Annotated in this window: 44 protein-coding genes and 1 tRNA gene (2 of these 45 running past the window's edge); 21 read left to right on the forward strand and 24 right to left on the reverse strand. The window is 68.5% G+C overall.

What is annotated here, in order from left to right; all coding sequences use genetic code 11:
- Window positions 1-207, forward strand: the final stretch of a protein-coding gene (locus ACQPYS_RS01045) for an aminotransferase class I/II-fold pyridoxal phosphate-dependent enzyme (protein ID WP_433491468.1). It extends 1080 nt beyond the left edge of the window; 207 of the gene's 1287 nt are visible here — the last part of the coding sequence; its start codon lies beyond the left edge, outside the window; its stop codon occupies window positions 205-207.
- Window positions 208-225: 18 nt separating this feature from the next.
- Here ACQPYS_RS01045 and ACQPYS_RS01050 read toward each other — a convergent pair whose 3' ends face one another.
- Entirely contained in the window at window positions 226-1032 is an 807-nt protein-coding gene (locus ACQPYS_RS01050; RefSeq protein WP_433492941.1) for a methyltransferase domain-containing protein, read from the reverse strand.
- 124 nt (window positions 1033-1156) lie between these two features.
- Between ACQPYS_RS01050 and ACQPYS_RS01055 the strand changes: the two genes are divergently transcribed.
- Window positions 1157-1729 (forward strand): HhH-GPD-type base excision DNA repair protein, encoded by a 573-nt coding sequence (locus tag ACQPYS_RS01055; protein WP_063035217.1) that lies wholly within the window; start codon window positions 1157-1159, stop codon window positions 1727-1729.
- Between the two features lie 20 nt (window positions 1730-1749).
- Here ACQPYS_RS01055 and ACQPYS_RS01060 read toward each other — a convergent pair whose 3' ends face one another.
- From ACQPYS_RS01060 to ACQPYS_RS01070, 3 genes are all read right to left on the reverse strand, one after another.
- Window positions 1750-2454 carry an ESX secretion-associated protein EspG gene (locus ACQPYS_RS01060; protein ID WP_063035218.1) on the reverse strand — a complete coding sequence of 235 codons (705 nt, stop codon included), beginning with the start codon at window positions 2452-2454 and terminating at the stop codon, window positions 1750-1752.
- Window positions 2454-4277 (reverse strand): hypothetical protein, encoded by a 1824-nt coding sequence (locus tag ACQPYS_RS01065; RefSeq protein ID WP_433491469.1) that lies wholly within the window; start codon window positions 4275-4277, stop codon window positions 2454-2456. The genes ACQPYS_RS01060 and ACQPYS_RS01065 overlap by 1 nt, the downstream gene beginning before the upstream one ends.
- 104 nt (window positions 4278-4381) lie before the next feature.
- Window positions 4382-4756: a hypothetical protein gene (locus ACQPYS_RS01070; RefSeq protein ID WP_431939455.1), complete on the reverse strand. Its 375-nt coding sequence runs from the start codon at window positions 4754-4756 to the stop codon at window positions 4382-4384.
- A gap of 685 nt (window positions 4757-5441) precedes the next feature.
- Between ACQPYS_RS01070 and ACQPYS_RS01075 the strand changes: the two genes are divergently transcribed.
- The gene (locus tag ACQPYS_RS01075) at window positions 5442-6719 is read left to right on the forward strand and encodes an ROK family protein (protein ID WP_433491470.1); all 1278 of its coding nucleotides are present in this window, start codon (window positions 5442-5444) and stop codon (window positions 6717-6719) included.
- Window positions 6720-6847: 128 nt separating this feature from the next.
- On the opposite strand, the gene ACQPYS_RS01080 is transcribed toward ACQPYS_RS01075, so the two are convergent.
- Window positions 6848-8455, reverse strand: coding sequence for a DUF2207 family protein (locus ACQPYS_RS01080; RefSeq protein WP_433491471.1), 1608 nt, complete (start codon window positions 8453-8455; stop codon window positions 6848-6850).
- A gap of 302 nt (window positions 8456-8757) precedes the next feature.
- Between ACQPYS_RS01080 and ACQPYS_RS01085 the strand changes: the two genes are divergently transcribed.
- Window positions 8758-9669, forward strand: a complete 912-nt coding sequence (locus ACQPYS_RS01085; RefSeq protein ID WP_433491472.1) for a neutral zinc metallopeptidase — start codon at window positions 8758-8760, stop codon at window positions 9667-9669.
- Between the two features lies 1 nt (window position 9670).
- On the opposite strand, the gene ACQPYS_RS01090 is transcribed toward ACQPYS_RS01085, so the two are convergent.
- Complete coding sequence (locus tag ACQPYS_RS01090) at window positions 9671-10366, reverse strand: TetR/AcrR family transcriptional regulator (protein ID WP_433491473.1); 696 nt, start codon at window positions 10364-10366, stop codon at window positions 9671-9673.
- Complete coding sequence (locus ACQPYS_RS01095) at window positions 10363-12642, reverse strand: MMPL family transporter (RefSeq protein ID WP_433491474.1); 2280 nt, start codon at window positions 12640-12642, stop codon at window positions 10363-10365. The genes ACQPYS_RS01090 and ACQPYS_RS01095 overlap by 4 nt, the downstream gene beginning before the upstream one ends.
- Window positions 12643-12779: 137 nt before the next feature.
- Between ACQPYS_RS01095 and ACQPYS_RS01100 the strand changes: the two genes are divergently transcribed.
- The 4 genes from ACQPYS_RS01100 to ACQPYS_RS01115 all read left to right on the forward strand — a co-directional run bounded on the left by ACQPYS_RS01100 (window position 12780) and on the right by ACQPYS_RS01115 (window position 23427).
- Window positions 12780-15416 carry a DNA polymerase III subunit gamma and tau gene (locus ACQPYS_RS01100; protein ID WP_433491475.1) on the forward strand — a complete coding sequence of 879 codons (2637 nt, stop codon included), beginning with the start codon at window positions 12780-12782 and terminating at the stop codon, window positions 15414-15416.
- Between the two features lie 297 nt (window positions 15417-15713).
- A complete protein-coding gene (locus ACQPYS_RS01105; protein ID WP_063035226.1) occupies window positions 15714-16925 on the forward strand; it encodes an acetyl-CoA C-acetyltransferase in 1212 nt (403 codons plus the stop codon).
- A gap of 39 nt (window positions 16926-16964) precedes the next feature.
- Window positions 16965-19115 carry a 3-hydroxyacyl-CoA dehydrogenase NAD-binding domain-containing protein gene (locus ACQPYS_RS01110; protein ID WP_063035227.1) on the forward strand — a complete coding sequence of 717 codons (2151 nt, stop codon included), beginning with the start codon at window positions 16965-16967 and terminating at the stop codon, window positions 19113-19115.
- Window positions 19116-19677: 562 nt separating this feature from the next.
- Complete coding sequence (locus ACQPYS_RS01115) at window positions 19678-23427, forward strand: protein kinase domain-containing protein (protein WP_433491476.1); 3750 nt, start codon at window positions 19678-19680, stop codon at window positions 23425-23427.
- 8 nt (window positions 23428-23435) lie between these two features.
- On the opposite strand, the gene ACQPYS_RS01120 is transcribed toward ACQPYS_RS01115, so the two are convergent.
- Window positions 23436-24752: a class I SAM-dependent methyltransferase gene (locus ACQPYS_RS01120; protein ID WP_431939447.1), complete on the reverse strand. Its 1317-nt coding sequence runs from the start codon at window positions 24750-24752 to the stop codon at window positions 23436-23438.
- Complete coding sequence (locus ACQPYS_RS01125) at window positions 24749-26185, reverse strand: FAD-binding oxidoreductase (protein WP_063035229.1); 1437 nt, start codon at window positions 26183-26185, stop codon at window positions 24749-24751. Before ACQPYS_RS01125 ends, ACQPYS_RS01120 begins: the two co-directional genes overlap by 4 nt.
- Window positions 26186-26488: 303 nt before the next feature.
- On the opposite strand from ACQPYS_RS01125, the gene ACQPYS_RS01130 reads away from it, so the two are divergent.
- Window positions 26489-26923 carry an SRPBCC family protein gene (locus ACQPYS_RS01130; RefSeq protein WP_063035230.1) on the forward strand — a complete coding sequence of 145 codons (435 nt, stop codon included), beginning with the start codon at window positions 26489-26491 and terminating at the stop codon, window positions 26921-26923.
- A gap of 132 nt (window positions 26924-27055) precedes the next feature.
- Here the strand turns inward: ACQPYS_RS01130 and ACQPYS_RS01135 are convergent, their stop codons facing one another.
- Window positions 27056-27604 (reverse strand): hypothetical protein, encoded by a 549-nt coding sequence (locus ACQPYS_RS01135; protein WP_431939446.1) that lies wholly within the window; start codon window positions 27602-27604, stop codon window positions 27056-27058.
- A 142-nt stretch (window positions 27605-27746) separates the two neighbouring features.
- On the opposite strand from ACQPYS_RS01135, the gene ACQPYS_RS01140 reads away from it, so the two are divergent.
- Both ACQPYS_RS01140 and recR read left to right on the forward strand, forming a co-directional pair.
- A complete protein-coding gene (locus ACQPYS_RS01140) occupies window positions 27747-28076 on the forward strand; it encodes a YbaB/EbfC family nucleoid-associated protein (protein WP_063035231.1) in 330 nt (109 codons plus the stop codon).
- 18 nt (window positions 28077-28094) lie between these two features.
- Window positions 28095-28703 (forward strand): recombination mediator RecR, encoded by a 609-nt coding sequence (recR, locus tag ACQPYS_RS01145; RefSeq protein ID WP_431939445.1) that lies wholly within the window; start codon window positions 28095-28097, stop codon window positions 28701-28703.
- Window positions 28704-28730: 27 nt separating this feature from the next.
- Here the strand turns inward: recR and ACQPYS_RS01150 are convergent, their stop codons facing one another.
- The 5 genes from ACQPYS_RS01150 to ACQPYS_RS01170 all read right to left on the reverse strand — a co-directional run bounded on the left by ACQPYS_RS01150 (window position 28731) and on the right by ACQPYS_RS01170 (window position 34500).
- The gene (locus tag ACQPYS_RS01150; protein ID WP_063035233.1) at window positions 28731-29375 is read right to left on the reverse strand and encodes a hypothetical protein; all 645 of its coding nucleotides are present in this window, start codon (window positions 29373-29375) and stop codon (window positions 28731-28733) included.
- Between the two features lie 66 nt (window positions 29376-29441).
- Complete coding sequence (locus ACQPYS_RS01155) at window positions 29442-30152, reverse strand: type 1 glutamine amidotransferase (protein WP_433491477.1); 711 nt, start codon at window positions 30150-30152, stop codon at window positions 29442-29444.
- On the reverse strand, window positions 30149-31387 hold the full coding sequence (locus ACQPYS_RS01160; protein WP_433491478.1) for a MurT ligase domain-containing protein: 1239 nt from the start codon (window positions 31385-31387) through the stop codon (window positions 30149-30151). Before ACQPYS_RS01160 ends, ACQPYS_RS01155 begins: the two co-directional genes overlap by 4 nt.
- A gap of 230 nt (window positions 31388-31617) precedes the next feature.
- The gene (locus ACQPYS_RS01165; RefSeq protein WP_431939442.1) at window positions 31618-33369 is read right to left on the reverse strand and encodes a hydroxysqualene dehydroxylase; all 1752 of its coding nucleotides are present in this window, start codon (window positions 33367-33369) and stop codon (window positions 31618-31620) included.
- A 165-nt stretch (window positions 33370-33534) separates the two neighbouring features.
- The gene (locus tag ACQPYS_RS01170) at window positions 33535-34500 is read right to left on the reverse strand and encodes an EamA family transporter (RefSeq protein WP_063035236.1); all 966 of its coding nucleotides are present in this window, start codon (window positions 34498-34500) and stop codon (window positions 33535-33537) included.
- Between the two features lie 93 nt (window positions 34501-34593).
- Here ACQPYS_RS01170 and ACQPYS_RS01175 point away from each other — a divergent pair, with 93 nt between their 5' ends.
- The gene (locus tag ACQPYS_RS01175; protein ID WP_433492942.1) at window positions 34594-35511 is read left to right on the forward strand and encodes a LysR family transcriptional regulator; all 918 of its coding nucleotides are present in this window, start codon (window positions 34594-34596) and stop codon (window positions 35509-35511) included.
- Here ACQPYS_RS01175 and ACQPYS_RS01180 read toward each other — a convergent pair.
- A complete protein-coding gene (locus ACQPYS_RS01180; RefSeq protein WP_433491479.1) occupies window positions 35505-37715 on the reverse strand; it encodes an AAA family ATPase in 2211 nt (736 codons plus the stop codon). The genes ACQPYS_RS01175 and ACQPYS_RS01180 overlap by 7 nt on opposite strands.
- Before the next feature lie 159 nt (window positions 37716-37874).
- Window positions 37875-39677, reverse strand: coding sequence for a 2-isopropylmalate synthase (gene leuA, locus ACQPYS_RS01185; RefSeq protein ID WP_063035237.1), 1803 nt, complete (start codon window positions 39675-39677; stop codon window positions 37875-37877).
- Between the two features lie 481 nt (window positions 39678-40158).
- Between leuA and ACQPYS_RS01190 the strand changes: the two genes are divergently transcribed.
- The 3 genes from ACQPYS_RS01190 to ACQPYS_RS01200 all read left to right on the forward strand — a co-directional run bounded on the left by ACQPYS_RS01190 (window position 40159) and on the right by ACQPYS_RS01200 (window position 43681).
- Window positions 40159-40923, forward strand: a complete 765-nt coding sequence (locus ACQPYS_RS01190) for a sulfite exporter TauE/SafE family protein (RefSeq protein ID WP_431939439.1) — start codon at window positions 40159-40161, stop codon at window positions 40921-40923.
- Between the two features lie 101 nt (window positions 40924-41024).
- On the forward strand, window positions 41025-42659 hold the full coding sequence (locus ACQPYS_RS01195; RefSeq protein WP_431939438.1) for a GMC oxidoreductase: 1635 nt from the start codon (window positions 41025-41027) through the stop codon (window positions 42657-42659).
- A 170-nt stretch (window positions 42660-42829) separates the two neighbouring features.
- Window positions 42830-43681, forward strand: coding sequence for an ion transporter (locus ACQPYS_RS01200; protein WP_063035239.1), 852 nt, complete (start codon window positions 42830-42832; stop codon window positions 43679-43681).
- Window positions 43682-43822: 141 nt separating this feature from the next.
- On the opposite strand, the gene ACQPYS_RS01205 is transcribed toward ACQPYS_RS01200, so the two are convergent.
- Window positions 43823-44281, reverse strand: a complete 459-nt coding sequence (locus tag ACQPYS_RS01205; RefSeq protein ID WP_433491480.1) for an SRPBCC family protein — start codon at window positions 44279-44281, stop codon at window positions 43823-43825.
- Between the two features lie 172 nt (window positions 44282-44453).
- Window positions 44454-44639 (reverse strand): DUF1918 domain-containing protein, encoded by a 186-nt coding sequence (locus ACQPYS_RS01210; protein WP_030524229.1) that lies wholly within the window; start codon window positions 44637-44639, stop codon window positions 44454-44456.
- Window positions 44640-44910: 271 nt separating this feature from the next.
- On the opposite strand from ACQPYS_RS01210, the gene ACQPYS_RS01215 reads away from it, so the two are divergent.
- The 3 genes from ACQPYS_RS01215 (at window position 44911) to ACQPYS_RS01225 (ending at window position 47977) form a co-directional block, all read left to right on the forward strand.
- Window positions 44911-45495, forward strand: coding sequence for a dihydrofolate reductase family protein (locus ACQPYS_RS01215; protein WP_433491481.1), 585 nt, complete (start codon window positions 44911-44913; stop codon window positions 45493-45495).
- 179 nt (window positions 45496-45674) lie between these two features.
- Window positions 45675-46940, forward strand: a complete 1266-nt coding sequence (locus ACQPYS_RS01220) for an aspartate kinase (protein ID WP_433491482.1) — start codon at window positions 45675-45677, stop codon at window positions 46938-46940.
- Between the two features lie 2 nt (window positions 46941-46942).
- The gene (locus tag ACQPYS_RS01225) at window positions 46943-47977 is read left to right on the forward strand and encodes an aspartate-semialdehyde dehydrogenase (RefSeq protein ID WP_433491483.1); all 1035 of its coding nucleotides are present in this window, start codon (window positions 46943-46945) and stop codon (window positions 47975-47977) included.
- 23 nt (window positions 47978-48000) lie between these two features.
- Here ACQPYS_RS01225 and ACQPYS_RS01230 read toward each other — a convergent pair whose 3' ends face one another.
- Window positions 48001-49359 carry a serine hydrolase domain-containing protein gene (locus ACQPYS_RS01230; RefSeq protein ID WP_433491484.1) on the reverse strand — a complete coding sequence of 453 codons (1359 nt, stop codon included), beginning with the start codon at window positions 49357-49359 and terminating at the stop codon, window positions 48001-48003.
- A gap of 1340 nt (window positions 49360-50699) precedes the next feature.
- Entirely contained in the window at window positions 50700-51968 is a 1269-nt protein-coding gene (locus ACQPYS_RS01235; protein ID WP_433491485.1) for an FAD-dependent monooxygenase, read from the reverse strand.
- Between the two features lie 105 nt (window positions 51969-52073).
- On the opposite strand from ACQPYS_RS01235, the gene ACQPYS_RS01240 reads away from it, so the two are divergent.
- Entirely contained in the window at window positions 52074-52652 is a 579-nt protein-coding gene (locus ACQPYS_RS01240) for a TetR/AcrR family transcriptional regulator (RefSeq protein WP_433491486.1), read from the forward strand.
- Between the two features lie 466 nt (window positions 52653-53118).
- Here ACQPYS_RS01240 and ACQPYS_RS01245 read toward each other — a convergent pair.
- Window positions 53119-53192: transfer RNA gene (locus ACQPYS_RS01245), tRNA-Pro, on the reverse strand.
- A gap of 85 nt (window positions 53193-53277) precedes the next feature.
- Window positions 53278-54240, reverse strand: coding sequence for a metallophosphoesterase (locus ACQPYS_RS01250; RefSeq protein ID WP_433491487.1), 963 nt, complete (start codon window positions 54238-54240; stop codon window positions 53278-53280).
- Window positions 54241-54443: 203 nt separating this feature from the next.
- On the opposite strand from ACQPYS_RS01250, the gene ACQPYS_RS01255 reads away from it, so the two are divergent.
- Complete coding sequence (locus ACQPYS_RS01255; RefSeq protein WP_063035250.1) at window positions 54444-54908, forward strand: GatB/YqeY domain-containing protein; 465 nt, start codon at window positions 54444-54446, stop codon at window positions 54906-54908.
- 21 nt (window positions 54909-54929) lie between these two features.
- Here ACQPYS_RS01255 and ACQPYS_RS01260 read toward each other — a convergent pair whose 3' ends face one another.
- Window positions 54930-57317, reverse strand: a complete 2388-nt coding sequence (locus ACQPYS_RS01260; RefSeq protein ID WP_433491488.1) for a penicillin-binding protein — start codon at window positions 57315-57317, stop codon at window positions 54930-54932.
- A gap of 349 nt (window positions 57318-57666) precedes the next feature.
- Here ACQPYS_RS01260 and ACQPYS_RS01265 point away from each other — a divergent pair, with 349 nt between their 5' ends.
- Window positions 57667-57671: the 5' portion of a WhiB family transcriptional regulator gene (locus ACQPYS_RS01265; protein ID WP_030524217.1), read on the forward strand. 319 nt of this gene lie beyond the right edge of the window; 5 of the gene's 324 nt are visible here — the first part of the coding sequence; its start codon is at window positions 57667-57669; its stop codon lies beyond the right edge, outside the window.

Consider the following 57671-nt stretch of genomic DNA (forward strand, 5'->3'; position numbering starts at 1 on the left):
GGCACCGCGGCGCGGGTGATCGAACTGGCGAAGAACGCCGGAATCGCGCTGACCGCGGCCGGTTCGGCCTTCCCGTACAAGAAGGACGCCGAGGACAGGAACATCCGGATCGCCCCCAGTTTCCCGGCGCTGCCGGAACTCGAGCAGGCCATGGACGGCCTGGCGACCTGCGTGCTGCTGGCAGCGACCGAGAAACTGCTGAAGTAGAAGCGGAGGGTCCCGGGGTCAGGCGGGTTTGCGGACGTGTACGGCGAACATGGTCACCGAGAGGTGGATATCACCGGCCGCCGCACCCCGGGCCAGATCGGCGAGGAGTTTCTCGCGTTCGGCCTCGGTGATCACCCGCCGGGCCACTGCCATGGCGGAGATCCGGCTGACCAGCGCCCCGGCTCCGGCCGAACGGTTCTGGATCAGCGCCTGCGAGCCGGTGCTCGCCACCTCCAGTCCGGCCGCGGTCAGCAGACCCGCCAGCCTGCGGCCCGAGTACGGGTTGGTCGTCGCCGAGACGAGGGTGTCCACGACCTCGCGGACCACGCGATGCTCGCCGGGGTGCACGATGGCCGAACCCCAGTCGGCGTCCATCACCACGGCCCGGCCGCCGGGACGCAGGACCCGGGCGATTTCGCGCGCGGCCCGGGCCGGCGCGGTCAGATGCTGGAATACGCGCTCGCACAGCACGGCGTCGAAGGTGGCGGATCCGAATGGGATGCCGTAGGCGTCACCGGAATGGAAGGTGGCCGACGAATGCGCCTCGGCGGCGCGCGCGACGGCCGCGGCGAGCAGGTGCGGATCGGGTTCCACACCCGCCGCCGAACCGGTGGGCCCCACCGCGTCGGCGAAGGTGATCACCTCCGATCCGGTACCGGAGCCGATATCGACCGCGTGCTCGCCCGGCCGCAGCGCCAAGGCCTCGTGTGCCCAGTCGCGTAGCCGGGTGAGTCCCGGAAGGGTGGCCTGTAGATCGCGGATATCGACCAGTTGGTCCTGGCCCGCGGGATCGAAACGGTCGGGGCGTAACCCGAAACTGTCCATGGGTCCGTGTCCATCCAGTGTGGTGGGTGGCTTTGTCGCCGTGTCTGGCATGGGGGCGAGCCTAGCGGAGAGCGGCGCGTCGCCCGTGGGATCATCGCTGGTAGTCCAGAGTGAGGAGCAGGGCATGGCCAAGTTGTGTCTGGCACAGGAACCCGAGGCCGACGAGTTGCTCTCGGAGAGCTCTCTGGCGCTGCTGATCGGGATGCTCCTGGACCAACAGTATCCGCTCGAGCATGCGTTTAGGGGCCCCAAGAAGCTCGCCGACCGGATGGGCGGACTGGATATCCACGCGATTGCGGCCGCGGACCAGGCCGAGTTCGAGGAGCTGGCCGCGACCCCGCCCGCCATCCACCGCTACGGCCGGTCCATGGCCCGGCGGATCCAGGACCTCGCCCGCTACGTGATCGAACACTACGACGGGGATGTGGCCGCGATCTGGACCGTCGGCGACCCCGACGGCAGCGAAGTACTGAAGCGGTTGAAGGCGCTGCCCGGGTACGGCGACCAGAAGGCCCGCATCTTCCTGGCGCTGCTCGGTAAGCAGCTGGGGGTGCGGCCGGCCGGGTGGGAAGCGGCTGCCGGGGACTACGCCGAACCGGGTTCGCGACGCTCGGCGGCCGATATCGTCGACGGTGAGACCTTGCTAGAGGTGCGCGCTTTCAAGAAGCAGATGAAGGCCGCCGCCAAGCAGAAGTGACCTGTCCTCCGGCGGGCGGGTCAGCGGACCCGCGCCAGCCTGGTGAGTTCGGCGGCCAGCTCGGATTCGCCGACCGGGGTCAGCGCCAGATGGCTGCCGGCGGCCAGTAGATAACGGCCGTCGCCGGTGAAATCCAGCCAGGTGCGGTGTACGGGTGGCGGTGACATGGGATCCTCCGGGGCCACCGCGACCGTGAAGAAGCCCCGCGCGTCGATGGGCCGGTGCAGGATCTCGCGCAGCCGTTCGGCCCGGCTCGGCTGTCGCCGGCCCGGATCCGGGCAGAGGACGGCCTCCCGTGGTTCCCGCATGGCCGGAAGGGTTCCGGGCGCGGCCGGACCGAGCGCGGTGGCGAGGTGTTTACCGATATTCCGGGCATGACAGGCCGTGACGCTCACCCGCCCCGAATGCGCGCGGATCACCGCGCCCCAGTTCCCGAAAGCGACGGCGAGCGCGAGGATCGGGTCGGGGCGGCGCCGGTCGCCATCGAACTCGTCGCCGAAGACGGTCACCCTCGTGACATCGGTGCGGGCGAGGAAGCGCAGCGTACCAGTGAGATCGGCATCGTGGTTGGGTGGAAACCGGGAGTCCAGTTCCAACGCGGCCCGCGCACTCTCGGTGCCGACGGTGGCCCGGGGAGCCAGGTCTATCGGGTGGGGCCGCCGGTCGAGCCCGGTCTCGGTCTGCCAGATATGACCGAACTCGTCCGGCGTGAACACCCAGTCCATCAGCGGTTCCCGTCACCCGGTCGCGTTCTGTCCGGGTCCTCGGTCCCGGTGTATTCACCGAAAACCGGCGGAACGGCGGGCGGGGTAGCGGTCAGCTGCTCGTTCGGCCTGTGTAGGTAGTCCGGACTGCTGCGTTCGCCCTCGGGTGCGCGTGCCGGCAACGGTCCGGGGGCGGCCGGCAGCGGGAAGCCGCTCGGTCGCACCGTCCGCGTCCAGGGGTGTTCGGAGCGCTGAGAGATCCCCGGTTCCGTCCCGGTGCCCGGGGAAGCGACTGATTCCCCGGCCGCTTCGGTGGTTGGGCGGGAGAGGACCGAGCGGGCTATCTGTTCGCTCTGGCCGGGACGTTGGGCGGCCGATGCGCCTGCGTCGGCATCGGGTGGGGTGGGGGACCGGGGGGCGGACGGTATCGCCGAGTTGGCCGGGCCGGGCCGGTGGCCGCCGTGCGGTGCGGCCTGGGCGCTGTCGGCGCGGCCGGCCGTTTCCGCCGGACTCCACCCGGCCACCGCCGCGGGCGATCGCGGCGGTGTCGGCGCGGGAGCGGGGCTCGGGTCGCCGCGGTCCGGAAGGGCCGTCTGCTGGGGTATCGGGCCCGGCGCCCGGGGCGCAGCGGTGGTTCCGGTGCTGCTGTCGGCGGCGACGTGATCCACGGTGGGCGCGGTGGACAGCGTGGCCGGGGCGGTGGCGGTCGCCACCGTGCCCGCCGAACCGGCAGCATGGCTTGCCGGCGGGGGGTCGGAAGGATTGCCCGCTGCGTCGGAAGACAGCGCTGCTGTATCGGAAGGCGGCATTGCCGTATCGGGAAGTGGTGCCGGTGCCGCGGGAGGCTGTGCCGGTGTATTCGTCGGTGCCGCTGGTGTATCGGACGGCTGCGCCGGTGTATCGGAAAGCGGCGCCGGTGCATCGGGAGAGGACTCGGGTCCATCGGCAGCCGGCGCCGGTGCCGTGGGAGAAGGGGCCGGTGCCGCGGTTTCGGCGGCCGACCGCGGTGTTGCCGGTGAATGGTCGCTTTCTCCGCCGCTTACAGCGGCGGGGGATCCGGGATCTGAATCGGGGTGTTCCGAATCGGGCTCGCGGGCAGGATCATTCGGGGTGTCGTCCGGCACGGGTGCCGGGGTCGCCGATTGCGGCGGGTCGGGTGCCTCCGCGGAGGGGGCGCGGCCGCGCTGGGATTCCGCGGCCGGCGGCGCCGCGGGGGTGTCCGGCCGTGCCGGTGCCGGTGCCCCCGCGGTGGTCGGCTCGTCTGCGGGAGCCCGGTCCCCCGGCGCAAAGAAGCGGGGAACGGCGTCGCCGCTGGCCGGGATCGTCGGGTTGTACCCGAAGGTCATGGCGTCCTGGGCCTCGGCCGTCAGGGTCGCCACGGCGGTGTTGTAGACCGTGCGCCGCTGTGCTCCGGCGGCGGCTTCGACGGCCGGGTCCGGATCCGGTAGGTAGGGGCTCGGGGGTGGCGGGATCGCCGCGCGAACGGATTCGGCGGCGGTGGAATCGGCCGCGAGCAACTGTTCGACGACGCGGCAGACCGCGGCGGCGTCGTCGCCGGTACGGACGAACGCGGCCGCGGCCCGGGCGGCGGCCACCGCCGCGAGACCCGACCAGTCCCCGGAGAACCGGGTGAGATCGCGTGCGAATTCGTCGAATGCCGTTTCCACCGCGCTCGCGGTGTGTCCCCACGTATCGGCGAGACGGCTCAGTTCGGCCGGCGCCAGTTCTTCGCGTACCAGGTCCCAGATCTGCTGGTGGGTGTACGCACCGAATACTTCACGGTCGGGTACGTAGGCCGGGTCTGTGCCCGCCCCCGCGGTGCCCGGTTGCCCCTGCTGTGCCACTGTCGGCCCCCTCGGTTGCGCGATCCGGCGCACCGTTCCGATGCATCGGGCCGCATAGTTTCAATTTTCCTGCACCCCTGCGTAATTGGACATACTGCCGCATCTCAGGTGGTATCCGCCACCGTGCGGGTGAGGGCCGCGCTGTTGGCGGCATCGGCCTCGAGAAAGAGTGCGGCGGCCGCCAGATAGGCGGCCTTGTGTCGCAGTGCCGTCTGTTCGAAAGCGGTGAGAGTGTCCAGGTACTCCTGGCCCTTCGCGGCGAAACCCCGCGTCAGCGCACGGCCCGACGGCAGCTCCGGAAACCCCCGCACGTCGGTGAGGGCGGCCGCGTCCACCCGTGCCTGCCGTATTCGCTCCGCGAGCCGGTCGCACGATTCGGCCAGGCCGCGCGCGGCCGCTTCGGACATATGGAACTCTCCGGCCCGCGCCGCCTCGTACAGGCGGACGGCTGCCGATCGACCCAGATCTGGTACGGGCATCGTCTTCCCCCTTCGGACTCCCCACCGTCGGCTCGGAGCATAGCAGCGGAAAATGCCGTGTACCAGGGTCTTCGCGATTCGCCGGGCGCGCCTTCGGAAGCGTGGGCGGTGTGACGACCCGAACAGTGCGCCCGGCTGCCCGCGGTTCCGATTGTCCGCCGGTCCACGCGGATATTCTCCGCCGATCTCCGGGGAATATTTCCCGCACAGCGGCGGAGAATATTCTCCGGGTGTCGACGGGAAATGGCGGAGACCAACTAGGGTCTTATTTCCCGGACGATAACGGAGAATTCGATCGGGCCGCGTTTCGAATTCACCGCGGCCCGGGTGCGAGGCCGATACCACACCGTGGGGCCGTCGAGAATGACTGTGCACGATCGGAAGGCGCCGAGGGCGGGCCGGAAATATGGGGTCGAGCAGGGCGAACGCGCGGGCCGGTGAGATGAAGATCGCCGAAACCTTGGTGTTGCGCCCGGGGAGATGTTAATTTATTTGTTATGTCTACCAGCAGCGCCGACTCGCGGAAGGTCACCTATGTGACCGCCGCTCTGGGTCTGCGCCTGCCCCTCACTCGCGAGTTGTGTTGCCGCCGTTGCCGCGGTTGAGCGATTTGGATCTCCCAGCCGCCTCGTTTCTGTTGTAGGCATATCCCGTTTCGCGGGAGCTATTCATCGAGGAAATTCATATGGCTGTCCGCACCGCCGAACGCACCGCGTCGCAGGCTTCCACTGTTCGTACCCGAGTTCCTCGTCCGGTCGTCGCCCCTGATCTGCGGTTATCGGACAATCCCGCCGCGGCCGTGCTCCGGGCCGCCACCACCGGACCGGTCTTCCGGGACAAGACCGCACGGGCCACCGGACTGAGCATCGCCACCGTCAATCGCCAGGTGTCCTCGCTGCTCACCGCCGGTCTGCTGCGCGAGCGCGCCGATCTGACCGCTTCCGGCGCGGTCGGCCGGCCCCGGGTACCGTTCGAGGTGGACCACGACACGTTCGGAACCCTCGGTGTGCACATCGGCGCGGCGTCCACCCGGATCGTGGTCTCGGATCTGCGCGGCCGGATCCTCGGCGGACTCACCATCGCCACCCCGCAGACCGGCCAGGAGTTCGCGGTGAAAACCGTCGCGCACAGCGCGAAATCCTTTCTGCAGCGCTGGTACCGGCGTACCCCGTTATGGGTGGGCGTCGCGATCGGCGGCCGGGTGGATCCCGGTACCGGTATCGTCGATCACCCGAAACTGGGTTGGCAGGCCGCGCCGGTGGGCGCGGTGTTCAGCGAGGTTCTCGGTCTCCCGGTGACGATCGCCCCGCACGTCGAGGCCATGGCCGCTTCGGAACTGCTGCTACCGGGCGTGAGCCAGGACGCGGCGGAGGATGCCGGCCCGGCCGCGCACGGTAGCAGTCTCTATTTCTATGTCCGGGAGACCGCCGGTATCTCGGTGACCCTGGACGGCCGGGTGCATACGCCGAGCAACGGTCCAGGTTCGATAGCGCATCTGCCCACCGGTTCCGAGGTCGAATGCTCGTGCGGTCGGCGCGGCTGCTTGGAGGCGACCGTCGGCGACCGTGGGCTGCACGCCCGCGCCGTCGGACGGGGAATCATCCCCGCGCACAACGGCAAAGCCAGCTCGAGCATTGCCGACCTCTACCGGGCCGCGGCGCGCGGTTCCGAACCGGCCCGCGAACTGCTGGCGGAACGGGCCACCGTGCTCGGGCGGACAGTGGCACTGGTCCGGGACATGCTGAACCCCGACCGAGTGGTGCTCGGTGGGCAGGCGTTCACGACCTACCGGCCCGGTCTCGCGCATGTGGCGCGTGCCTTCAATGAATCCACGATGCTGCCGCCCACGGATATCCGGGTCACCGGGTACGCCTCGAAGGTGCAGGAGTTCGCGGCCGTCGTCACCTCGCTGAGCGCGCTGTACGCCGATCCGCTCGCCGCGCTGCGCCGGGTCACGGCATGAGCGAGTCGGGCCCGGAGACGGTAGCGCAGCGTAACCACGTAGGGCCCTCCCTCATGCCCGGTGAAAGCAGCATGAGGCGCTAGCGTCCCGACATACCCCGTGCGGCATTCGCCGCACGGGGTATCCCGTTATTTCGCGGGAAACAGCGATTCGATCGCGGTGATGAAATACGGGAAGTGCACGGCGAACCGGTGCAGATCCCGGTCGCCTTCGAAGCCGCCGAACCAGTACAGCCCGGGATCGTCGTCCGCGGAGGGGTCGATATCGCGGAAGGTGCGGACCCAGTTGTCGGCTCGGCTCCAGACCACCATGTAGGGCAGACCGCGGGAGAATACGAGTTCGCGGTCGCCGGGCGGGATCTGCCGGCTGGTGACCTGTTCCAGACCCCGCTGCAATCCGCGGACCTGCGCGGTCAGCGTCCGGCCGAAGGCGGTGCGCACCGGCAGGAACCGCTGGGCCGCGAGTAGTGCGCCACCGCCCAGTGCGATTGCCACACCCACCAGGGCGTGTCCGGCCAGCAGGGCGGCGAGGACGGTCACCGCGGCGCCGAGGACGATCAGGCCGCCGCCCAGCCACAGCGGGATCCGGCGGCGGACAGGGTCGATGAAGGCACCGCGGTCGACGGCGTCGGTGACCATGGCCCGGCGCAGCGGTTCGGTGGGCAGCCGGCCGGGCGCGGCGAGTTCGGCCATGGTGACCGCGTCGGTGCCGGGCGGCAGCAGCGCGTCGTAGACCATCCGTTCGTAGGCGCGCAGCTGGTCGTCGGCCGGATTCACCCGGGTCAGCCGCCACTGGGTTTCGCCGATGCGCGAGATCCACAGATAGTTGCGGACCGCGAGATCCACCACTGTGGCGGCGATATCGGTCGGGTCGGAGTGACCGTCGAGCAGGACGCCGGCCTCACCCGGCAGGATGCCGGCCGGGGAACTGAAGTGGGTCCGCCCACCGCTGCGCACCAGCGGCTCCATCGGCTCGGCGGGGACGGACTGCCGGCGCACCCAGAAGATATAGGCGGCCAGCGCCACGAGGGCGGCCACCAGCAGGCCGAATGCCATGAGCACGGGTCCGGTCACGGCGAACGGTGAATCGCCGGGGCCGGTGATATCGGCGTTCGGCGGTACGGTGCCCGGCGGAATCTGCAGGGTCAGGTCGACCGATTCGCCCTTGCGCAGATTCGTCTGGTCCAGGTACATGACACCGTCCGGTTCGACCCGGACCTGGGCGCAGGGCCGGGTGTTGCCGATCGGGCCCAGCAGGCATTCCACGATGCCCATCTCGAAACTGGGGCTGATGAGCGAGGCATGGATCTCGGCGAGATCGACATTGAGCACCCCGAACCAGCGGAAGACCTGACTGCCCTCGGCATCACTGACCGTGTTGCGTACTGAATAGCGGACCGTGGTCTCCCCGGGGCCCGCGTCCACGGTGAACAGATCGTCGGCGATCGTCGCGCTGCCCGGGCCGCTGGTCTCGATATCGGTGACCGCGAACCGGCGTTCGGAATCCTCGCTGATCTGCACCCGCAGCGGCAACGTCATGGTGAACTGTTCGCCGGGCGGAACCGTCACGCGCTCGGTCACTTCCAGGACGCCTTCCCGGTTCAATGTCATATCCAGGTAGAGGATCGAACCGGCCGGCTCCTGGGCCCGGGCCGCCGGTGCGCTCGTCCCGAAAACAGCGAGTAATCCGGTCAGTGCGAGCAGCAGCGCGAGCGCGCCCCCCCGAAAAGTGAGCATGGGTCGTAACCTTAGACAGCTTGCTATCCTGCGTCAGCGGCTGTTGGTGTTCGGAGAAGGCGAGGGGGTCCGGGGGAGTGACGCAACCACCTTACGGGCGCGGACCGGTACCGCCCGGCAGGCAGCCGATACCACCCGGTGGCCGGGCCCCGTACGGTCCCCGGCCCGGTGGACCGCAGCGGCCGCCCTATCCGGGGTCGCGCCCGGGTTACCCTCCCGCGCAGGCATATCCGCACCGCCCGCCGCCGGGCTATCCCCCGCAGGGTCCGATCCCCGGTTATCGCCCGATCGTCGCGCCGCCCATGCCGCCGCCGGTGCCCTATCGGGTGCCCAACGCGCCGCGGCCGCGTAGCCGGCGCAGCAGCGGTAGCACGTTGCTGGTGGTACTCGCGGTGATCCTGGTGGTGGTCGGCGCACTCGTGCGGGGTGCGTTGAATTCCGACGGCCTGAAGGTGCTGGGCCCGCAACCGGACCACAGTTACGACACCGGCGCGACCGGTCCCGCCGCAACCGGGACGAATCCGCTGCTCACCGATCCGGATGCGACGCTGATCCCCGCGGACTGCGAGTACGCGCCGTGGTCGACGGATGAGGATACGGCCCGAGCCTTCTTCTCCAGCGCCGAGAAATGCCTGGAGGCGGCCTGGCAGCCGGTACTGGCGGACGCGGGCCTGCCGTTCGAGCCGCCGACGGTGCTGGTGTCGGCGAATACCGAGGGCATCACCACACCGTGTACCGGTTCGACCGACAACTTCGCCGCGTTCTACTGTCCGGCCAACCGGACGATCTATATGCCGGTCAGCCAGTTGCAGACCGACTACTACCACGACAACTGGGTGGTCTACCTGTCGGTGTTCGCACACGAATACGGGCATCACATCCAGAACATGTCCGGAATCCTGCTCGCCGCCAACAGCGCCCGGGTCGAGGTCGGGGCGCGCAGTCCGGAGGGTCTCGAACTGTCGCGGCGCGTGGAACTGCAGGCCAACTGCTTCGACGGCATGTATCTGGTCTCCTCGGCCGACGGCGGTGCGCTCACCGGCCAGCAGATCACCGATGCCCGAACCGATGCCGACCATCGTGGTGATCAGCACGGCGATATGCGCGATCATGGCACTCCGGAGAACGGCGGGCTCTGGTTCGGGCTGGGGGTCGAACACAATCTGACCGCCGAGTGCAACACCTTCACCGCGCCGGCCGACGCGGTGAGCTGAATCAGGCGGAGGAATCCGATTCGCGTATCCCTGCGCGGAGATCCATCACCCACCGGGTCATTTCGGCGGGAGACTTGTCCGGGCCCATCAGTTCGGTGAGCACATGCCCGAAACATGCCGCTTCGAGTACCCTTTCGGCGACAGCCATCGGATCGCCCCAGGGTAGAAAGGGTTTCGAGAGTAGCAGGGAAGCGATCCCGTGCGCCGCCGCCCACAACTCGAGCACCAGCGGGGTGGGGTCCGCACGGTCGATGAGGCCGTCGGCCATGGCCGCTTCGACCGTGGCGGCGAAGTACCGGAACGCGCCGCTGGTCAGCACCATGTCCACCGCGCCCTGATGGGTGGTCGGGATGGTCGCCAGCCGGTACTGCTCGGGATGGTCCAGGGCGAACCGTACGTAGGCGAGGCCGAGGCGGCGCAACCGCAGCGCCGGGGGGTCCGCCGGATCGACCGCCGCCTGCATCGCGGTGTTCAGAGCTTCGAAGACCTCGGCCACCGCCGCCTCGATCAGCGCGTCCTTGTCGGTGAAGTGGCGATAGATGGAGGGTGCGCTGACCCCCACCACACTCGCGACCGCGCGGATCGATACCGCCCCGACATCGCCGGTGCGTTCGAGCAGCTCCCGGGTGGCGGAGATGATCTCCGCGCGCAGCCGGCTTCCGTGCCCGCGTGGGGAGCGTGGCCGCCCGGTGGTCATACGCGCACCGGTGGTTCGGCGCCGGCGCCCGGCACGTCCACGGGCTCTTCGCGGAACCCGATCCGGTCGTGCAGCCGGGCCAGCGGTTTCGGCGCCCACCAGTTGAGCGGGCCCATCAGTTTCATCAGCGCCGGTACGAGCAGCGCCCGGATGAGCGTGGCGTCGGCGAGCACGGTCAAGGTCAGGCCCAGGCCCATCAGCTGGATGAACGACACCTTGGAGGTGGTGAGGGCACCGATCACGATCGCCATCAGCACGGCCGCGGCGGTGAAGATCCGCCCGGTGCGGGCCACCCCGACGGCGACGGCTTCGGTGTTGTCCTCCCGGACCGACTCCGTGTCCGCGCGCCCGGCTCGGCGGCGCAGCCACTCCTCCCGGATGCGCGACAGCAGGAACACCTCGTAGTCCATGGACAGCCCGAAGGCCAGGCAGAACATGAGGATCGGCATGGTCGGCACCAGATAGCCGACGGCGGTGAAGCCGAGCAGCCCCTGCAGATGGCCGTCCTGGAAGATCCACACCATGGCACCGAACGCGGCGGTCAGCGAGAGGGTGTTCAGCAGTAGCGCCTTCAGCGGCAGGATGAGGCTGCCGGTGAACAGGAACAGCACCACGAAGGTGGACAGCACGATGAGCAGGCCGGCCAGGGGTAGTCGCTCGGCCAGCGCGTCGAGCGAGTCCTCGTTCACCGCGGCGGAACCGCCGAACAGGGCGGGGGCGGGCGGGTCGACCGCCCGCAACGCGTCCAACTGTTCCGCGCCGGCGGGGGAGAACGGGTCGACTGCGCTGTTGACGGTCAGGTATGTCCCGGTGCCGTTCGTCATACCGGGCGGCGTGGGGGCGAGCCGGTTACCGGAGACGTACACGCCGGCACCGGACAGCACTCCGGCGACGTCGTCGACCTCGGACAGCCGGGCCGCGTATTCGCCGATCCCGCGTTCGTCACGATATCCGTCCAGCACGATCGTGGTGTTTCCGCCGGGATCGGCACGCGGGAACTCCGCCCGGACCACGTCGCCCACCTGCCGGCTGGCCGCCGAATCGGGCAACACCCGCTCGTCGGGGTAGCCGAACTTCACCGAGAGGAACGGCGAGCCGAGCGCCAGCATGAGCGCCACGATCACCACGGAGACCGGGACCGCGGCCCGCATAACCCGCTTGACCAGGCGATACCAGCCGGTCTGCTCCGGCACCATGGCACCCAGCGGCTTCGGTTGGCGGCCGAACAGGCGCAGGATGGGTGCCCGCAGGTCGAGGGCGTTGACCCGGTGCCCGAGCAGTACCAGCGCGGCGGGTAGCACCACGATCGACGCGACGGCGGCCGCGATCACCACCGCGACGCCCGCGTAGGCGAACGAGCGCAGGAAGTACAGGTCGAACACGAGCATCGCCGATAGCGACAGCGCCACGGTGACCGCGGAGAACAGCACGGTACGACCGGCGGTCTGCAGGGCTCGGACGGTGGCCGCGCGCGGATCACGGCCGGCCGCGAGTTCCTCCCGGAACCGGCTGACGATGAACAGGCTGTAGTCGATGGCCAGCGCCAGGCCCAGCGCGGTGGTGAGGTTCATCGCGTAGATGGAGACGTCGGTGAACAGCGTGAACAGCTCGAGGATGGCCAGCGTGGCGGCGATCGCGAACAGCCCGACCAGCAGCGGCAGCGAGGCGGCGATCAGGCTGCCGAAGACCAGGACGAGAACCACCAGGGTGAGCGGGATGGCCGCGGCTTCGGCGATGGCCAGATCGTGCGTGATCTGCTCGTTGACCTCGTGGAAGGTCGCCGCGGTGCCGCCGGCCCGGACCGTCACCCCGTCGACCGTTCCGGTGATCTGTTCGCCGAGCTCGCCGGCGGCATCCTGGATCTGGGTCTCATCGCCCGCGAAGTTGACCGCGATGAGCCCGGATTCGCCGTCGGTGCTGCGCAGCACGCTCGCGACCGCCGGTGAAGGTGCGGTCCAGTACGACTGGACGCCGACGGTGTCCGGGTGGGCTCGCACAATATCGATGACCTGGAGGGCGCGCGCCCGCACCGGATTCGCGTCGACTCCGTCCGGCGACTCGACCAGCAGGGTGTAGTTGGGCGCGGCGCCGTCGAAGTTATCGGTGAGCTGCTGGGCGGCGCGGATGGATTCGGCGTCGGCGGGGACGAATCCGCCGGATTTCAGTCCGGCGGCCGCGCCGGCCCCGAAGATCGCGCACAGCAGTGCGACGGCCAGTGCGCCGATGAGTATCGCGCGCGGGAAACGGGTGGTGAACTGCGCGACGCGGATCAACATGTGGGCCCCGAATCAGTAAGTTAGTGGCGTTAGCGTAACGCTGTTAACCCGAGGTGGAAAGAGGCGAGCCGGGCTACGTGATCGGCGGGTACCCACGCCGGGTGCGCGCTGTCGGTCTCCGCCGGTAACCTCTGGCCGTGGCTCTGTACCGGAAGTACCGACCGGCAACGTTCGCTGACGTGGTGGGCCAGGAGCATGTCACCGACCCGCTGTGTACCGCGCTCGACACCGGCCGGATCAGTCATGCCTATCTCTTCTCGGGTCCGCGCGGTTGCGGTAAGACCTCGTCGGCCCGGATTCTCGCCCGCTCGCTGAACTGCGTGCAGGGCCCCACCTCCACACCCTGCGGCACCTGCGCCTCCTGTGTATCGCTGGCCCCTGGCGGCGGGGGCAATCTCGACGTGATCGAACTGGACGCCGCCAGCCACGGTGGCGTCGACGACACCCGGGAACTACGTGACCGGGCCTTCTACGCACCCGCCGAATCCCGCTACCGGGTGTTCATCGTCGACGAGGCGCATATGGTCACCACGGCCGGGTTCAACGCGCTGCTGAAGATCGTCGAGGAGCCCCCGGCCCATCTCATCTTCGTCTTCGCCACCACCGAGCCGGACAAGGTGCTGCCGACCATCCGCTCGCGCACCCACCACTATCCCTTCCGGCTGCTACCCCCCGCCACCATGCGTGGCCTGCTCGCCGGCATCTGCGAACAGGAGCAGGTGCCGGTGGAAGAAGCGGTGTACCCGTTGGTGATCCGCGCGGGCGGTGGCTCCCCGCGCGACAGCTTGAGCGTGCTCGACCAGTTGCTCGCCGGCGCCGGGTCCGAGGGCGTCACCTATTCGCGCGCCGTCGCATTGTTGGGGGTGACCGATGTGGCGCTGATCGACGACGCGGTCGACGCGCTGGCGGCCGGGGACGGCGCCGCCCTGTTCGGCACCGTCGACCGGGTGATGGAGGCCGGGCACGATCCGCGCCGGTTCGCGGTGGACCTGCTCGAGCGGCTGCGCGACCTGATCCTGCTGCAGGCCGTACCCGACGCCACCGAACGTGGCCTCGTCGCCGCGCCCGCCGACCTGCTGGACCGGATGCGTGAGCAGGCCGCCCGGCTCGGGCCCGCGGCCCTCACCCGCTACGCCGAACTCCTGCACGCCGGACTGGGTGAGATGCGGGGGGCCACCGCGCCGCGGCTGCTGCTCGAGGTCGTCTGCTCACGGATGCTGTTGCCCGCCGCGGACGAATCCGAGGCCGCGACCCTGCAGCGGCTGGAACAGCTGGAACGTCGGGTCGCTGCCGGTGTGGTCGCGTCCCCGGGTGGGGCGCCCGCAGGTGGGGCGCGGGTGTCCGGTCCCGCCGAAGCCGCCCCGGCACCCGCGCGGCCGGCTGCCGCGTCCGACCCGTCCCGCCGCCGAGGGGCCGAAGCGCTGGCCGCCCTGCGGGAGTCCAAGACCGGGCGGTCGCCGGAACGCGTGGCTGCGGCCGAGCCGCCGACGTCCGGAGCGGCGGACGCGACGCGCCCCGGGCCCGACCGGGGCGGTCCGGACCAGCAGATGCCACCTGCCCCCGCGGCGTCGGTGGACGCGGTCGACGGGGGCTCGGTGGAGCCGCGGCATCCCGAGCCCGGCGCCCGTGCGGCCGAGACGGCGCCGGCCGGTCCCGCACCGGCCGCGGCACCGCCGAAACCGGACTCGGCTCCCGAGCCGGATTCGACCGTCCCCCCGGTACAGGCGGAACACGCCCGCACCCCCGACGCGCACACTTCGCGCGGTACTGGTTCGACCCCGGCCGAGAGGCAGGCGAGTGCGGAGACCGCTGCCCATCCGCCCGTGAGTGGGCAACCCGCCGATCGCGGCGAGGGCTCCGACCTCGCTCCAGCGTCCGCGGCGGCCGAGCCTACTGTCGAACCGACCGTGGCGGCCGGACCCGCTGCCGAACCGGACCCGGCGGCCGGGTCCGGCGCCGACCCGATCGGTCCGGCCGGGCGCGATACCGGCGTGACCCCGGCCGATCCGGAGTTGCTGGCCGCCGTGGAGGCCGCCTGGCCGGAGATCAAGCTCGCGGTCAAGGAGTTCGGGCCGACCATCGGCGCGATGCTTACCTCGGGGGCGTCGGTGGCCGGGGTCCAGGACGGCGAGATCGTACTGGCCCATCACGCCGCGTTGGTCCAGCGGCTTTCGCAGCCGCAGCCGCTGTCGGCGGTCCGCTCGGCGGTGCGCGCGGTACTCGGCCGGGAACATCCGGTGCGCTGGGTCGTCGCGGGCCAGCAGGTCTCGCGGGGTCCCGGTGGCCGCGAGCGGGGCGGACGCCGGGCCGGTGACTCGGAGTCGGGTGATTCCGACGGCGGTCGCCGAGGCGGTCCGCAGCGCCCGGCGCCGAGCCGGGCGGGCGCGGAGACGCCGGACCCACCGCGCCGCGCCGACAGCGACGGCGGCCCGCAGGCCGGTGCCGCCGGTAGTGGACCGGCGAACGGTGCGCGGGCCGGTGCCGAACCGCCGGCGCGCCGGCCGCGGTTCTCGCGGCCGAGCCAGGCCAAGTCCGGGGCCGCGGCGGCGAGCCCCTACGACGACATCCCGCCCCCGGACTACCCGGATCTGCCCGACGATCCGGGTGATCACGGTTACGCACCGCACAGCGTGCCCGCGTCCACTCCGGAGGAAGAGCAGGAGATGCTGGCGGAGTCGGCACAACCGGTCGCGCCGGGCGATCGGCGCGACCCGGACGAGGTCGCGTTGCGGCTTCTGGCCAGTGAGCTGGGCGCCACCCCGTTGAACGGTTGACAAGCACCGTCTCGACCACGTTAAGTTAACCGGAGTTCGCATCCGGCGGTACTATGGGCGGGTAGCTGCGGACTTCGGCGAGACGAGGTTCTATGGTGGGCCGTGAGGTACGGGCTGCTCGGTACCCTCTCGGTTACCCGTGCCGTGGTTTGTACAGCGTATGCCCGCGCGGGTGACCGGCCCGTCAGCGCTGCTCAACTGAATACGGACGGTCGGTCGAACGGCCGGTCGGCGAGGTAACTCGCGTCCGCTCCGCCTGGTGCGGGTGGGCGTATTCCTACGAAGGGACATTCCGATATGACCACAGAGGCCTACATTTACGAGGCCATCCGCACCCCGCGCGGCCGCAACAAGAAGGGGTCGCTGCACTCGGTCAAGCCGATCGACCTGACCACCGGCCTGGTGCAGGAGCTGCGCAACCGCTTCCCGAACCTCGACGAGGACCGGATCTCCGACCTCATCCTCGGTGTCGTCTCCCCGGTCGGTGACCAGGGTTCCGATATCGCCCGCACCACCGTGCTGACCGCCGGCCTGCCGCAGACCGTCGGCGGTGTGCAGATCAACCGTTTCTGTGCCTCCGGCCTGGAAGCCGTGAACATGGCCGCGCAGAAGGTGCGCTCCGGCTTCGAGGACCTGGTCCTGGCAGGCGGCGTCGAATCCATGTCCCGCGTGCCCATGGGCTCCGACGGTGGCGCCTGGATGCTCGATCCGGCCACCAACTACGACACCTACGTCGTACCGCAGGGCATCAGCGCCGACCTCATCGCCAGCATCGAGGGATTCTCCCGCGAGGACGTCGACTCCTACGCCGTGCGCTCGCAGGATCTGGCCGCCAAGGCGACCACCGGCGGCTACTTCGCCAAGTCGATCGTCCCGGTCAAGGACATCAACGGCCTGACCGTGCTGGACAACGACGAGCACATGCGGCCCGGCACCACCCTGGAAGACCTGGCCAAGCTGAACCCGTCCTTCGCCGGTATCGGTGAGATGGGCGGCTTCGACGCGGTGGCGCTGCAGAAGTACCACTTCGTGGAGAAGATCGACCACGTCCACCACGGCGGCAACAGCTCCGGCATCGTCGACGGTGCCGCACTGGTCCTGGTCGGCACCGAAGAGGCCGGGCAGGCCTCGGGCCTGACCCCGCGGGCCCGCATCGTCGCCACCGCCACCAGCGGTGCGGACAGCACCATCATGCTCACCGGCCCCACCCCGGCATCGCAGAAGGTGCTGGCCAAGGCCGGGCTGACCGTCGACGATATCGACCTGTTCGAGATCAACGAAGCCTTCGCCTCGGTGGTGCTGAAGTTCCAGAAGGATCTGCGGATCCCGGACGAGAAGCTCAATGTCAACGGTGGCGCCATCGCCATGGGCCACCCGCTCGGCGCCACCGGCGCCATGATCACCGGCACCATGGTCGACGAGCTGGAGCGTCGTAACGCCCGCTACGCCCTGATCACGCTGTGCATCGGCGGCGGCATGGGTGTGGCCACCATCATCGAGCGCGTCTGACGCCCCCGACCCTTTATCTTCACGAGGAGACAGAAAACCGTGAGCGAAGCCAACATGATCGGTTGGGAGAAGGATTCGGACGGCATCGTCGTGCTGACGATGGACGACCCGAACCAGGGCGCCAACACCATGAACGACCTCTACAAGAAGTCGATGACCGCGACGGTCGACCGGCTCGAGGCCGAGAAGGACGACATCACCGGTGTCGTGCTGACCTCGGCGAAGAAGACCTTCTTCGCCGGCGGTGACCTGAAGAACATGATGCAGGTCGGCCCGGACAACGGGCCCGAGCTGATGGCCGAACTGACCGAGATCAAATCGGCGCTGCGCCGCCTGGAGACCCTCGGCAAGCCGGTCGTGGCCGCCATCAACGGCGCCGCGCTCGGCGGCGGCCTGGAGATCGCGCTCGCGACCCACCACCGGATCGCGGCCGATGTCCGCGGCTCCCAGATCGGCCTGCCCGAGGCCACCCTGGGCCTGCTGCCCGCCGGTGGCGGCATCATCCGCACCGTGCGCATGCTCGGCCTGCAGAACGCGCTCATGGGCGTGCTGCTGCAGGGCCAGCGCAACAAGCCGGCCAAGGCCAAGGAGATCGGCCTGGTCGACGAGCTGGTCGGTTCGATCGAGGAACTGGTACCCGCCGCCAAGGCGTGGATCAAGGCCAACCCCGAGGGCGGCGTCCAGCCGTGGGACAAGAAGGGCTTCAAGATCCCCGGCGGCACCCCCGCCAGCCCGTCCTTCGCCGCGACCCTGCCGGCCTTCCCGGCCAACCTGCGCAAGCAGCTCAAGGGCGCCAATATGCCGGCTCCACGCGCCATCATGGCCGCGGCGGTCGAGGGCTCGCAGGTCGATATCGACAATGCGTCGCTGATCGAATCGCGTTACTTCGTGCACCTGCTCACCGGGCCGGTCGCCAAGAACATGATCCAGGCGTTCTTCTTCGACCTGCAGACCATCAACAACGGTGGTTCGCGTCCCAAGGATGTGCCGAAGAAGGAGATCAAGAAGGTCGGCGTGCTCGGCGCGGGCATGATGGGCGCCGGTATCGCCTACGTGTCGGCCAAGGCCGGCTACGAGGTCGTGCTCAAGGACGTCAGCGTCGAGGCGGCCGAGCGCGGCAAGGGCTACTCGGAGAAGATCGAGGCCAAGGCGCTGTCCCGGGGCAAGACCACCGAGGAGAAGTCCAAGGCGCTGCTCGACCGGATCAAGCCGACCGCCGATGCGGCCGACTTCGCCGGCGTCGACTTCGTGATCGAAGCGGTCTTCGAGAGCACCGAACTCAAGCACAAGGTGTTCCAGGAGATCGAGGACATCGTCACCCCCGACGCGCTGCTCGGTTCCAACACCTCGACCCTGCCGATCACCGGCCTGGCCGAGGGCGTGAAGCGCCAGGAAGACTTCATCGGCATCCACTTCTTCTCGCCGGTCGACAAGATGCCGCTGGTGGAGATAATCAAGGGCGAGCGGACCTCCGACGAGGCCCTGGCCCGGGTGTTCGACTACACCCTCGCCATCAAGAAGACCCCGATCGTGGTCAACGACAGCCGCGGCTTCTTCACCTCCCGCGTGATCGGCACCTTCGTCAACGAGGCGATCGCCATGCTGGGCGAGGGTATCGAGCCCGCGACCATCGAGCAGGCCGGTTCGCAGGCGGGCTACCCGGCGCCGCCGCTGCAGCTGACCGACGAGCTGAACATGAAGCTCATGCAGAAGATCGCCAAGGAGACCGCCGACGCCCTCGCCGCCGGTGACGCGGCCATGGGCACCGAACGGCACCCCGCCCTCGACGTGATCGACTACATGGTCGAGCAGGGTCGCCCGGGTCGCCTGGAGAAGGCCGGCTTCTACGAGTACGACGAGAACGGCAAGCGGCTCAACATCTGGCCGCAGCTGCGTGAGCACTTCAAGACCACCGCCGGTTTCGACGTGCCGCTGCAGGACCTGATCGACCGCATGCTCTTCGCCGAGGCCATCGAAACCCAGAAGTGTTTCGACGAAGGTGTTCTGGAGTCCACCGCGGACGCCAATATCGGCTCTATCTTCGGTATCGGATTCCCGGCCTGGACCGGTGGTGTCCACCAGTTCATCGTCGGCTACCCCGGCGGACAGGTCGCCTTCGTGGCCCGGGCAGACGAGCTGGCGAAGAAGTACGGTAAGCGCTTCGAGGTTCCCGCGTCGCTGCGCAAGTAGGTCCCCGGGGGCGGCCGGCCCGGGTGGCCGGTCGCGCCAGCCCGTTCGGCACAACCCGTCGCACCGTGAGGTGCGACGGGTTGTGTTGTTTCCGGGGGCGCGGTGACCCGGGCCGCGCCCGCGTTACCGCATCGGAACAGATCCGGAATATGGGCCCGGACCGGCTGTCCGCGCCCAGGCCGAACATCGGAATACTGTGGATGCCTGGGGATAATTGCGCCGCTCCGGCCCAGGTGGCTACGGCGGGTCGGCCCGTGCTGCTGCTGTTCGCGGGGCAGCGCCGGCCCCGGTCGGCGGCCGGGGCCGGGCACCGCGGAAGCCCGGAACAGGACACGCGAGCCGGGTGAACCGCCCATCGGGGTATCGGGCGCGCTACGTTGGAAGTGAGGACCGGAACGGTTGTCGCGGCGGATTCGCCACCGCAGCCGATTCGTTACGAGTGCGAGGTGGTGAGATGACTCCACGAACGCGTTCGGGCCCCGGGGGCCGCGAATCGGATAACGCCTACCTCGCTTCCGACGTCGCCGGCCCGGAGGATCCGCCCGTCCCTGAGAATCGCGCTGTGCCGCGGGATGTCGAATCCGCCGAATCCGGCGCGGAATCGGCGGACGGCGGCGCCTCGCGGAGTGTGACGCCCGAGCCCACAATGGGGGTCGCCGCTCCCATGGAAGCCGACCCGCAGGAAGCGGAACGGATCGCCGAGGAACTGGCGGCCCTGGGGTTCGCCGAGGCCCACGAGATCGGCCGGGGCGGGTTCGGGATCGTGTACCGGTGTGTACAGCGTGCCCTGGACCGCGTGGTCGCTGTGAAGGTGCTCTCCTCCGACCTCGACCCCGAGAGCCGGGAGCGGTTCCTGCGTGAGGAACACGCCATGGGCCGGCTGTCCGGGCATCCGAATATCGTCGACATCCTGCAGGTCGATGTAATCGCCAGCGGACTGCCGTTCATTGTGATGCCGTTCGCCACGCACGGGTCGCTGGAACGGCTCATCCACGAGACGGGCCCGCTGAGCTGGGCCGATACCCTGCGAGTCGGGGTGAAACTGGCCGGCGCCATCGAGAGCGCGCATCGGACGCGGATCCTGCACCGGGATGTGAAGCCGGCCAATGTGCTGCTCAGCTCCTACGGTGAGCCACAGCTCACCGATTTCGGGATCGCCCGGATGCCCGGAGGTTTCCGCACGTCCAGCAGCCAGATCACCGGTTCGCCCGCCTTCACGGCCCCCGAAGTCCTCAAGGGCGCCGACCCCACCGTCCGCTCGGATGTGTACGGGCTCGGCGCGACCCTTTTCGCCCTGCTCACCGGCCATGCCGCGTTCGAGAGGCAGGCGGGGGAGCGCGTGGTCGCGCAATTCCTGCGCATCACCACTCAACCGGTACCGGATCTGCGGGAGCGCGACATTCCCGCAGATGTGGCCGCGGTGATCGAACAGGCCATGGCCCAGGAACCGGAGGAACGGCCGGCCTCGGCCTACGAGTTCGGGGAGATGCTGCGTGCGGTACAGGTTGCCCACGACCAGGTCCCCGATGAGATGGCACTGCTGGACCCCGACGTCACGGCGGTCGATGCCGCGCCACCCGCACACGACCGGGCACCGGCGGTCACCGCGCGGCGTAGTTGGCCGCTGCTGCCGCCGACGCTCGCGGGTCGCAAAGGTGCCGACACCGCCGAGGCGAGCCCGTTCGGTGTCCCCGGCACGCGCAAACCCAGGCTCGGATCGGGCCCGCACAGCAGCGCGTCCGGCCGTCTCGGCACCTCCGGCCATGCACTCGAACATTCACCGGCCACTCTGCCGCCGAGTCCGGCCACCAAGTTCCGCCCGCCCACCCCACCCCGGGAGCCGGTGCGTCGGCCGCGCTTGCTGGACATCCTGCGTGAGGGGGTCGGCCGCCGGCTCACTGTGATCCACGCACCCGCCGGTTTCGGTAAGAGCGTGCTGGCCGCGCAGTGGCGCGACGAACTAGCCGGACTCGATCTTCCGGTCGCCTGGATAGGCATCGACAGCCGGGACGACAACGAGGTCTGGTTCCTGGCCCACCTGATCGAGGCCGTCAACCGGATCCGTCCCGAGATCGGTACCGGGCTGGGCCAGATGCTCGAGGAGCGTCCCGCCGATACCGTCGCGTTCGCGATAGCGAGCCTGATCGACGAACTGCACACCAGCGGGAAGCCGGTGGTCGTGATCATCGACGACTGGCACCGGCTCACCGATCCGGGCGCCCTACGGGTGTTGTCGGCGCTACTCGACAGCGGCTGCCATCATCTGCGGTTCGTGGTGACCAGCCGGGACCCTTCCGACCTGCCGATCGGCCGGATGCGGATGAACGATGAGCTGGTGCAGATAGATTCCGAGCAACTGCGCCTGACGCGCGCCGAGGTCGGTGAGATCCTGGTGCAGCGCAACGGTTTCCCGCTCGATGCCGGCCAGCTCGACCGGGTGTACGCCGCCACCGACGGCTGGCCCGCCGCGATACAGCTGATCAGCCTCGCCCTGCGCGACAACCCGGATCCCGGGGATCTGCTGAACCGTATGTCCGAAGGCGGTCACGGCATCCGCGAGTACCTCGCCGAGAATGTGCTGGACACCCTGGAACCGGAGATGCTGGACTTCCTGTCCGATCTCGCGGTGATCGAGCATGCGAACGGGTCCCTGGCCACCGCTGTCACCGATAGCGACGAGGCCCCGCGCCTGCTCGAGCAGGCCGAGCGGCGAGAACTGTTCGTGCGCCGGACCGATGAGGATCCCGAGTGGTACCGGATGCAGCCACTGTTCGCCGAATACCTGCGGGCGCGACTGGAACGGACCCGGCCGGGCCGGGTGAAGACGCTGCACCGGCGGGCCGCGCGCTGGTTCGCCGAACGCCAGCTGCTGCGCAGGGCGGTGGATCATTCACTGGCCGGAACCGATTTCAAAACCGCGCTCGACCTGTTGGAGAGCGGCGGTATGGACCTGATCGACGGTTCGCGGGTGGCGACGTTGCTCGGGTCGGTTTCGAAACTGCCCGTGCAGCAGGTCGCTTCGCGGTCGAAATTGCTGATGGCGGTGGCCCGCGCGAATGTGAACCTGCAGCAGTCCACCGCGGCGCGCTCGGCCCTCAATCGGCTATCCAATGTGCTGTCCCGGGGCCCGGAGGACGATAACGAGGTACGCACTCAACGTTGCCAGGCCGCGGTGCTCGCCGCCTCCGACGAGATCTCCCACGACCGCACCACCGGGGTGCTCGAACAGGTCGCCGAACCACTGAAGCATCCCGACGAGCTCCCGGCGTGGACGGTGGCGACCGCGGCGAATATCAGCGCCTACGTCCGGCTCTGTGAATTCGACTATCCGGCGGCGGCGGACATGCTGGAGTGGGCGCGGCCGTATCAGGAGCGGTCCCGCGAACCACTCGGGGAGATCTTCGCCTGGTGCGGCCGCGGGCTCCTCGCCTACGAACAACTCGATATCCCGGCCGCGCTGAGCGCTTACCGGCAGGCCTACAAAACGGCACAGACCCGGTCCGGGCCACGTTCGCACGGCGTGCGAGCGGTCGCCGGGCTCCTCGGTGAACTGGAATACCGGCGCGGTGACCTGAACGCCGCCGAGGAACTGTTCGATGAGAGCTATCAGCTGGTCGCGCGGATCGGCCCGATCGAATCACTGATCGCCACCATGGTGACCGGCGCCCGGGTGAAGGCGCTGCGCGGCGATCTCACGGCGGCGGCGGTGCGCTTGGCCGAAGGAGCGCGGATCGCCGCAGATGACCAGCTGTCCCGGCTGGCCGCGCATGTCCGGGCCGAGCAGATCCGGCTGGGCATAGTGCAGCCGGGTCCGGGCGATCGGCCGGAGGCCGCGGACAGCACCGCGCGCGTCCTGGCCCGATCGACCGGGCGCGACCGTGGCTCCGATCCCGACGGTGCGCCCACCGTGCTGAACATCGAAGCCGGTGAGGTCACCGTGATCCGCGCCCTGCTCGAATCCGACGACCGGCAGGATCACGAGCGCGCGGCCCGCCATGCCCGTGCCCTCTACGGACGTACCGGCGAACAACAGCGGCCCCGAGCTCAGCTCGATATGTCGCTGCTGCTCGCCGAATGCCTGGCCACCGCGGGCTGGGTCGGCGAATCGGCCGCCCTGCTGGCACCGGCGGTCTCCACCTGCGCCGAACTCGGCTGGACCCGGCCGCTACTGGATGCCGGGCCCGCGGTCCGCGAGATCCTGCGCGTGGTGCGTGACGACCTGCCGGTCACCACGCCGGACGGAACGGACACGCTCCGCACCCTCGGCGAGATCCGTGTCCCGATCCGTTTCCTCGACGAACTGCTCAGCTGAGCAGCCGGTTACGGCTGCCACCAGGGACGCAGCGGTACCTCGGGCTGCCCGGAGGATCCGAGTGCGACGCCCAGCACCTGGTGCAACTGCACCACATTGCGTTCGAAACCGAGCCGGCTGCCCGCCATGTACAGACCCCATACCTTGGCGGTGCCCTCGCCGGCCTCGGCCACACAGGCGTCCCAGTTGGCGACCAGGTTCTTGCACCATTCGGCGAGGGTCAGCGCGTAGTGCTCGCGCAGATTCTCCTCGTGCAGTACTTCCAGGCCGACGTTCTGGATATCGCTGATGATGCGTCCGGAGCCGATGAGCTCACCATCGGGGAACACGTACCGGTCGATGAAATCGCCCGCCTTGGTGGTGCGGGTGTTGTCCGGCCGGGTGATGCAGTGGTTGAGGAACAGGCCACCCTCGCGCAGCTTGCTCTTGATGAACCCGAAGTAGTACGGGTAGTTCTGGACCCCGATGTGCTCGGTCAGTCCGATCGAGGACACCGCGTCGAACCCGGTTTCGGCGACGTCGCGGTAATCGGAATGGCGCACCTCGGCCAGCTCGCCGAGACCCTCCTCGGCGATTTTCTGCTGGGCCCAGGCGGCCTGTTCGGCGGAGAGCGTGGCACCGATGACCCGGACCCCGCGTTTGGCGGCGTACCGGACCATACCGCCCCACCCGCAGCCGATATCGAGCAGGCGATCGCCTTCCTTCAACCGCAGTTTTTCGAAGACCAGCCGGTACTTGTTCTCCTGTGCCTGCTCCAGCGTCCAGTCCCGCTCGCCATAGCACGCACAGGTGTAGGTCATCGACGGACCGAGTACATACTCGTAGAAGGTGTTCGAGACGTCGTAGTGGTGGTGGATGACCTCCGCGTCGCGGGCCTTGGAATGCCGCAGCCCCTCCAGGGCGATCCGGCGCCAGCGCGGCAGCGTCTCCTGCGGGGGCGGGGGGACCGGACGCAGCCGCTCCCAGCCCAGCGACCGCGCGATCGCCACCAGCGACAATGCCGACGGACGTTTGAACTTGAGGTCCGTCATGGCGGCGAGGATGGCGTACGGGTCGCCGGGATGCACGCCGGCCGCATCCATATCGCCGGATATGTACGCGCGCGCCAGCCCGAGATCACCAGGCGCGTTGGCGAGATAGTTGATCCCGCGCGGGTTGCGGATATCGAGTGCGAATTCGGAATCCACCGGTCCGGTGGTGCTGCCGTCGTAGGCGGTCAGCTTGATGGGAACATCGCCGTCGACCAAGGTTTCGACAACCTCGGCGATACTGAGTCGGGTGCCCAGGTCCGCGAAAGCATCGGATCTATCCTTGAATGTCGTCATCTGCGTTGCACCGCCTTCGAGTACAGATCCAGCAGGCGCTGGCCGGGATCGTAGCGTTTCTTCAATGCTTTGTAACTTTCACCGCCGTAGAGAGCGGCAAATTCCTCGGGCTCGTAAAAAGAGTCCGAGTACAGGGATTTGTGTCCGTCGAATTCGGTGACGGTTTTCTCGATGGCACGGTTCGCCGCGCCATCCAACCGGCCGGGCGATTTCGGAACCGCCGACCAGAAGCCGATATTCACATAGGTGCGACCGGGTCGCAGCGGGTACAGCGGCCAGGGGCGATCGCTGTCCGGGGCGCTGGAATCGCGCAACCGCAGCGGGCACAACCAGATGGGTTCGATGGGAATCTCACGCAGGAACCACTCCACGAAATCCGCAGTGCGCTCCACCGGGACCTCGATGTCCTGCACCACACGCTCCTGCGGCGGTTCGCCTTTCCGCGCGGCCAACTTGTCGCCGATGTTGTAGCGGTGGTCCAGCGCGACCAGCTTCCAGTAGAAGCTGCTGCGCCGGTAGCGTTTCGGCCAGAAGCGGCGGATCTTCGGATTCTGCGTCCCGAAGGCGCGCGAGCACCAGAACCAGTCGGTGTCCCAGCGCCAGAGATAGTCGTGGATGGTCAGCCGGTCGCGCTTGGGTGCCGGGCCGTCGTGTTGGATGGAGCGGTAGTAGATGTCCATTCCGGTGTAGTCGCTGACCGGGCCCGGTTCATCGGTCTGCCGGCCCAGCGTCAGGTAGCTCTCCCCGGCACTGAACACGACCCCGTCCAGATAGTCGACTCGTTCACCGTCATGGCTGCGTTCCTGTACGACCCGCTCCAGGACCGATTCGAGTTCTCGCAGATTGTGGAACCGCAGGTGGCGCAATTCCACGTAGGGCAGCACCGATTCCAGCTCGATCTTCAGGCGGGTGGTGTAGCCGAGCGTGCCGTAGGAGTTCGGGAAACCGCGGAAGAGTTCGGCGTCGGCCCCGTCCGGGCGGATCGTGACGATCTCGCCGGCCCCGGTCAGTACCTCCATCTCCAGCACCGATTCGTGCGGCAGACCGTTGCGGAAGGAGCTGGATTCGATTCCGAGCCCGGTTACCGCACCACCCAGGGTGATGGTCTTGAGCTGCGGTACCACCAGCGGCGCCAGGCCGTAGGGCAGCGTGGCGGCCACCAGCTCTTCGTAGGTCGTCATCCCCGCGACCTCGGCGGTTTTCGTAACCGGGTCGACCTCGATCACCCGGGTGAGGCCCGAGACGTCCAGCCCCGGTGCCGTGTTCTTCGCCCGCGCGCGGAAGAGATTGGAGGTCTTCTTGGCCAGTCGCACATCGGCGTCGTCCGGGATGGCACGATAGCTCGCGAGCAGGCGATCGACACCTGCCCGATATGCGGCGAACCCGGATTCATATGCGGCCGGACCGTGGCCGGCCTTCCCCAACAGACTCATTGCCACGTCTAGACGCTAGCCCTACTCGGTCTCGAGCGGCCACAGCGGGGGGATTGTCGGTGACGAAATGTCACATATCCGTTGCACCGTGTTCGAAGAACTGTTTACCTGGGTTGACTGCTCTTCCTGAATTGTCGGTATTTTTGGCGCGCGAGCAAGTTCACCTTCCCCACCTTCGCGAACCAGCCCACAAGCTCGATTCCGCGCGTGGCAGCGCCGAAAGACACAGCCTCTGCCCCGCCCTGCCGGCGGCGGGGCAGAGATACTGGGACTGTCAGAACACATCCCGATAAGGAGTTCACCGTGGGACAGGTCAAAGCCGGCAGTTCGATCGAGGTCGCCGCAGACCCGCAGCGCACGCTGGCAGCGGTCACCGATTACACGGAGGTGCGCCCGAAGATCCTGTCGGCGCACTACCGCGACTACAAGGTGGTCGAGGGCGGGCAGGGCGACGGCACCGTCGCCGAATGGACGTTGCAGGCCACCGAGAAACGAGTGCGCAATATCCGTGCCCAGGTCTCGGTCGCCGATAATGTCGTCACCGAGAAGGACGCCAATTCCTCACTCGTCAACACCTGGACGGTCGCACCGGCCGGATCGGGTTCGACGGTCACCCTGGAGACCACCTGGCAGGGCGCCGGCGGTGTCAAGGGCATCTTCGAGGGCATCTTCGCCCCGCTGGGCCTGCGCAAGATCCAGGCCGAGGTGCTCGCGAACCTGAAGCGCGAACTCGCCTGACGGTCCCCCTCGGGCCGGACGGTCGCCGGCCGCGGATTTCCGATCCGTGCCGGTGATCGTCCGGGGCCGGCGCCCCTGGTCGGCCGGGCGGGGCGGTACGGCGGTTCCGGCCGGTCCACGGGCGAGTCCGGCTCAGGTGAGGACGAACGACAGCAGTACCGGGGCCCGCGTTTCGCCACGCCACCAGGAGTAGCCGAGCCACACACCGGGCACGACCTCCCGGATCTCGTCGTAGACCTGCGGCGTGATCGCGGGTGTGTAATCGAGCACCCAGGTGGGTTCACCGTCCTCCCGGGACGGCGCCAGGTAGACCTCGGCCGGCCAGCCCCCGATATCGGCGCCGGTGACCCGGTTGATCAACCGGCCGCCCTCGGGCCCGGTGTCGAAGGTTTTGCCCAGCCAGAACGTGGGCGCGATGGGCTGGGCGATCGAGCTGGAGGTCACCCAGCCGTTCTTCACCCCCGACGGCACCGCGCCGGCCTCGGCGGCCAGGTAGATCTCGGCGTGCTGCCGGGCGGTGCAGTGCGAACGCAAGGATTCGACGGTGACCGCCGGTGCGGCCGGATCGATGACGCAGCCGTTGCCGTGGTCGGTCACCTCATGGGGGGCGGCTTCGGCGGTCGCCGCGCGGAACACGCCGGATACCATGATGAGCGCACCCAGCAAATATCCCTTGGACACAGTTTGCTCCAATAACAATCAAGATCTCGGCGCGGCGCAATCGCACCGGCGAAGTCGATCTTAGGGCGGCGTCGGGCGGCGGCGGAATCGGCGACCGAGGCGGTCTAGGCTGAATCGTGACCCGTCCGTAGAGAGGAATCCCGTGCAGCCCGATGGTCAGTTCGATATGCAGCAATTGCTCCAGCAGGCCCAGCAGATGCAGGAGCAGGTGATGGCCGCGCAGGCCGAGATCGCCGCGGCCGAAGTGGACGGCCAGGCCGGCAACGGTCTGGTCCGGGTGACGATCAAGGCGACCGGCGAGGTGCAGTCGCTGACGATCGACCCCAAGGCGGTCGACCCCGAGGATGTGGAAACCCTGCAGGACCTGGTGATCGGTGCGGTCAACGACGCCATGACCAATGCCCAGCAGTTGGCGGCCGAACGACTCGGACCGCTGGCCGGCGGCGGTGCGCCGGGCCTGCCCGGCTTCTGATCGCGCCGGGGGATCGCGGTGTACGAGGGTCCGGTTCAGGATCTCATCGACGAGCTGGGGAAGCTCCCCGGTGTCGGTCCCAAGAGCGCGCAGCGGATCGCATTCCATCTGCTGCAGGTGGAACCGCCCGAACTCGACCGGTTGCAGGCGGTACTGCAGAAGATCCGCGACGGTGTGCGCTTCTGCGCGCAGTGCGGCACGGTCGCCGACGGCGAGCTGTGCCGGATCTGCGCCGACCCGCGCCGCGACCGCAGCATGATCTGCGTGGTCGAGGAACCCAAGGACGTACCGGCCATCGAACGGACCCGGGAGTTCCGGGGCCGCTACCACGTGCTGGGCGGTGCGCTCGACCCGCTGAGCGGGGTGGGCCCCGAACAGTTGCGGATCCGGGAACTGCTGACCCGCATCGGCCGCCAGGACGACGGGGTGGATGTCACCGAGGTGATCATCGCCACCGATCCGAATACCGAGGGTGAGGCGACCGCGACCTATCTGGTGCGGATGCTGCGTGATTTCCCTGGACTCACCGTCACCCGGCTCGCGTCCGGTCTGCCCATGGGCGGCGACCTGGAGTTCGCCGACGAACTGACCCTGGGCCGGGCGTTCTCCGGCCGTCGGGCGCTCTGAGGACCGCCGCGGCCCCGGTCGCGGCGGTCACAACGTCAGCTGTTCCCAGGTGAGCCGGTCGAGCCGGGCGCGGTCCTCGCGCGCCCAGTCCCAGACGAGGCCGGCCACCGTATCCGGGCCGGAGACACGGGTGGCGAAATGCCGGTCGGGCCCGCCGTCCCGGTATTCGAGGGCGTAGTCGTCGGCGGATTCCCGGTAGGTCTGGATATAGACCTCGGGAGCGCGTTCCACGATCAGATACGGGTTCGGGTCGCCGAGTTCGCGCACCCACAGGGCGGCCAGCGCCTCGGTCAGATAGGGGAACTCTCCCGCCCCGCCGTGGGTCACCGTCACCGGAATATGCCCGGCCGGGTCGATCAACCAGGTCAGCTGCGGATCGTAGATCGCGTAGTCACGCGGGGTCGCCAGCCGGAACAGCAGATCCCGGACGAAACCGATCGCGTCATAGGGGCTCGGTACCGGCAGCACGGCCCCGGTCGGCGCGCCGCCCAGCGGCGCGACACTCAGGAAACCGTCCTCCTCGGGCAGTTCCGCGTCGCGGGCATTGAGCTCCGCCGCCATGGCCGCGATCTCCGCCGTCTCCGGCAGCCCCTGCTGGGACGTGAGATACGCGTCGACTTCCGCGGGAGTGGAGGCGACACCGGACGGCAACAGCATATGGTCGTAGCTCACCAGAGAAGTTTATTGCCCGGCCGGAGGAGGCGGCCGACCGGACGAGATCCCGGGCTCCGGGCGAACTCAGGCGCGCAAGCGTTCCGCACGGAGTTGGTCGACTTCGGGGAGGTCCAGTGGGGGCAGGGCGTCCACGCCGAGGGCGCGGCACAGCAGGTAGTCGGCGAGCTCGGGGTTGCGGGCCAGGGCGGGGCCGTGCATGTAGGTGCCCAGGACCGAGCCCTGCACCACACCTTCGAGTCCGTCGCCGACACCGTTGCCGATACCGCGGGTCACTCGGGCGAGTCCGGTGGCGTCCGGGCCCAGGGTGGTGCCGCCGCGATGGTTCTCGAAGCCGGTGAGCGGTGCGGCCAGGCCGGCGAGCAGCGGGTTCGTCGTCACCTCGCCGATCGCGCGGGTCTGCTGCGGGGAGGTGGTGGCGTCCAGCAGACCGACGCCTTCCACCCGTTCGCCGCTCGAGGTCTCGTACCACCGGCCGAGGACCTGGATCGCCGCGCAGATCGCCAGCACCGGGGTGCCGCGCCCGGCCGCGTCCTGCAGGCCGGGGTACCGCAGCAGATGGCGGGTGGCCAGGCGCTGGGCGGAGTCCTCGGCGCCGCCGAGGGTGTAGATGTCCAGTGAGTCCGGGACCGGGTCGGGCAGGGTGATCTCCACGATCTCGGCGTCGATATCGCGCAGCCGCAGCCGCTGCCGCAGGACCAGCGCGTTGCCGCCGTCCCCGTAGGTGCCCATCACATCGGGCAGCACCAGGCCGATGCGTACGGTCGAATCACTCATCGGTTCCGCTCCTGGAGGTCACGGTTGAGGTCGCGGAAGGCGGTGTAGTTGGCGAGAACTTCGACCGGGCCCGCCGGGCAGGAGGCGATGGCGCGTACGGGGTCCGCGACGGTGGTGTGCGTGACTCCGGCGTAGGTGAGGCGCACCGCGAGGTCGGTGGCGCGCTCCCCGGCGGCCACGACGTGGACGTCCTCGAAATGCTCGAATCGCACATCCCACAGCCAGGACAGGTCCTCGCCGTCGGGTACCTGGCCGTTCACCGCGATCACCAGGCCCGAGGCGCTGTGGTCGATCATGGACAGCGCTTCCTGCCAGCCGGCCGGGTTCTTCGCCAGCAGCAGCCGGGCGGCGTGTTCGCCGACCTGGACGGTGCGGTAGCGGCCCGCGATCTCGCGCACGGTTCCGGTGGCGGCGCAGGCCTGTTCCGTACCGGCGCCCAGCGCCACCGCCGCGGCCACCGCCTGGGCCGCGTTCCCACGGTTCGCCCGGCCGGGCAGCGCCAGCCGCAGCGGCAGCCGGACACCGTCGGGCCCGCAGAGTTTGTCGCCGTCGAGCCACCAATCCGGTTGGGGCCGAGCGAAATCGGTGCCGGTGCTGTACCAGTGGGGGCCATCCCAGAGGATCGGCTCCCCACTGCGCGGACAACTGGTGGCGTCCATTGCCCAGCCGCTGCCGGCGGCGACCCACACCACATTCGGATGGTCGTAGGCGATGGAGGTGACCAGTACGTCGTCACAGTTGGCGATGACGACGGTGTCCGGGTGCCGCGCCAGCCCCGAGCGCAGCCGCCGTTCGATCATATTGATCTCGCCGACCCGGTCCAGCTGGTCGCGGCTGAGGTTCAGCAGGACGACCGCCTCTGGTTTGAGGGCGTCGGTGACATGCGGAAGATGCAGTTCGTCCACTTCGATGGCCGCCAGCGGCGCGTCCCGGTGGACATTGAGCGCCGAGACGATCCCGGCGTCCATATTGGCGCCGTCGGCCTGGGTGGCGACCTCACCCAGTGTGCTGAGCGCCGCGGTGGTCATCCGGGTGGTGGTCGATTTGCCGTTGGTGCCGGTGATCAGCACGGTACGCCGCCCGCGGCCCAGCTGCTTCATGATCTGCGGGTCGATCTTCAGCGCGAGCAGCCCGCCGATCATCGACCCGTTGCCACGGCCCGCCTTGCGCGAGGCCCATGCCGCCGCGCCGGCCACCCCGAGGGCCAGCCGCCCCCGCACCGATATATCTGCCACGCCGGGCAGTCTAATGACTCCGCGCGCCCGGCTTCGCGCGGCGCGGGGAGTTCACACCACAGTGACATGTCCACGCCGGAGCCCGGCTCGGCGGCCGGGCGCGCGACCGCGGTCGCCGCCGAGTGGCCCTGCCGGGAAACATCCGGGACCAGGCCGATTCGGACTGCTCGGCGGGCGCGGTCGGACCGGGACGCAACAGTCGCCGGACCGTGCCCGACCGGACAGCGGCTTCAGAACTGGATATCGAAAGCGTTCGGTCGCCCCGCCGCGTACGCGTCGGCGTCGGCGCGACGCAGGGGCTCGAGTTCCGGGGCTCGCCAGAGCGTGTAGGTCGTGCAGCGGGGTGCGTCCGAACCGGTGACCTCCAGCAGCGCGTTCACCGCCGCCCGGGCGGATTCGTTGGCGCCCTCCATGGTGGCCAGGTCGATGTTCGTGCGTACGTAATCGCCTGCCAGATAGAGGTTCTCGACACCGCCGTGCGGTTCGGGCCGCAGCTCCCACGATCCCGCGGTGTTGATCAGCAACGGGTCGGCGTTGGCGTTCTCCCCGCGCTCGGCGTGCCAGGTGATTCCCGGGTCGAGGAACCAGGAGTGCAGGTCGGCGTCGCCCAGCACCTGGTCGCGGTCGTTGAGGTGCGCGAGGATCTGGGCCCAGGCCTCCTTGGCGATCTCCTCGTGGGTGCATTCCTTGGCGGTCTTGCCGAACAGGATGCCGGGTGTGTTCCAGTCGGAGATGTCCACCGACAGGCAATCGAGTACCGTCCCGTCGCCGTACCGGTCCAGTTTGCGCGACCACAGCGCGTTCTGCGCGATGGAGGTGAGCGACCAGGGCGAGTCGATATAGGCGGCGTGCCCGCTGCCGAGTTCGGGCCGGTGCCGCAGGTAGAACTGGATACCGCTCATCCAGTCGGTGTACAGCCGGCTCATCGACGCCAGCTGTGGCCAGGCGGAGAGGATGTCGGCGTTCCACAGGTCCCGGGCGCGTTCGGCGGGGAGCGCCATAATGAAGTGGTCCGCTGTCACGGTTTCGGCCGCCCCGGATCCGGAGACGATCCGGGCGCCGGTGATCCGCCGGCCCCGGATCTCCAGTCCCCGCACTTCGGCGCCGACTTCGAACCGGACCCCCAGGTCGCGCAGCCGGGCCACCCAGGGTTCGATCCACGCGATATTGGTGGGACCGTTCAGCACTCGGTCGAGGTCGCCGTCGTGGCCTATCTGCATCGGATTTCCCAGGAACTGCTCGCCCATCGACCCGATCGTGCGCACACTGGCCAGTTCGTCCCTGGCCGCGACCAGCAGGCTGGTGAGAGTGCGCGAGACCAGCGCGCGGAACTCGTGGGACCGTGCGTGCGCGCCCACGAAATCCGACCAGGACGTGTGCTCCCACTGGCCGAAGCGGCGCGCGTCGCAACTGGTGTTGAAGACCAGCAGCCGGTTCGCGAAGAAGAGGCCCTCGGCGGGCGGCATCTTCAGTGTTGTGGAGATGACCGAGGCGAGGCTTTCCCGCATCCCTTCGGGGGACGCGGCGTCCACTCGGCCGAAACCGAGCGGCGCGCGGATATCGTCGGCGTCGGCGCGGGCGAACCGGGCGTCCGGGACGCCGACCAGGTTGTCCCATACCCCGTTCGCGTTCCCCTCGAACGGGATCCGCCGCATGGTATCGGGAATGTGCTGGTAGAAGCCAGGAAAGAAGCGGAAGCCGTGTTCGCCGGGCAGATCCGGCCGGCCCTCGGTCCCGGTGCCCGGTACCGGCATGCTGCGGGCCTTGCCGCCGAGTGCCCGGCGTTCGTACACGGTCACCTCGAAGCCGCGTTCGGCGAGCTCATGGGCCGCGGTGAGCCCGGCGACACCGCCACCGAGTACGGCCACCCGCGCGGTGGGCCGGGCGCGGGCGGCCGTGCCGGGTAGTGCGGTGACGGCCGCCGCTCCGATGCCCGCGGCCGCGGTGGCGCGGAGCACGGTTCGCCGGGTGTACGCGCCCACCCCGGCAGATCGACCTGGAACCTTCGTGGCACCCGACGCGGGCCACCGATGTTCTGCCATGTTGTCTGCCGCTGCCTAACCCGGGGTAGCTGTCTCGATCGCGCCAACTCTAAACGGGTTCCGGCCGCGCCGGTGCACCGACCGCGCGATCGATGGGGCGACATCTCATCTGACGGCGGGTTCCAACGGCCGCGCCGCGGCGGCATCCACGGGTAGGTCGGCTATCTCGCCGGCGGGCGCCGGCGGAGTCGTCTTCCGGGCACCGACCGTCGCCGCGAACGCGCCGGCGATCACGATCACCCCGCCGGCCAGACTCGCGGGCGCCGGTGTCTCGCCCAGGAAGATCCAGGCGGCGGTGAAGCCGACCACCGGGACCAGCAGTGACAGCGGCGCGACACTGCCGGCCGGATACCGGCTCATCAGATAGGTCCACAGGCCGGAACCGACGATCGTGCCGAGCACCACGATGTAGAGCAGGCCGGCCAGCGCCGGCCAGCCGTCGGCCGAGAATGTGCCGGCCAGTGCCCGGATGCCGGTGGTCGGGCCCTCCCAGAGCACCGAGACCGCGCACAGGGGCAGCACCGGCACGGCCGTGATCCACAGCGTGAGATGCAGCGGATTGCTGCCCGGCGCTTCCACTCCGGCCTGACGCGCGCCCAGATTACCCAGTGCCCAGCCGAACCCGGCCGCCAGTGTGAGCAGCACCGGCAGCAGCGCGGCGTGCGCGAACTGGTTCCAGCCGATGACCGCCATCCCCACGACCGCGACCACGATTCCGGCGATCTGCACCGGCCGCAACCGCTCGCCCAGCAGCAGCGCCCCGAGCAACACGGTGAACGGCGCCGCGGATTGCAGCACCAGTGAGGCCAGGCCGGTGGGCATGCCCAGCCGCATCGCGGTGAACAGGAACGCGAACTGCAACATTCCGAAGCCCGTGCCGTACAGCAGGAGCCAGCGGGTGCGGACGGCGGGGCGCGGGATGAACAGCAGCGCCGGTACCGCGATCACCGCGAACCGCAGCGCGGCGAAGAAGAACGGTGGTAGATGGTCGAGTCCCACGCGGATGCCGAGGAAGTTGAGACCCCACAGGAGTATGACGGTCAGGGCGATCAGGCGGTCACGGGACGTCACCCAGTAATCATGGGATGTATCAACCTGTCAGCACAAACGAATTGTAATGGATTGATGATTTAGTATCGCTTAATGGTCGGTGCCCATGCCTCGCTGTCGGTGGAACGGCTCCGCATCCTGCGCGAATTCGCCGACCGGGGCACGATCGGCGCGGTCGCCGCCGCCCTGTCCATGACCCCGTCGGCGGTATCACAACAACTGAAGGTGCTGACCAGGGAGGCGGGCGTCACCCTGCTCGAACCGAGTGGTCGCCGGGTCCGCCTCACCGACGCCGGGCACGCCCTCGTGGTACGGGCCGACGAGGTCCTCGCCGCACTCGAGCGCGCCATCGCGGAGATGGCGCACTATCGCGGGTCCCCGCGCGGACAGGTCCGGGTGGGGGTCTTCCCTTCCGGCGGTGCCCTGCTCCTGCCCCATGTACTGCCCGCGATGGCCGGTAGCGGGGTGGATATCGTGGCCGGAGACGAGGACGTGCCGCCACACGAGACACCAGGTCTGCTCGCCGACTACGACATCGTCCTGACCCACCGCGACGAACGCGCGGCACCGGTGACCGGGCCACGGGTGAGCTCCCGGGTACTCATGCGCGAACCCATCGATGTCCTGGTCGCACCAGACCATCCACTGGCCGGAAAGAACGCGGTCACCGCCGAGGAACTGGCCGCGGAGGCATGGCTGAGCGTGCGCGGCGGCTTCCCGGTCGACGATGTACTCCGATCGATCGCCACGATAACCGGTGTGGAACCGCGAATCGTGCAGCGACTGAACGATTTCCGGATGATCGAAACACTGGTCGGTGCCGGATACGGCGTCGCGCTCATGCCCCGCTACGCCGTCACCCACCCCGGGTTGTCCCAGCTGCGATTGTCCGGGGTGCGGGCGGCTCGTCTCTACGACCTGGTCACCAGGCCGCGCGCCGAGAACCGTCCCGCGATCGCCGCGGTACTGGACTCGTTCACGGCGGCGGCCCGGCAGGTCACCGCCGAACCGCCGCCCGGGACCGATCAGTAGCGGTTGCCGTACGGATAACCGTCCACATTGGCGAAATCGTCGGCGACCATCGCGGCGAGTTCCAGCAGGGCCTGCCGGGTCGGTTTGCTCACCAGTTCCAGGTCGATTTCGGCACCCTCGGCGAGGTGATCGTCGAAGGGCACGACCTGGACGGCCCGCGTGCGGTCCAGGAACAGCCGGCGCAGATGGTCCAGGTTCACCGAGGTGGACCCGCGCCGGGACGCGTTGACCACCACCACGGTCTGCTGCACCAGATGTGAATAGCCGTGGTAGTCCAGCCAGTCCAGGGTGGCCGAGGCGCTGCGGGCGCCGTCGATGGCGGGGGAGGTCACCAGGACCAGCGAACTCGCCATATCGAGCACCCCGGACATCGCCGAATGCATCAGTCCGGTACCGCAGTCGGTGAGGATGATGTTGTAGAACGACTGCAGGATCCCGATCGCGCGCCGGTAGTCGGCCTCGCTGAACGCCTCCGATACCGCCGGGTCCTGCTCGCTGGCCAGCACCTCCAGCCGGCTCGGTGACTGCGAGGTGTGCGCCCGCACATCCGAGTAGCGGGTGATGTTCTGGTCTTCCAGCAGATTGCGCACGGTGGATCGGGTCTGGCGCGGTACCCGGTGGGCGAGGGTGCCCAGGTCGGGATTGGCGTCGATCGCGATGACCCGGTCACCTCGCAAGGACGCGAAGGTGGCGCCGAGGCCGACGGTCGTGGTGGTCTTGCCGACGCCGCCCTTGAGCGACAGGATCGCGATCCGGAAATCACCGTAGACCGGTGCGTTAACCCGGCTCACCAGATCCCGGTGGACGACATCGGAGGCCGACTCGCCCGGATTGATCGCCCCGCGCGAGACCTTGTGCACCGCCCGTCGCCAGCCGCCGCGCGGCGCCTTACGAGCTCGTTTCAGCAGATTCAGGTCGTTGACCGAATTGCCGAGCTGACCCGGTTCCGGCATCTGGCGCTGCGGGAACTGCTGTCCGGGCCGACCGTGCTGACCCGGTTGGCCAGGCTGCTGGAACTGCTGCTGGGGCGGCTGCTGCGGAGCCGGCGGCCGGCCGGGGTCACCCCAGGCGGGCGGCTGGAACTGCCCGGTCGGCGGATTGTGCGCGGCCGGGGGCTGTGGCGGCTGGTACTGCGGCTGCGGTACGGGTGGTGGCGCGGCCGGTATCGGCGGCGGCGCCCAGCTGTAGATCGGGCCGCCTTGTTCGCTCTCCGGCGCCGGCGCGGGACCCGGGTGCGGAGCGGCCGGCGGTGCGTAGCCGCCGGTGGGCGGGGGCGCGTACGGTGGCTTTTCCAAGTTCGGCTGTCCCGAATACCCGTTCGGATCCTGGTGCGGATACTGCCCGGTCGGTGGACCGGGCGGCGCGAAGGAGTCCGGCGGGTTCTGCCCAGGACCGGTCTGGAATTGGCCGGCGTCGGGTTGTGCGAACTGGCCGCTGCCGTATTCGGTGTTGGGGGCCTGGAACTGGTCCGGGGCCGGTTGCGGGAACTGGCCGCTGCCGTGCCCCGCGTCGGGGGCCGTGAATCCGCCCGCGCCCGCCGGGAACTGGCCGGCATCGGGTTGTGGGAACTGGCCGCTGCCGTATCCGGTGTTCGGGGCCTGGAACTGACCGGGGCCGGCCTGCGCGGAGTCCGTGCCGGGCCCGATGTTCGCCGGCTGGAACTCGTTCGGATCCGGCTGCGGGAACTGCGCGCTGCCCGGGCCCGGGAACTGCTCCGGGGCAGATGCACTGAAAGCCCCGCCCGGTTCCGGCGGGGCGAATTGATCGAACGGGGAGTTCCCGTAGCGAGCACCGCCATCGGTCGATGCCGGTGGTGCGAACCCGTCGCCGTCCGGCCCCGGCGGGGTGCCCGGTTCGGCCGGGCTCGCCGTCGGGAAACCGTCTTCGCCGCTACCGTCGCCCGGTGCCGGTTGCTCGGAATCGGTGGTGCGGGGGTCTTCCGGGTCGCCCGGAAGATTTTCCGCGGACTTCTCCGGAGTATCGGTTCCCGCGGCCGGATCGGCTTCCCCGGGACCGGTTGCCGCTGGTGGCGCTTCGGAAGACACCCGCTCGGCGGGGTCGTCGGAGTCGGTGCGCGGCTCCGGCTCGTTTCGCGCCGGATCCTCGGGCGGCACGGCATCCGAGTCGCCGCCGCGGCCGGCGATTTCCGCCGGTTGACTCGGGGGCCAGGGCTGGGAAGTCGGATCGTGTTCGTCAGTAGTCACAGTTCCCCCATCTGCTCGGGTTTTTCGAGCAGAGAGCTCGGCGGCGTGGAGTCCGGACCAACGCTAGCAGGTGCGCGAAGGTTCGCATGCCGGACGGTTTACCACCGATGAAGCCGCCGTCACCGGTACGGTGACGGCGGCCTGAACGGTGAGTGCGGGTTACTGCTTCTGGGCGGCCCGGTTCACGGCCGAGACCACGGCCCGCAGCGAAGCGGTCGTGATGGAGGTGGCGATACCCACACCCCAGACGATCCGGTCCCCGATCGCGCATTCCACATAGGCCGCGGCCTGGGCGTCGTCGCCGGCCGACAGTGCGTGCTCGGAGTAATCGAGCACCTCCACCTGGTAGCCGACCGCGGCGATGGCATCGACGAAGGCCGCGAGCGGCCCGTTACCGCTGCCGGTGACCTCCTGTTCGACCCCGTCCACCTTGACCACCGCGGTGATGCGGTCGGTGCCGCCGTCGGTCTCGGCCGCGGTGACCTTCTGGCGCATCCGCTCCAGTGGCCGGATCGGGGTCAGGTACTCGTCGGCGAAGGCGTCCCACATCTCCTTGGGGGTGATCTCACCGCCTTCGCCGTCGGTGATCTGCTGGATGGCCTGCGAGAACTCGATCTGCAGCCGGCGCGGCAAGGACAGCCCGTGATCGGTTTTCATAATGTAGGCCACGCCGCCTTTGCCGGATTGCGAATTGACCCGGATGACGGCCTCGTAGGTGCGGCCCACATCCTTCGGGTCGATCGGCAGATAGGGCACCTCCCAGGAGATATCGTCCACATCGGCGCCGGCCGCGTCGGCGGCCGACTTCATGGCGTCCAGGCCCTTGTTGATCGCGTCCTGGTGGCTGCCGGAGAAAGCGGTGTAGACCAGGTCGCCGCCGTAGGGGTGGCGCTCGTGGACCGGCAGCTGGTTGCAGTACTCCACCGTGCGACGGATCTCGTCGATATCGGAGAAGTTGATCTGCGGGTCCACACCCTGGGAGAACATGTTCATGCCCAGGGTCACCAGGCAGACATTGCCGGTGCGCTCACCGTTGCCGAACAGGCAGCCCTCGATGCGGTCGGCGCCGGCCTGGTAGCCCAGCTCCGCGGCCGCTACCGCGGTGCCCCGATCGTTGTGCGGGTGCAGCGACAGCACGATCGAATCGCGCCGGGCCAGGTTTCGGTGCATCCATTCGATGGAATCGGCGTACACATTGGGCGTCGCCATCTCCACGGTGGCGGGCAGGTTGATGATCAGCGGCTTGTCCGGGGTCGGGGCGATGATCTCCGAGACCGCGTCGCAGACCTGCTTGGCGTACTCCAGTTCGGTGCCGGTGTAGGACTCCGGGCTGTACTCGTAACGCCAGGTGGTATCCGGGTATCGCTGCTCGGTCTCCAGGCACAGCCGCGCGGCGTCGGTGGCGATCTTCTGCACAGCCTCGCGGTCGGCGCGGAAGACCACCCGCCGCTGCAGGATGGAGGTGGAGTTGTAGAAGTGCACGATCACGTTCGCGGCGCCGGAACATGCCTCGAAGGTGCGCTCGATCAGCTCGGGACGGCACTGGGTGAGCACCTGGATGGTGACGTCGTCGGGGATGGCGCCGTCCTCGATGATCTCGCGGACGAAATCGAAATCGGTCTGGCTGGCGGACGGGAAGCCGACCTCGATTTCCTTGTAACCCATCCGCACCAGCAGGTCGAACATACGACGCTTGCGAGCGGGGCTCATCGGGTCGATCAGCGCCTGATTGCCGTCGCGGAGATCGACGGCGCACCACGCGGGCGCCCGGTCGATCACCTTGTCCGGCCAGGTGCGGTCCGGCAGCGTGACCGGCTCGACTTCCTCGGCGAACGGACGATAGCGGAAGACGGGCAGCGACGAGTTCTTCTGCTTGTTCCACGCGGGCTGGTCGGCGGGCGCGGGTTTGGCGGGCGCGGTGATGGTGCGCGTGCCGGATACGAAGGCGTCAGCGGGTGACATGCGATTTCTCCGTGGGTGAGATTGTTTCCCGAAATGGGTCGACCGGCGTGGCGGAACCCCGCGACGGGAAGCCGGTCCGATCAGACCCCGTCGCGGCGGCTGAGAAGAAGTGCCCGCTGCATGACCCGTGCGAGTCTACCTCCTCTGATGCCGGGCCTGCCGGGGCGGTCCGGAGGGCCGGCACTTCACAAGGCGGCGCGGTCCTGCCGCCGGTGACGGTCGCCGCGCGTTCGCGGGGTGCGCGGCGCGGTATCGAGATCGTCGTGAGGTTATTCGCCGGGCGGGTGGCGGCTGTTTCGTCCGCCCGATCGCGGGCGTGTCGCACGGGCTCCCATTATCCCGATCGGCCGCGCGGAGCGCGACGGGCACGCCTTCCACGACCTGGCCCGGACCCGTCGCGATCACCGGGAGGGTCAACCGCTAGCGTCCCTCAGGGTTGCGAGTGACCGGACGCCGGTCCGGAAAGGTCGAGGGTTCGAGCATGACTTGGCTGGAGATGCTGGCCGTATTCGGTGCGGGGATCGCCGCAGGTGGCATCAACACCGTCGTCGGGTCCGGAACACTGATCACTTTCCCGGTATTGCTGGCCATCGGCCTGCCGCCGGTGACCGCGAATGTGTCGAATACGGTCGGGCTCGTTCCCGGCTCGCTGAGCGGGGCGATCGGCTACCGCCGGGAACTGTCCGGGCAGTGGGGCAGGGTGCTGCGCTACAGCTCGGCGTCGCTGCTGGGGGCCGCGGTCGGCGCGGTCCTGCTGCTGACGCTGCCCGCCGACGCCTTCGCCGCCATCGTCCCGGTGCTGATCATCGTGGCGCTGGTGCTGGTGGTGGTGCAGCCGCGGCTGTCGCTGTGGGTCCGGGAACAGCAGAGCGAGGCCGAGAACCTGCGCCCGCACGGCGGCCCGGTTCTGCTCGCCGCGATCTTCGGCACCGGTATCTACGGGGGTTACTTCGGCGCGGCTCAGGGGGTCCTGCTGCTCGCGCTGCTCGGGGTGTTCGTGCACGAGGACATCCAGCGCCTCAATGCGGTGAAGAATGTGCTGGCCCTGCTCACCAATGGCCTCTCGGCGGTTATTTTCATCGTGGTGGCCGAGGTGGATTGGCCGGTCGTGGCCCTGATCGCGGCCGGCGCGATCATCGGCGGGCAGCTGGGGGCCAAGGTCGGGCGGCGGCTGCCGCCGAATGTGCTGCGCGCGGTTATCGTGGTGGTGGGCACCCTCGCGGTGATCCGATTGATCTTCGGCTAGCGGTCCGCGGAGCCGAATCGGCTTCCCCGCGACGACTGTTCACACCGGTCGATTCTCGGTACCATCCGTGCGCTGTTGCGTTACCAGAGAGGTGTCGTGGGGTGGATAGGCGTGCCCTTTTCAAGGCCGCGGGGGCGGCTGCTCTTATCGGTGCGGTGGGATCGGTGATCCCGAGATCGGAGGTAGCACTGCCGCGGGCCGGGGCCGAGCCGATCTGGCATGAGCTGTTCGCGCAGTGGGTTCCGGAGATTTTCGGCCCGGTGCCGGCGCCGCCCGAGCACACCGAGGCCATCGTGATCGGTTCCGGGTTCGGCGCGGCGGTCAGCGCCTTGCGACTGGCGGAGGCCGGCGTCGCGACCACGGTGCTCGAACGCGGCTCCCGCTGGCCCAACGACCCGTGGCGCGAGATCTTCACCGGCGACGATCTGCCCGACGGTCGCGGTTTCTGGCATGCCACCAGCTTCACCGGCGTGACCAAGGTGCCGATGCAGTTCGCCGATTTCGGGGGCGTGCTGGACTGCACCCGTTTCCAGGGGATCGATGTCTGGCGCGGCGCGGCGGTGGGCGGCGGCTCGGTGGTCTTCACCGGCGCGATGATCGCGCCCGAACGCCGGTTCTTCGACCATGTCTTCGGCGGTGTGGTCGACTACGGCGAGCTCGACGCCGTGTACTACCCGCGGGTGCGCGCGAAACTGCGGTTGGATCCGATGCCCGAGGACATCTACCGCTCGGCGCCGTTCACCCATTCCCGGGCCTGGGACGATCAGGTGCGCAAGGCCGGCTATCAGCCGGTGCTCAACGACTCGATCTTCACCTGGGATGTGCTGCGCGGTGAACTGGCGGGGACCGTGCGGGCCTCGGCGACCGCCGGCCGCAGCAATCTCGGCAACTCCAACGGCGCCAAATTCGACCTCAACCAGAACTATCTGAGGGACGCCGAGGCCACCGGGAAAGCGAAGATCTACCCGGGCCACCGTGTCGATACGATCGCCCAGGAAGCCGGTGGCCGGTTCGTGGTCACGGTGACCCACCTGGATCCGACCGGTGCGGTACGCGGAAAAAGGATCCTCACCTGCGACAAACTATTCTTGGGCGCGGGTTCGGTAGGTACCTCCGAACTGCTGGTCCGGGCCCGGGAGACCGGCACGCTGCCGCATCTCAACGAACATATCGGCGACGGCTGGGGCACCAACGGTGATGTGGTGCTCGCCCGCGGAGCGAGTTCGGTGTCGGGTAACGGCCAGGGGGTGCCCAGCGCCAGCCGGATCTTCGACGACACCGGTACGGCGCTGACCCTGGAGAACTGGTACATCCCCGGTATCCCGTTCGAGACGGGTGCGCTCGCCTCACTGGCGATCGTCCTGGACCCGACCCGCGCGCGGTTCGGCTACGACCCCGTCTCCGGCGGTGTCGGGTTGAGCTGGCCGCGCCGGGCCCAGGACGAGGCCGCCGCGGCGGCACGCGCGGTGGACCGGCGTATCGCCGAGCGGGCCGGTGCGCTGGCCGAGTACAGCGCGCTCGGATACGACGCCAACGCCCAGTTCACGGCGCATCCGCTCGGTGGCGCGGTGTTGGGCCGGGCCACCGACTCCTACGGCCGGGTGCACGGGCATCCGGGTCTCTACGTCATGGACGGCGCGGCGATCCCGGGCAGCACCGGCACCGTGAACCCGTCGCTGACCATCACCGCGCTGGCCGAGCGAAATATCGAGGCCATCATCGGCGCGGGCGGCTGATTCCGGGGCGGACGACGGCGGTGGACCGCGATATCGGAATACACCGGTCGCCCGCCCGAGTGAGTCCTGCTGAGTGGTGCAGCTGCCGCTCACGGGCACCGTACACGGGCCGCGCACCGGAACGGCGGGTAATACTGGGCGGCGATCTTTCGGCGTCGAAGGGAATGTAGGTGTCAACACCGTCGTCCACGGAGTCCGGTCCCGGGTATGCACCCGAAACCCCCGAGCCCGAGAGGTTCCCGCGGAAACCGCCCGCCCTGTGGACCGATTTCGTCATGCTGGCGCTGGCCGCGATCTCGGTCGTGCTGGTGTGCTGGATCACCTTCTTCGAAGTGCCCCCCGAGACCTACCGGGTCATCGTCGGTGTCGACTACGCCATCTGCGCGGTGTTCGCCATCGAGTTCCTCTGGCGCTGGCGCCGGGGCGGCTGGCCGTGGACCTTCCCGTTCGTCTACTGGTACGAGGTCCTCGGCATGATCCCGGTGGCCAGCCCGTTCTTCCGAGCTTTCCGGTTACTGCGGATCGTGGTGATCCTGGTCCGGCTGGCCCGCGTCGCCGACCGGGTGTTCGGAGACCGCGTCACTGCCGCGGTGATCAACCATTCGGTGGGCACGATCGTGGAGGTCATCAAGCGCCCGATGACCATCGCGATCATGGAGGAGGTCACCGCCGTCCTGCGGACGGGGCACTACACCCGCAATATCGCGGCGGCGCTGGAGGAGAACCGCAGCGAACTCGACGAGATGATCGTCGAGATGATCAAGAACGATCCGCAGACCGGCCGCGTCCGCTATATCCCGTTCCACGACGAGATCATCCGCCTGGTCGCCGACACCGTGTTCCGGATCCTGTTCCAGGTGCTGGCCGATCCGCGCACCGACGAACTCGTCTCGGACATGATCCGGGAGAATGTGGACCAGATCCGCGAATCGGTGCGTACCGGGGTCAAGGTGGCGCCGTCGGCCTACGGTCCGACCGCGGATCACCTCACTGCCCGGCACTTCACACAGCGGGAGGCCTGATGCGGTAGCGGGGCGCCGCGAACCGCCGGGTCGCCCAGCCGAGAAGTGCGGTCGGGACCGCGCACAGCACCGCCGGTCGGGCCTGCCCGTGGCAGCTCGAAATCCGCCGGCGCGGAGATCGCGGGTACGGCGCGAGCGGGCTCAGACGAGGTCGTAGGTCTCGGATTCGGGAAACTGCTCGGCGTAGGCGGCGAAATTCTCCACCAGGGCCTCGTAGGATCTGCGGACCGCCCGACTGCCCAGGAATCCGGGCAGGGGCAACGGCGTGTACTGCTCGACGTGCAGCAGTACCGCGCTACCGGTGTCGCCCGCAGTGACCTCGAAGTATCCGCCGCCCCTGATACCGCGGGTGCTGTCGGAGACCTCCCAGGACATCCGGTTCTCCGACCAGTCGAACTCCCACACCTGCATATCCGGGGTATTGGAGACCGAGACCTGGATGAAGACCCGGCGCGGCCGGCCTTCTTCGTCGCGCCCCGCCACGCGCGCGTCCTCGAAATCGGGCGACCATTCGGACAGCATCTCGACCGCCATCAACGCGTCCATGACCTGGTCCGGGTCGGCCTCGACGGAGAATCTGATATCGGTCTTCGTACGCATACTGTCCCTCGCCCCCGGTTATTACGAATCGGCCACGATTCTTCCCGGGGGTCGGGTGATCGTCAACACGCTCCTTCGCCGCAGCGATTATTCCGCCCGCGGGTACACCGGCCGCAAAGGTTTGCGGGGCCGGCCCTGAACCGGGGTCCGCTGTGCCTGTCGCGTGGGCAGGTCAGGGTGTTCGTTCGACTGTCGCGTCCGGGCCGGGGAAGACCAGGGACTCGTGTCCGTCGTCGAAACGCACCAGATATGGCGGCGTTCCGTCGCGGCCGTGGACCTCTACGATCTCTCCCTCGTGGTCGACTTCGCCGACGGTGTGCCCGTGCACGTGCAACCGGTCTCCGACGTTTGCCATCATGCAGCCCATTATTCGAGCCCTATGGCGGGCATCACAACCCCGATCGAATCGCTATCGCCTGATTGGTGGTGGCTCGTAATCAATTCGGGCGCCGGATATCGAGTGTGTTCGAGTTCGGTTTCTTCGATGACAACCGGATCGATATGTGCCCGGCCTCGGATTCGGCCACCTGCGCCCCCGTCCGCGAGGACCGCCGGTTCTTGACACCACTCCGAATGTAGTACTACGTTCTAACCACTTCAGTTGGAGTACTACGAACAGGCGGTACCTCATGCGAAAGCTCGTCTACTATGTGGCCGTCTCAATCGACGGCTATATCGCCGGTCCCGGCGGAGAATTCGACTTCTATCCCCTCGGCGCCGATATGGCCGAATGGATCAACGAGCGCTATCCCGAATCCCTCCCCGGGCATATCCGTGAACAGGCGGGTATCGCACCCGACGTGCCGAACCGGCACTGGGACACGCTGATCATGGGTCGTGGCACCTATGAACCCGCACTGGTGGCGGGCATCGCCAGCCCCTATGCCCACATGAAGCAGTACATCGTCTCCACCACCCTGACCGGCGTGGCGGACCCGGAGATCGAACTGGTGCGCACCGACCCGGTCGAACTGGTGCGCCGACTCAAGAAGGAGGACGGACCGCAGGGCAAGGACATCTGGCTTTGTGGCGGCGGCACCCTCGCCGGTGCGTTGATCGAGGAGATCGACCAGCTCATCTTCAAGAGTTACCCGGTGTTGGCCGGCGCCGGCGTTCCCGCGCTGGGGGGAAATTTCCGGCCCGCACTGTTCAATCCTGTGCGGCGGCAGGAGTTCGGTAACGGAGCACAGGTGACCTGGTTCGATCGGGTATGAGACCTGTTCGGGTATCCGCCGCGCCCGCCCGCGCGTGGGGCGGGCGGGCGCGCAGGTAAACGTGACGTCACGCTGCTGTGTGTTATTCCACAGCCTGGCCGGATACTCCCGGAACAGCGTGGCCGGCATCGGTACGCTATTGCACTGATCGCCTGTTCGCTGACATTGGAGGACCCCTCGTGGCACTCGTTGTCCAGAAGTACGGAGGATCCTCGGTAGCCTCTGCCGACCGGATCCGTCGCGTCGCCGAACGGATCGTCGAGACGAAGAAGCAGGGCCACGACGTGGTCGTGGTGTGCTCAGCCATGGGCGATACCACCGACGAGCTGCTCGACCTGGCCGAGCAGGTCTCTCCCGCGCCCCCCGCCCGGGAGATGGACATGCTGCTCACCTCGGGTGAACGCATCTCCAACGCCCTGGTGGCCATGGCCATTCACAGTCTCGGCGCCGAGGCGCGGTCGTTCACCGGCTCCCAGGCCGGTGTCATCACCACGTCGGTGCACGGTAAGGCCAAGATCATCGACGTGACGCCGGGCCGTCTCCGCGAAGCCCTGGACGAGGGCACCATCGTCCTGGTCGCGGGTTTCCAGGGCGTCAGCCAGGACAGCAAGGACGTCACCACGCTGGGGCGTGGTGGTTCCGACACCACCGCGGTCGCGCTGGCCGCGGCGCTGGAGGCCGACGTCTGTGAGATCTACACCGACGTGGACGGAGTCTTCACCGCCGATCCGCGCATCGTGAGCGATGCGCAGAAGCTCGAGCAGGTCTCCTATGAGGAAATGCTCGAGATGGCGGCCTGCGGGTCGAAGGTACTCATGCTGCGCTGCGTCGAATACGCGCGCCGCTACAACGTGCCCGTGCATGTGCGTTCGTCCTATACCGACAAGCACGGCACCTATGTATACGGATCGATGGAGGACATTCCCTTGGAACAAGCAATCCTGACGGGCGTCGCGCACGACCGCAGCGAGGCCAAGGTGACCGTGGTCGGGCTGCCGGACGAACCCGGATACGCCGCCAAGGTGTTCCGTTACGTGGCGGAAGCCGAGATCAACATCGATATGGTCCTGCAGAACATCTCCAAGGTGGAGACCGGCAAGACCGACATCACCTTCACCCTCCCCAGGGCCGACGGCGTCCGGGCGGTGGAGATGCTGAGCAAATACCAGAGCGAGATCGGCTTCTCCCAGGTCCTCTACGACGACCACATCGGCAAGGTATCGCTGGTCGGCGCCGGGATGAAGAGCCATCCCGGGGTCACCGCCACCTTCTGTGAGGCGCTGGCCGAGGCCGGTATCAATATCGATCTCATCTCCACCTCCGAGATCCGGATCTCGGTACTGGTCAAGGACACCGAACTCGACGATGCGGTGCAGGTACTGCATCGCGCCTTCGACCTCGGCGGCGACGAGGTCGCCGTCGTTCATGCCGGAACGGGGCGATAACTATGGGTGTACGGGTAGGTGTGGTCGGCGCGACCGGTCAGGTCGGCGCCGTGATGCGCAAACTGCTCGAGGAACGAGATTTCCCCGCCGACGAGGTGCGCTTCTTCGCCTCGGCGCGTTCGGCCGGTAAGAAGTTGCCGTGGCGCGGCGGTGAGATCGTGGTGGAGGACACCGAGACCGCCGACCCGTCGGGCCTGGATATCGCGCTGTTCTCCGCCGGCGCCACCATGTCGCGGGTACAGGCGCCGCGGTTCGCCGCCGCGGGAGTCACCGTGATCGACAACTCCTCGGCCTGGCGTAAGGATCCCGACGTTCCGCTGGTGGTCAGCGAGGTGAACCCGGAGCAGACCCGCAATCTGGTCAAGGGCATCATCGCCAATCCCAACTGCACCACCATGGCCGCGATGCCGGTGCTCAAACCGCTGCACGACGCGGCCGGTTTGCAGCGCCTCATCGTGTCCAGCTACCAGGCGGTATCGGGTAGCGGTCTGGCCGGTGTCGAGGAGCTCGCCTCGCAAACCCGCGCGGTCATCGATGACGCGGAGAAGCTGACCCACGACGGTGGCGCGGCGGATTTCCCGGCCCCGAACAAGTACGTGGCGCCGATCGCGTTCAATGTGCTGGCGCTGGCGGGTTCGCTGGTGGACGACGGTTCCGGGGAGACCGACGAGGACCAGAAACTGCGCAACGAGAGCCGCAAGATCCTGGACCTGCCGGAGCTGCTGGTGAGCGGGACCTGTGTCCGGGTGCCGGTGTTCACCGGGCACTCGCTGTCGGTGAACGCCGAATTCGCCGATCCACTGTCGGTGGAACGAGCCCAGGAAATTCTGGCCAAGGCCCCCGGGGTGGAGCTGGTCGACGTCCCGACGCCGCTGGCCGCCGCAGGTAGGGACGAATCGCTGGTCGGCCGTATCCGCCAGGATCCGGGCGTCCCGGACGGGCGTGGGCTGGCGCTGTTCATCTCCGGCGACAATCTGCGCAAGGGCGCGGCGCTGAACACCATCCAGATCGCCGAGGTCCTGCTCGCCGATCGCTGACGGGCGTGGGTACGCCGCCCGGTTCAGTGGGTTCCCGGGGTGCGCGGATCGTTTCCGAGGCACGCCAGGAGGACACAGCCGGGCGGCGCGTCGCTGAACGGCGCCGCGAGCGGTTCGCCGAGGCAGGCGAACACATCGCAGCCCGGGTAGGCGGAATTACCGACCCCGAAGACCGCGAGCAGGATATCGGTATCGATATAGGAGTTCGGGTCGGTGCGCAGCGGCGGCTCCACGTACGGGCCGGGGTCGGAGACCGGGGGGCGATGGAAGGCGGCCATGAGCCGCCGGAAGAACTCGTGCGGAAGTTCGCCGGTGTGCGCGATGACGCCGGCCGGACCGTAGGCGCTGAAATTCCCGAACACCCCGGTCCACACCACCACCAGGTCCAGGCTCGGAACGACGAAGACGTTCTGCAGGCCCACTCCGGCCATCGCATAGGTGTCCGGCGGCAGGAACGCCGCGTTCTCCGCGCAACCGGGACCGGTCCAGAACAGATATCCGTAGCAGGGGTTGGCCGGCGAGGGGGCGGCCGCGCGGGACAGATACGCGGCGGGCACGATGCGGCGGCCGTTCCAGTTGCCGTTGCCCGCGACCAGCAGGCCGAGTTTGGCCAGATCGTTCGGCGAGATCAGTAGATGCGCGTACCCGTAGGTGTGGCCGGACCGGTCTCGCGCCCAGTACCAGTCGCCGCGTTCGATGCCGAGCGGTTCGAACAGTTCCCGCTGCGCGAAGTCCTGTAGCGGTTCACCGACCGCCAGTTCCAGCACATACGACAGCAGGTCGACGGTGCGCTGGCTGTAGGTGAAGACGGTGCCAGGTTCGTGGTCCAGCGGGACGCCCAGCGCCTGGACCGCGCTGTTGGGGTCGAGCGGTACCGCTCCGGTGAGCCCCTCGGTGACCACACCGGTGCGCATACCCGAGGTCTCGGTGAGCAGATCCTCGACCGTGATCGCCCGGCGCCGCGCATCACCGAGTCCCGGCGGCAGGTACCGGTCGATGGGTGCCTCGATATCGATCCGGCCGTCGTCGGACGCGATCCCGGTGAGCAGCGAGACCACGCTCTTGGTGACGCTCCACACGTTCCACGGTGTCGTACCGGTGCGCGCGTTGTCCGGCCCCTCGCCGACCAGACAGTTGTGCCGGAAGACCTGGATATTGAGGCGGTTGCGGCCTGCGGCGAAGGCCAGGGCGTCGGTCAGCCGGGCCGCGTCCAGCCCTACCTGTTCCGGTGCGGCCCGGGCCGGTCCCCGGCCGGAGGACACCTGGCACCGGGCGGTCGTGTCATCGGTTTCCGGTATCGCCTGTGCCTGCGCCGCGAAGAGCTGTCCCGCTATCAGTGTTACCGCCGTGACCCCCGCCAGGAGCCCACCGAAACGCGTCATGCGGATCACCCTAATCAGGGGGTCGGCCGCAGGGCCGGTTATCTCGCGGCCCACACAGCACGACGCCCCTGCCCGATCAAACGATCGGTTCAGGGGCGAGTTACCGGCGCGATTATCGCGGTGCCGGCGGGTTGTCGGCGCGGGGCCCGATCAGAGCAGACCGAACCAATAGACCGCACAGGCCAGGGCCCATAACACCAACGTGTTCATCCACACTCCCACTTGTTGTCGTAGCGGATATCTCCATGATGCCCGAGATACACCGATCCCGGAGCAGGTCCCCGGCCTGTGCCCCGACCTTGTCTGCACTGTGATGAATCGTGGTCGCGGCGTTATAAGTTCACGTTAAGTGCCTGCCAAGCGCGGGGCCGCATTGTTGGTGTCGAGGCCGGGACAACCGGTAACGAGGACACCGCGAAGAGGAACCCGCAATGATCAGCAAGCTGAACGTCACGCCCGCTCCCGGTGGCGCCACCGCCGCGGTGGTGGCGGCTGCCGAGCCCGCCGCGGCGACCGAAGGTGAGCCGGGCACCGCTCCGGCCGGCCGGAGCGGTGTGGCGACGAGGTCGCCGTCGATACCGGTGCCTCCGGCGACCGCGTCGCGGCGCGTGGTCGGCGTGGACGACACCGGTGGATCCGGTACCGCACCGCGATCGTCGGTGCCGCGCGAGCCGGTCTGCCCCGCGCCGACGAGCCGGAGAGCGTCCGGGCGGGCGGCGACGAACCGGGCGAGATGGGCGCCGGCCTGTCGGCGACCGGCCGCCTGAGCCGGGTATCGCACCGAACTCGGCGTAGCCGGCTGCCACGGTGGCCGGGCACGCCGCGGTGGGGGGTACGGACCGGTACCTGGGGAGGAACCGGAAACGACCGGCGGGGGATGGGGCGGACCCAGGGGAGGGATCCGCCGGGAGGGGTGAGGTGGTTTCGGGCCCGGGGAGGAATCGGAACCCCTCGACGGTAGGGGTCGTGGGAACCGGTGGGAGCCGGGAACTGCGGGTGGCCGGGTCGGTCTGTCCCGAGGGGTGGCAGACGACCATCGGCCGGCGGCAACGTCCGTCCGGGCTGGTCTCGCGGGGTGACCGGCCCGGACGGCCATCGAGCGATGGTTCGGCTCTTCCGGATGCTCGGCAGCGGAATCGGACAGGCGACGAGTGTGGTCGATCCGGTCCGCTGCCAGCGGAAGGTAACCGTTCGAGGGAATCGGCGATGGTGGTCGAGGTATCGAAAGTGGAGACCACAGTAGGTGGGTCTTCCGGCCGACCGCTCCGGGTTCTTCGTACCGCGGCTAACGGTGTAGCCGCGCGGGCCCGGGCGCCGGCGACGATCCTGCTCTCCACCGGTTACAGCGGCAGTGTTCCCTGTTCCGCGGTGGGGAGATCGGTGGAGTAGTCGGGCAGCGTGTAGTCGTCGGTGCCGGACATCATGCGGGTCATCAGTGGCTGCATGATCCGGGAGGTGGTGAACCGGACCAGGGCCAGTGAGGCCCGGATACCCGCCCGGGTGCGCGGGGTCATGGCCTTCACCCCACCGGGCGGGAGCTGCTGCGCGGATTCCACGAATTGGCGCAGGACCTCGCCGTACCGGGCCAGTGCGGCGGCGGGCCGGTCCGGGGTGCGTACGATCTCGCCGACCAGTATGTAGGCGCCGACCAGCGCCATGGCCGTGCCCTGCCCGCTCAGTGGTGACCCGCAGTATCCGGCATCCCCGACCAATGCGATCCGATCGGTCGTCCAGCGCGTCATGGTGATCCGCGCGAGTTCGTCGAAGTAGAAGTCCTCGGCCCGGTCCATCGCGGCGTCGACGTCGGCGATCAGCGGGCCGCCGGCGGCGAGCCCTTCGCGCAGCAACCGTTTCTGGGCCGCGGTATCGCGCCGCAGTGCGGGGTCGGCGGGGCGCCGGATGGTGATCATCGCCTTGGTGGTCGCCGGGTCGGCGTCCGGCCGGAAGCCGAGGAAGGTGCCGCCGGGCAGCAGTTGCACGGTCATCCAGTGCGGGCGGATCCCCGCCGGGGTCGGCATGGTGAAGTACGAGGTGTATCCGCCGAGATAGGTGCTGAACTGCTCTTCGGGCCCGAAGGCCAGCCGCCGCGTGGTGGAGTGCAGGCCGTCGGCGCCGACCACCAGGTCGAATTCCTCCGTGGCTCCGGAACCGAATTCCACCGAGACGCCGTGCGCGTGCTCGCGCAGTGCGTGTATCGACTCGCCGTACCGGTAGTCGATACCGCATGTCTCGGGGCGCGCGTTCTCCTCGGCGATGGCATCCAGCAGCACCTGGTTGAGATCGCCGCGGGTGATCTCGATTTCGGCCACCGCTCCGTTGCCTTCGAAGAGTTCGGCCGGCATCCGGGCTGCTTCGCGACCTGCGGCGTCCACGTACACCATGCCTCGTTCGTCGAGCTGGTGCCTGCGGATGCCCGGCACGAGGCCCATCCGCTCTGCCACGGTCCGGCTGGGTCCGCGCAGGTCGACGGCCTGGCCGCCCGGCCGCGGCGCGGCCGCGCGTTCGATCACCGTGGGCCGGATTCCGGCGCGCAGCAGTTGCAGGGCGACCGCGTTACCGGCGATACCGCCACCGGAGATGAGTACGCGCGGGGTGGTCTGTGTGGTCATCGTGTCCTCGCTCAAAGAGTTACTCGTATGTCTTAGACATATGTCTAACACAGCTGTAGAACAAACGTCTAGAACAAATGTCTAATACACGGTTAGAGTGGAGGCATGGGAAACAAGGAGGATCTCCTCGCGGCCGCGCGTACCTGCATCTACGAACGCGGGTTCGCCGCCACCACGGCCCGCGATATCGCCAGCACCGCGGGAGTCAGCCTGGCCGCCATCGGCTACCACTTCGGCTCGAAGGACCGTCTGCTCACCGAGGCGTTCACCGACGAGACGGGTCGGGTGATCGGTGACGACCTCGAACGGCGGATCAGAGCGACCGCCGGCCGATCCGCGGGCGCGGCGTTCCCGGAGGTCTGGGACGGTATCGCCGAGCTGTTCGACCGCAATCGGGACGTGCTGGTGGCGAGTATGGAGAATGTGGTCCGCATCTACCGGACCCCCAGTGAACAGCCGCGAATGGGGGAGATGTACGAGGTCGCGGTCTCCGAGATCGCGAATCTGGTCGCCGAGTCCTACCCCGGCCTCGACGGTTCCCGGGCGCGTGCCGTCGCCGAGCTGTACTTCGTCATCCTCAACGGCTTGGTGATGCAGTGGATGAGCAGTCCGGGTGCGGAAATGCCGAGCGGGGCCCGGTTAGGAGAGGCGATCAGTGCCCTGACCTTGGACGAACGTTCGTAGTAGGGCTTGGGGCCGCCGGGCTTCCGGTCTTTTCCGGCGGTCACGCCGCGCACGGGCGTCGATGACCTCGGCCGGATGAGGCCCGCGGGCGGAATTCCGCAGCATTCATACGCTGCGAGCATCCGGTGCGGAATGGGGTCGCGCATTCCCGCGTTGGTTTGGTTCGATAGCTATCGAACCGAAAGGTGGGCAAACTATGCGGGTCATCGGTTTCGACGAGCCCGGGGGCCCGAGGTCTTACGCGCGTTCGACCTCCCCGAACCGGCCGTCGGCCCCGGGCAGCTGCGAATCCGGGTACGCGCCGCGGCCGTGGGTGCGCGGACGTATCGTCCTCGAGTTCTGACGACGGATATTCGAACCGGGCGGTTCGGTTCGTACCAACCCGGCAGCGTGTAGCCCGGTCCGGAATACGAAAAAGGCCCCTGACCGATGGTCAGGGGCCTAGTCGTGTCTCGACCAACACGAGTCGGGGTGGCGGGATTTGAACCCACGACCTCTTCGTCCCGAACGAAGCGCGCTACCAAGCTGCGCCACACCCCGTGAAGTGGACCTGCGATAGCTTACATCAGGTCCGGTCCGGAAAAGAAACCGACTGTTCAGGGCCTATTTCCGGTAGTGGCCCGGGCTACCGGGCGACGGCCTGCGAGGTCGACACTCCGTGGCCGGAATCGGCGGCGGGCTGCTTGGGCGGAGCGGCGACGAGGGTGAGCAACGTGGCCTCGGGCCGGCAGCAGAAGCGGTACGGCGCCCAGGGGGAGGTACCGATTCCGGCGGAGACGTGCAGGCGGGTATGCGCACCCCATTTGGACGGGCCCTTGACCCGCGACCGGTCGATATCGCAATTGGTGACGAGGGCCCCGTAGCCGGGCAGGCAGAGCTGGCCGCCATGGGTGTGCCCGGCCAGGATCAGGTCGTAGCCGTCGTCGGCGAAGCGGTCCAGGACCCGGGGCTCCGGGGAATGCGTCAGGCCGATGCGGAGATCGGCGAGCGGATTCGGGGCACCGGCGATGGTGTCGTAGCGGTCGCGCTGCAGGTGCGGGTCGTCGACGCCCGCGCTGGCGATGCGGATACCGCCCACCTCGATATCGCGGCGCGTGTGCGTCAGGTCCAGCCAGCCGCGCTCGGTGAATGCCGCGCGCAGATCCTTCCAGGGCAGCGGAGCGCCGTGCACACGTTTGTGGTGCTTGTCGAAATACTTCAGCGGGTTCTTGGGGACCGGCGCGAAGTAATCGTTGCTGCCGAACACGAACAGGCCCGGCCGGGACAGCAGACCACCCAGCGACTGGACCACCGCGGGCACGGCCTTCTGATGCGACAGGTTGTCGCCGGTGTTGATCACCAGGTCGGGTTCGAGCCGGTCGAGTTCGCGCAACCACTGCTGTTTGAGCTTCTGCCCGGGCGTCATGTGCAGATCGCTGATGTGCAATACCCGCAGCGGAGCCGAGCCCGGTCGCAGCACCGGCATCGTGGCTTCGCGCAGAACAAAGGCATTGCGTTCGATCAATGAGGCATAGCCGACTCCGGCCGCCGCGGCTCCGGCGGCGCCGAATGCGGTTCGGCGAAGGACCGACGTCGAGATCACGGGCATTTGCCCAGCATAGGTGACCAGGTCGCCGGGCGCGCAGCGTGTTGAGCCACAGTTTCGGTGGTGTGGCGGGCGGGTTACCTGCCGCGGCAACCGGGGACAGGCCTGTGGCCTCGGGAAATATCCGATCACAGCCGAAGCGAACACGCCCGGTTCAGCGGGTAATCGGGTGGGCGTGGCGGGGTACAGCGGCTACCGTTCTGCCCATGTCGGAACTGAAATCGAGGCTGCGCGCCGATATGACCGCCGCGATGAAGGCGAAGGATTCGCTGCGACTGAACACCCTGCGGATGCTGTTGGCCGCTGTGCAGACGGCCGAGGTCGCCGGGAAGGAAGCCCGCGAACTGTCCGACGCCGAGGTGGTGGCGGTGCTCACCAAGGAGTCGAAGAAACGCAACGAATCCGCCGAGATCTACACCCAGGCGGGCCGCGGGGAACTGGCGGCCAACGAACACGCCGAGGCCCGGATCATCGACGAGTACCTGCCCACCCAGCTGACCGACGCCGAGGTCGCCGATCTGGCCGATACCGCGATCGCCCAGGTCGCCGAGGAAATCGGCGAACGCCCCGGGATGCGGCAGATGGGCCAGGTCATGAAGGTGGCCAACGGGCTGGCCGCCGGCAAGGCCGACGGCTCCCGGATCTCGGCGGCGGTGAAGGCGCGGCTGTAGGCCGCGCCCGCACCGCCGGTGTCAGCGGGGGATGGGCACTGGAATGGGGATGGGCGGCAGGAACGGCGGCAGCGGCAATCCGGGGGCGTTCGGGGTGGTCGCGGCCGGCCGGCCCGGCGGCGGTGGTTCGCGGACGGTGCCGTCGCTGAGGTAGATCGTCACCTGCGATCCGGGAATGGCCGACCCGTTCGGTGTCGACCCGGTGACCGTGCCCTTGGGCGCCGAACCTGGTGAAGTCACCGAGGTGACCTTGAAGCCGGCGCCGGTGAGCGCTCCGGTCGCCTCGCCGGCAGTCATTCCAACGACATCGGGTACCTGCGCGTTCTCCGCGCCACGCACGTATTTCTCGTCGACCGGCGGTAGGGCCGGTGGTGGGAAATTGCCCACCACCGGCTTGACGGCGCCGAACCAGGTGCGGGCGGGTTCGTTGCCACCGAACAGGCCGTTGGCGTCGCTGGCCGGGCAATTGCGCAGCGGGAAGGAGCAGATCTCGCCGGGGGTCGGGCTGTCGCCGTAGACGTACACCGAGCCCGCGAGCGAGTTGGTGAAGCCCAGGAAGGCAGAGGACCGGTGGCTTTCGGTGGTACCGGTCTTGGCCGAAACGGGCAGATTCCAGCCGGTGTTCCCGGCGGCCGCCGACGCGGTGCCGCCGCCGGCGGAGTCCTTGCCCATGGCGTTGGCGAGGGTGTTCGCCAGACCCGGCTCGACCACCTGTTCACACGCCTGCTCGGTGAGCGGAACGGGTTTGCCGTAGCGGTCGATCACTTCCGCGATCGGCGAGGGCGGGCACCAGGTTCCGCCGGAGGCCAGGGTGGCGGCGACATTAGACAGTTCCAGCGGGTTCACCGCCAGCGGGCCCAGGGTGAACGAGCCGAGATTCTGGCCCTTGATCATATCGGCCAGGCTCTGATTGTCGTCGTGGCCGGAGGTACCGGGCTCGGTGTAGGAGCGCAGGCCGAGCCGGACGGCCATATCGACGGTCGGGGTGACGCCGACGGCCTGGATGAGTTTCACGAAAGCCGTGTTCGGGGAGGTGGCCAGTGCTTCGGTCACCGACATGGGCGACCGGTAGTTGCCCGCGTTCTCGACGCAGTACGTCTCGGGTGGACATCCGGGAGCGCCACCGTTGCCCATACCGCGGGCATCGAACCGGGACGGCACATCGAGCTGGGCGTTGGTGCCCATACCCTTCTCCATCGCCGCGGCGGTGGTGAAGAGTTTGAACACCGAACCCGCGCCGTCGCCGACCATCGAGTACGGCTGGCCGAGCAGGGTTTCGTGCGCGTCCCGGTTCAGGCCGTAGGTGCGGCTGCTCGCCATCGCCAGCAGCGGGTGTTCGTCCTTACCCGGCCCGATCAGCGACATGAGCGAGGCGATGTTCTCCAGATGGGGGTCGGCGTTCGCATTGACCGAGCGCTTCACCGAATCCTGGACGGCGGGGTCCAGGGTGGTGCGGATCAGGTAGCCGCCCTTTTCGATCTGTTCCTTGCTGAGCCCGGCCTCGGCCAGGTACTGCAGGGCGTAGTCGCAGAAGAACCCTCGGTCGCCGGCCGCGATACAACCCCGCGGCAGACCCTTCGGTTCGGGCAGCACACCCAGCGGCTGCGACTTCGCGGCGTGGAACTCCGCGGCCCGGCTCGGGATGTTCTGCATCAGGGTGTCCAGCACCGTGTTGCGGCGCGCGGTGACCCCTTCGGGATTGGTGTAGGGGTTCAGCTTGGAGCTGGACTGCACCATGCCGGCCAGCATCGCCGACTGGGCGATGTTCAGATCCTTGGCGTCGATACCGAAGTAGGTCTGGGCGGCGTCCTGGATGCCGTAGGAGGAATTACCGAACGGGACCAGGTTCAGGTAGCGGGTGAGGACTTCGTCCTTGGTGAGCTCCTTGTCCAGGGTCAGCGCCATGCGGATCTCGCGGATCTTGCGCGCGGGTGTGGTCTCGATGGCGGCCCGGCGTTCGGCGTCGGTCTTGGCGACGACGAGCAGGTTGAAGTTCTTCACATACTGCTGGTCGATGGTCGAGGCGCCCTGCTGGACCTCGCCGCTGCTGGTGTTGGTGAGGAAGGCGCGGATGGTGCCCTGCCAGTCGACGCCGTGGTGGTCGGCGAAGCGCTTGTCCTCGATGGAGACGATGGCCAGCTTCATATCGTTGGAAATCTGGTCGCTGGGCACTTCGAACCGGCGCTGCTCGTAGAGCCAGGCGATGGGATTGCCGGCCGTGTCCACCATGGTGGACACGGCGGGGACGGTTCCCTCGACCAGTTCCGCGGACACGTTGTCGACGGCGTCGGCGGCGCGATTCGAGACGAATCCGAAACCTCCGGCGACCGGGAACAACAATCCGGCTACGAGCACGGAGGCGAGTACACAACTGCCCGCCAGCTTGAGGAGCGCACGTGTGATCGGCACAGCACCAGCGTAGAGGGTCACTGTTCTGGGTTCGTGAAGTGTGGACTCCGGGTGTTGTTCTCGCTGATCAGTGTGTTGAGCGGGGAGTATCGCGCATGGGGTTTGACGTGCGTTTACGGTCTGGAGGGCGAGTGACGGCCGCCGGGTCGCAGGCACGGACGTACCAAAAAGTCATCACTCGGTCTTGCGCAATCGGCATACCTTTACCTAGATTGAGAGCTCAGTGTGATAGAGCTAACACTCAATGTGGAATGTGGTGCACTTCGCGGCGGGGCTCGGGTTGCTGCGTAGTGGACGCGATTCCGGAGCGCCGTGACCCGGTGTTCGGACTGGCAAAGGGGCACACCAAATGCA

This window comes from Nocardia grenadensis (genome assembly GCF_050942415.1).
Classification (GTDB): domain Bacteria; phylum Actinomycetota; class Actinomycetes; order Mycobacteriales; family Mycobacteriaceae; genus Nocardia; species Nocardia grenadensis.

Coding starts and splice junctions, on each gene's coding strand:
- ACQPYS_RS01050 (WP_433492941.1), bottom strand. CDS start 1,032: ATGGACAGTTTCGGGTTACGCCCCGACCGTTTCGATCCCGCGGGCCAG.
- ACQPYS_RS01055 (WP_063035217.1), top strand. CDS start 1,157: ATGGCCAAGTTGTGTCTGGCACAGGAACCCGAGGCCGACGAGTTGCTC.
- ACQPYS_RS01060 (WP_063035218.1), bottom strand. CDS start 2,454: ATGGACTGGGTGTTCACGCCGGACGAGTTCGGTCATATCTGGCAGACC.
- ACQPYS_RS01070 (WP_431939455.1), bottom strand. CDS start 4,756: ATGCCCGTACCAGATCTGGGTCGATCGGCAGCCGTCCGCCTGTACGAG.
- ACQPYS_RS01075 (WP_433491470.1), top strand. CDS start 5,442: ATGGCTGTCCGCACCGCCGAACGCACCGCGTCGCAGGCTTCCACTGTT.
- ACQPYS_RS01080 (WP_433491471.1), bottom strand. CDS start 8,455: ATGCTCACTTTTCGGGGGGGCGCGCTCGCGCTGCTGCTCGCACTGACC.
- ACQPYS_RS01085 (WP_433491472.1), top strand. CDS start 8,758: ATGCCGCCGCCGGTGCCCTATCGGGTGCCCAACGCGCCGCGGCCGCGT.
- ACQPYS_RS01090 (WP_433491473.1), bottom strand. CDS start 10,366: ATGACCACCGGGCGGCCACGCTCCCCACGCGGGCACGGAAGCCGGCTG.
- ACQPYS_RS01095 (WP_433491474.1), bottom strand. CDS start 12,642: ATGTTGATCCGCGTCGCGCAGTTCACCACCCGTTTCCCGCGCGCGATA.
- ACQPYS_RS01105 (WP_063035226.1), top strand. CDS start 15,714: ATGACCACAGAGGCCTACATTTACGAGGCCATCCGCACCCCGCGCGGC.
- ACQPYS_RS01120 (WP_431939447.1), bottom strand. CDS start 24,752: ATGACGACATTCAAGGATAGATCCGATGCTTTCGCGGACCTGGGCACC.
- ACQPYS_RS01125 (WP_063035229.1), bottom strand. CDS start 26,185: ATGAGTCTGTTGGGGAAGGCCGGCCACGGTCCGGCCGCATATGAATCC.
- ACQPYS_RS01155 (WP_433491477.1), bottom strand. CDS start 30,152: ATGAGTGATTCGACCGTACGCATCGGCCTGGTGCTGCCCGATGTGATG.
- leuA (WP_063035237.1), bottom strand. CDS start 39,677: ATGTCACCCGCTGACGCCTTCGTATCCGGCACGCGCACCATCACCGCG.
- ACQPYS_RS01190 (WP_431939439.1), top strand. CDS start 40,159: ATGACTTGGCTGGAGATGCTGGCCGTATTCGGTGCGGGGATCGCCGCA.
- ACQPYS_RS01205 (WP_433491480.1), bottom strand. CDS start 44,281: ATGCGTACGAAGACCGATATCAGATTCTCCGTCGAGGCCGACCCGGAC.
- ACQPYS_RS01210 (WP_030524229.1), bottom strand. CDS start 44,639: ATGATGGCAAACGTCGGAGACCGGTTGCACGTGCACGGGCACACCGTC.
- ACQPYS_RS01215 (WP_433491481.1), top strand. CDS start 44,911: ATGCGAAAGCTCGTCTACTATGTGGCCGTCTCAATCGACGGCTATATC.
- ACQPYS_RS01225 (WP_433491483.1), top strand. CDS start 46,943: ATGGGTGTACGGGTAGGTGTGGTCGGCGCGACCGGTCAGGTCGGCGCC.
- ACQPYS_RS01230 (WP_433491484.1), bottom strand. CDS start 49,359: ATGACGCGTTTCGGTGGGCTCCTGGCGGGGGTCACGGCGGTAACACTG.
- ACQPYS_RS01235 (WP_433491485.1), bottom strand. CDS start 51,968: ATGACCACACAGACCACCCCGCGCGTACTCATCTCCGGTGGCGGTATC.
- ACQPYS_RS01240 (WP_433491486.1), top strand. CDS start 52,074: ATGGGAAACAAGGAGGATCTCCTCGCGGCCGCGCGTACCTGCATCTAC.
- ACQPYS_RS01250 (WP_433491487.1), bottom strand. CDS start 54,240: ATGCCCGTGATCTCGACGTCGGTCCTTCGCCGAACCGCATTCGGCGCC.
- ACQPYS_RS01255 (WP_063035250.1), top strand. CDS start 54,444: ATGTCGGAACTGAAATCGAGGCTGCGCGCCGATATGACCGCCGCGATG.